Here is a 57671-nt window from a genome sequence, read left to right as displayed (position 1 = left end):
TATATAGCATTTCCTAGCCTAATAAAGTACAAAAATATCTGCGTTTAATTATTACTGCTTACACCTCACTTGAATGGGAATTGCTATAAATTTAATTATTCTTTCACTGCTAATTCTCATCAATCATTTACACCTGTTGCTGTCTCAAAAGCCTGCAATGACCAATTATCGTTGATTCATATCATTTCCAATTTGTATAGTGAGTAAGTCCTAAGAATAACTACACATATACAATATTTAATTTATTTCTGTAACAACAGCTACAAAATGTATGCTATGTTATGAATACAAGACATAGACATAAACCTAAAGGAGTTATCCCTATGAGTAGCAATCGAGCGCAAGTAGCCCGGAAAACAGAAGAAGCACACAAAGAGAATATTCAGAAAACTCTAAAACATCGCTTGGAAGTAGCCAGATTAAAGGGTGATGAAAACCTCATTGGTCAGTTGGAAGCAGAAATGGCATCTTACAGCTAAATCAAGTTTTTAAATTTAATATTCATTCTTGGGGGTAAAAGTTTCGCCACTTTTATCCCTAATTATTAGACATATTTAGTGGAAAATTAAATATATAAGTAGTTAGGCAACGACTATGATTATTGCCTGATAAGGGTTTTAAGCTGATTTACAGACTTATTTAGCATAACAAGTAATGAATATCTATAACTTTTAATTAAATTTGCTGAAGAATTACAATTTTTTTTGAAGCAAAAAAATATTACCAGTATCATCCAGTGTTCCCACACTTTCTAAATAGGTAACAATTAAGAATATTCATGTTAATTATGCAGTGAATTTAGTAGTTGTCAAACACCACATCTCAAAACAGATAACAGAAAAATTTTGAAGCCTTATAGCCAGAGTAGGCAGAATTTACTCAAAAATGGCTATAAAGCTAATATTTGTCCTGGTGGACATGAAATTCCGGAAAAATTACCAAAGGATAACGAGGTAGCAATTTCGCCGAATTTGCTAAAAATTGCTAATACTGGATTAAATAGTGCTTATTTCCGCCCTGTAAATAAGCGGAAAAAACCCCATCCAGTAAGTTATCCTCTGGGTTTTGTTGAGTTCTTTATTAAGCTTCTAACTGTTGACTGATATCTAGTTCTAGATACCTGATTAGGTTCTAAGACAACGGATTTCATTGCTGAAATCTAACAATGCCGATAGATATCGCTGGAACTGAAAGAGGTTTATTTAATGGGATACTGCTACGGATTTAGCAGAGAGTCCATACTTGAGTCGTCGTGGTTTTACTATCATTTCAAATGCAGTCAATGTTGTTGCACTTGAGATTTTAGAGTTTAGACTCCTCAAGACAGATTCATATGTCACCATTAACCTGCATTTGATGGACTTGATCTGCTAACTCTTGACGACCTTGATCATCCAGCTTGTCAATAGCTAACATCCCCATGAGAATAACCTCTTTTAAGGTTAGACGTGTAGAATGTGCCTGTTTTTGCACAATCTCTTTAATGATTGGACTGACACCAATTGCGGTACTAGCTCTAGCCACGGAATAAAAGGAAACATTAATGACTTCGCATAAATCTTAGCACTTTAAATGACGTTATTCTAATTTTGAAAAAATTTTAACTAAGTTGTAAATAATAATAATAAATTTAAACTGTCCGATATTTAGTTATTTTTTATACTAAAAATCAGGGAATTACATCCTCATGGGGGATATTGATACAGGTGTAAGGAAAGTAAAATTTTCCTGAATTCAGCCTGAACAGGCTGTCATAAGGAAAAGTAGTGAGTATTTACAAGGAAAGAAAAAACGATGAAGGAACCTTATCTGTTGGCAGCAAGCTTGTTAACAGGATTGACAGTACCAACATCGGCTCTCCCAAAGATGTCGAGTGTCCTACCAGAAAATACTGATTTTCTGGAAAATTTAACACTAAATTCACAGTCGCAAGTAGGTGAAAAAGTCATCACTAATGTTGACATTTCTTTACCAGAATTTAGTAGTCAAGGTACTTCCACACCAAGGCGTTCACAGCGACAAGTACGTGAAAAAAGTATCTCTTTACCAGAATTCAGCAGCCAAGCTGTATCCACATCTGAGAATTCGCAGCTAGAAGTAGGTGAGAACATTAGCCCCAATCTTGACATTTTGTTAGCAGAATTCACTAACTATATTTTGCCAACACCCATAAAAACATCACTGAACTTCAGTTCCCAAAAAACCAAACAAACTTTTTTATCTGGAAATCAACTTTACTACCTAAGATTAGCGTCACTGAAAACAGGCCAAATTTACACTCGTGTGGATGATGACGATTTAGCTTCCTCGTGGAAGTCAGCCAAACAATATAAACTCAGTTATCAAGATTGGAAAAGCTTATTAGCTATGGAAGCTAGAGCTATTTCCCAAGGTCAGGGTACAAATCGGTTGAGTATCTTGGTGGGTGATTCTTTGAGTTTGTGGTTTCCTAAAGAAAAACTACCGGCTGGTAAATTGTGGCTAAATCAAGGCATATCTGGAGATAGGTCTGAAGGTGTATTGAGAAGAGTGGGAGCATTTTCGACAACACGTCCAGAAGTGATTTATTTGATGGTTGGGATCAATGACTTGCTCAGAGGTGCTAGTGATGTGTCAATTTTGCGTAATCACCGCCAGATTATTCGCAGCTTACGCCAAACTCACCCAAAAAGTCAGATTATGGTGCAATCAATTTTGCCGATTCGCCGGACTATAATTCCTAACAAGCGTATTCGTCATCTCAATGCCCAAATAGCCTTGATTGCTAAACAAGAAGGTGCAAATTATCTGAATATCCACAATTGGTTTACAGATTTTGAGGGTAATTTACGTTCAGACTTAACAACAGATGGGGTGCATTTGACACCAGAAGGATATGATGTATGGCAAGCTGCCCTACAGCAGATAGAGTTTAGAGTTGCTCGAAGCCTGAATTGAGGGTAAATGCAGGTGATTGGGAACAGGTGACAGAGTTAAAAGTCTGTTGATGTCCTCAGCACTTTGATGGTTGCTATATCGCTAATTCTCCAGTTAGGATTTACCACCCACAATTTCCCGATTTAAAACCTGATTTAACTTGCCGCTGCGATAACCTTCTAAATCTAAGGTGACGTAAATAAATCCCAAATTCTGAAATGCAATAACTAAAGAGGGTAAGTCTGTAGTTAAAACAAATTTTTGAATTTGTTCTGGTGATAGTTCAATTCGTGCGGTGTCTTCTTGAGAACGTACCCGCAAATTGTCCCAACCGAGATTTCGTAAATAAATTTCTGCTCTGCCGACTCGCTGTAACTTGGCTATGGTAATTTCTTCACCATAGGGAAAGCGAGAACTCAGACAAGGTTGGGCTGGTTTATCCCACCAAGGTAAACCGAGTTGTTGAGAAAGTTGACGGACTTGGGCTTTAGTGATGCCTATTTCTGCTAAAGGCGATCGCGCACCTCTTTCTTTAGCTGCTTGAATTCCGGGGCGATAATCGTGCAAATCATCGGCGTTTACCCCATCTACTACATAGGGATAGCCTAACTCTAATGCCAACGGTTTGAGTGTATCGTGCAGTTCACTTTTGCAAAAATAGCAGCGGTTAACAGGATTAGATGTGTAATTGGGATTTTCCATTTCGTGAGTCTGGACGATTTTATGGGCAATCCCAATGGTTGCGGCTTGGGCTTCAGCGTCTGCCAACTCTTCTGGTAACAACGAAGGAGAAACAGCCGTTACAGCCAAAGCGCGATCGCCCAACACATCATAGGCAATCTTAGCCACTAATGTACTATCAACGCCCCCAGAGTAGGCAATCAACGCCTGCTCCATTTCTGCAAATAAAGCTTTTAATTGCGCCAATTTTTCTGTCATCATCATTTCCCAATCCTGCCAAAACCTGATAGCACCTGACAATTTCTATTGTAGTCATCCATCGTTCCCATGCTTTGTCAACATAAATAGGGTTTGCTGAAAAAGTTTTTTGGTTACAAATAGGAATCAGCACTCAATACTCAATACTCAGTACTCGATACTCGGTACTCGGTACTCGGTACTCAATACTCGGTACTCAATTGACAATACTTTGCCACCATATTACCTAAAAGTTGTAAATCTATGGGTTTAGAAATATACTCACTGACACCAGCCGCTAGACAGGTTTCCTTATCCCCTTTCATCGCCATTGCTGTTTGGGCAATAATTGGTATTTGCTGATATTGGGGATGATCTCGCAGTTGTTGCACCAAGTTCAAACCATTGCCATCTGGCAGATTCACATCCATTAAAATTACTGCTGGTGTTATCTGTGGGAGAGTTTTCCACATTTTGTCTGCATTCTTCACACAAGTTACCTGATAACCCAATCTACTTAAATAAATTCGCATTAATTCCCTATTAGCAACATCGTCTTCTACCAACAAAATTTGTCGTGAGGAATTGATGGGAATAATAGAGGCAGACTGGGAGCCAGAAAAATTACTCACACCCTGACTAATTTCTAAATCCTTTTCTGCCTTGATTTCTATTGCTTCTAAAACTTTTCCCATTGGCTGGAGGGGAAGAGAAATGGTGAAATAGGAACCGCGATTTACTTCTGATTCCAACGCCAAAGAACCACCGTGAATTTCTGCCAGCTGCTGAGTAACCACTAACCCCAAACCAGTACCTTCATTGATTTCAGCGGCGGAGTTAATAATTTGGCTATAGGGACGAAATAGTAGAGCTTGGTTTTCTGGAGATATGCCAATTCCAGTATCCCAAATTGTAAAACGTAAATATAAATCTTGTGTAGCTACCCGTAAACCAACACTACCAGTACTTGTAAATTTAACGGCATTGAAGAGTAAATTCAATAGCATTTGTTTGAGTCGCAAAGGATCGGCTAGTAAAGTTTTGACATCATCGTCTATTTCTAGACGCAGTTTCAAACCCTTATTAGCGGCTTTCTCTTTCACCAAAGCTAAAACATTGCGACATAATGATGGCACATCAACTATTTCCCATTGCACTTCTAGCTGATTGGCTTCGATTTTAGAAAGGTCCAAAATATCATTAATCAGACATAGCAAATGCTTACCACTGGATTGGATGATGTGTAAATATTCTTGGTGACGTTGTTTGTCTGGTTCGTAACCTTGTGCCAGCAGCAAATGTGTGAATCCGATGATAGAACTGAGGGGGGTGCGAATTTCGTGGCTGGTATTGGCTAGAAACTGGTTTTTAAGTTGATTAGTGCGTTCTAGTTCCTGATTAAAGTTAGCTAACTGTTGACAATGTTGTTGCCAAGACTGTAATTGCCTCAATTGTGCCAAAGCTGTATTGCAATAACCGATTGTTCTGGTGATTAATTGCGATCGCAGTTGAGTTGCTAATGAGTCGATGGTATCACTATCATTATTAGACTTGGTTGTGGCAATAACTAACCATGTCATCACGTTGTGAGAATCATCAACTAAACGCCAAACACAGGGGTGTTTTTCTCTTTCCATTTGCTGCAAATCTTCTAGTTTGATGGCAGCATTTAATCTCAATTGCAGTTTTTTCCCTACTTTGGATCTTATTGCTGGGATTGGTATTCCGGGGGTGGAACAGCTAGAAACATAGCAAATATTACCAAAAATTTCTTCTGGTTGACATTGAGCAATGCCTACAGCAAACTGCGTAGACTCTTCCCAACTGGCATTTAAAGCGTTGTGAAGTTCGTTAACCACAGTTTGGAAAATCTCTGCTGCCGTAATGACGGTCTCTGGTATCGTGTCAGTAGATGAAAGCAGACAATCATTGAGACGACTCTGCAAGTGATTCAACCTGCGTTCCAACCACAAGTTATCCCGCAGTTTCTGGATTGTTGTCAAAACTGTTGGCGTTCCATTTATCTGTGAGTTCTGTTCTGGTAAGCTTGAAGACTGCTGCATGGTCAACTAGACCGCCAAGAAAATGCAAACTGGATTTTATGTATATTAACGGACAAATCTTTTTAAATTGAAAAACATATCTGATAGTGTCAATTGTAACTGTTAATCCAACATTTATAGAAGGAAATTACCGTCTAAAAAAATTCTTCATAGTAACTTAAAACAATGGATGTACAATTTGCTCAATTAATTGTCAACGGGATTGCGGTGGGAAGCATTATTGCTCTAGCCGCAGTAGGACTCACTCTCACCTATGGAATTTTAAGATTATCTAATTTTGCCCACGGTGATTTTCTCACATTGGGAGCTTATCTGACCCTGATAGTAAATGCTCTGGGGGTAAATATTTGGCTGTCGATGATTCTAGCTGCTGCGGGAACCGTCGGAGCCATGTTACTGGCAGAAAAATTACTGTGGTCAAGGATGCGGTCTATCCGTGCTAGTTCAACAACACTGATAATTATCTCTATCGGACTGGCTTTATTTCTCCGCAATGGAATCATTTTTCTGTGGGGAGGTAAAAACCAAAATTATAATCTGCCTGTTACCCCAGCTTTAGAATTTGGGGAATTAAGAATACCACAAAATCAAATATTGGTACTGGGGTTAGCAGTGCTGGCAATTGTGTCGTTACATTACTTGCTCCAAAATACCAAAATTGGTAAAGCGATGCGAGCCGTTGCCGATGATTTAGACTTAGCCAGAGTCTCTGGTATCAACGTTGATAGAGTAGTTCTCTGGACTTGGGTAATTGCGGGAACTTTCACTTCTTTGGGTGGAAGTATGTATGGTTTGATTACCGCTGTTCGACCGAACATGGGCTGGTTTTTGATTTTACCCTTATTTGCTTCTGTAATTTTGGGAGGCATCGGCAACCCCTATGGTGCGATCGCAGCAGCTTTTATCATTGGTATAGTTCAAGAAGTCAGCACCCCTTGGTTAGGTTCACAGTACAAACAAGGTATAGCCCTATTAATTATGATTTTGGTGCTGCTCATTCGTCCCAAAGGTTTATTCAAAGGCACGATGTGAAAAGAAGCAAGGGCGCAGGGTGCAGGGCGCAAGGGAGATAATTTCAGATGGGAATTCTAGGTAATTCAAACCCATATTTAGCTCTACTCCATAACAGGAGAAAGAGGTCATTTCCCTCTGCTCCCTGCCCCGTTCCCCCCTGCCTCTTCGTTGAGCAGCACCAGTCCACTTCTAACTAGTCAATGATGTGGAAATAGTAAGCCGCTACCAAGAAGTTGATAGCCAACAGTAGCAACGCCCAACTTGCACGAAAAACATAAGTAGGTTTAGCAGCTTTACCTTTAGAAGTCATAATTTGGTTCTCCTGATTTTGATGACTTTTTAACAAATAGCAAACAGAAGCACCAATTCTCCAGAATCTTTAAAAATATTTTTGTAGGCACTGGGGATTGGGGAGAGTATATATCTTTCTGCCTTCTGTCATACCATTTCACGAAAAGCCTGATACACATCAGTGGTGTTTAATTCTTTCCCCCTGCCTCCTGCCCCCTGCCTCCTGCCTCCTGCCCCCTGCACCCTTATTCCCCAGCATGATATGAACTCCGCACCAAGGGACCAGAACGGACATGACTAAATCCCATATCTCTGGCTATGCTGCCGAGTTCGTCAAATTCTGCTGGTGTCCAGTATTTTTGTACTGGTAAGTGTTCTAAAGAGGGTCGCATATATTGACCAAGGGTAATGCGATCGCACTTGATAGCCCGCAAATCTGCCATTGTCTCAATTACTTCCTCCTTACTTTCACCATGTCCCAGCATTAAACCTGACTTAGTGGGAATACTGGAATCAATGCTTTTAACAGTTGCCAAAACACCTAAAGAGCGATCGTACTTCGCACCCCGTCTTACAGGCCCTGTTAATCTACGCACAGTCTCAACGTTATGATTAAAACAAGCCGGTTTAGCAGTAACAATCATAGCTATCCGTAAGCGTTGCCCTGCTTCCCCAACACCCGCACCACCCCACAAATCAGGTGTCAGCACTTCAATTTGAGTTTCTGGGTTTAATTGGCGGATAGCCTCCATCGTTTTCACAAAATGCCTAGCACCCCCATCAGACAAATCATCACGGGCTACAGAAGTCAGTACCACATAACGCAATCCCAAAAGCTGGACTGACTCTGCGACCTTTTGCGGTTCCTCTTTATCTACAGCCATTGGCGCATGACCTTTATCTACTTGACAAAAAGCACAAGACCTAGTGCAGGTTGGTCCCATGAGTAAAAAAGTTGCAGTTTTTTGGGCATAGCACTCCCCTCGATTAGGACAGCGGCCTTCTTCACAAATCGTATGAATTTGGCGCTGCTTAATAATACGTTGTACGGTAGAAATTTCACTAGCTTTGCCAAGAGAACGACGTAACCAGCTAGGCATAGCCGCAATTTTCAATTTGAGTTCAGCCTGTTGAGAAAAAGTCATAGACATCCCAGTAAGATGCAAAAATAAAGATAAAAGATATACTAATGCAGAAAGGCAAGAGGGTAGAAAAGCTTGTTGAATCAGCTTTTGAACCTTATTGAACGGGCTAGTTATTTTTGCCACGCTGCACTAGTGCCAGTGAGCAGAAATTATTTATTAGCTAAAAATACCTCAAAAGCCTGTAAGATAAGACTTGTAGAGATAAACCTACTGGTAACTGAATACTGACATTAGTTTAAGTTTTTTAGTTCATGGAATTTCTATGATACAAATTGATCACAACGCAAGCAGAAGTTTTACAAACTACTTGTTTTTTTGACACTTATACAGAAATATACTCTCCCCCAATTTACATAAATCTTGTATATAGTGGGAGAATTCTTAATGTCAATCGGCAAACTAGCCATCTAAACATAAAGTCTCTGGTAGAGTAATCAGTCGTGGCAAACAAAATTTTAGTTATTGATGACACTACAGTTGTCAGGGTAAAAGTCAGAGAAATGTTGCCTCCGGGCAATTTTGAAGTATTGGAGGCAAAAGACGGTTTAGAAGGATATAATCTCATCCTTAACGAAAAAGTCAGCCTGATCATGTTGGACTTTATTTTACCGAAAATGAGTGGGTGGGAAGTTTTTCAGAAGGTTCAAGCCCATTCAGAGTTAAGCAAAATTCCTTTGGTGATCATGTCTGGCCGTAAGGAAGAGGTAACAGAAAAAATACCTGAACCATTTGAATATTTTGAATTTCTCAATAAGCCTTTTGACCAAAGACAGCTGATTACTGCTATTAAGTCAGCAATGGCTAAGGCTACTAAAAAAGCTCGTATTAATACTGAGCAATCAATGGTTGCTCCTGCGAGACAAGAAACAGTAGCTGCAAAACCTAATTCCGCAGTAGGTAGCTCTGATGCAGAAATACAAGCTCTGAACGCAAAAATGGTGAAGATGCAAGCAGAGATTGATAGCCTCAAGAAACAGCTTACTCAAGTTGTGACATTTATTAAACAGAAAATTAAGTAGTATTAGCTCTTGCGATGATCTTTACCGCCCAAAATATTCAGTCAAGCAACACGGCTATAGACTGAGCAACCCTGCCTATTTGTACTTAGTTTCAGAGAATGGCAGGTTTTTTTTGGTTAGGGAGAGCTTAATAATAGACCTCCAAATACAAAAATATTCGCAGAGGGGAAGAATACAAATTTAAGAATGTCAGATTTTTATATGGTTTTCTAAGTGTATAATCACTAGTTGTTCATAAAATATTTACTTACAAGCCATTTTTAGGAACTATATCAATAGAGTTTCAAAATTTATGAACCAATACCCTCAGCAATCATTAGATAACATCAATGTCCCTTTAGAGCGTGATGTTTTTTTACGTACTTTAATTAGAGAATTATCAGGTACATTACAGGACGTAGTAGGGTTAGAAGAAGCTGCTGGATTTATTAGCGTAGTTGGTGAAAGCATGGGTAGGCAGATTAACCAAGATTATAAGTCTGCCCTAAAAGTATCAAATCTTAGCCGTGAGCAAGTTGTTAATGTCTTGATTGATTTGAAAAAAAGAATCCAAGGCAGTTTTTATGTCATTAAGGAGAATGATGAAAAAATTGTCTTTGGAAACCATAACTGCCCATTTGGAGAAAAAGTAATTGATCGCCCTGCTATGTGTATGATGACTTCAAATGTATTTGGAACTATTGCATCTGATAATTTGGGATACGCCAAAGTAGAGTTACAAGAGACAATAGCACAGGGTGCTACTGGATGTAGGATTGTAGTCTATCTAAAAACAATACCAGAGTCAGAAGATGCACCAGGCCGAGAATATTTTCAATCATTATAAACGCTATAAATTCATCATTATTTAACCAATCTTGGATTTTTAGATTATTGCATTTATGTAAAAATATAAACCGCATGACTCCTGAACAATTTATTGAATTTGCCAGAGTTTTGCCAGAACCTTTACTGTTAGTGAATAGTGATGGTCAGATACTAGCTGCTAATCAACCAGTGACAGATATGCTGGGATTACGCCGTCAGGAATTGCAAGAAAAAATGATTTTTGATCTTGCAAATGAGCCTCCCCATAAAATTTCTGCATACCTGAAAGCTTGTTCTCGTAGCCGCGCAATGATTCTGGGTTCATTGACTTTACACAATAGTGATGGAGAAACATTAGTATGTCGTTGTCAAGGAGCAGTTATTCAACCTTGGTCTAATGAATCTTTAGCTCTAATTCTCCTGCGGTTGGAACAGAAAAAAGCAGCCAACATTAACTTTGTTTTGCTGACTAAGAAAATAGATGAATTAGCAAAAGAAATCCAGGGACGTAAACAAGCAGAAGAAGCGCTTTTAAAAGCAAATCAAGAACTAGAATTCAGAGTTGAGGAACGGACAACCGTCTTAAGGCAAACATTAAAGGAGTTACAACTTACTCAAACCCACCTGATTCAATCTGAGAAAATGTCTAGCTTGGGTCAGATGGTTGCTGGTGTTGCTCACGAAATTAACAACCCTATCAGCTTTATTCATGGCAATCTCTATTATACCGAACAGTATATTGAAAATTTGTTAAAATTATTAGAAAAATATCAAGAATATTATCCAAATGCTCCTCAAGAAATACAAGATATTAGAGAGGAGATAGATGTAGATTTTATAGTAAAAGATATAAGTCAAATTACCCATTCTATGAGAGTGGGAACACAACGCATTCAGGCAATTATTCAATTGTTACGTAACTTTTCTAGGCTTGATGAAGCTGAACTTAAGCCAGTGGATATACATGAGGGAATTGAAAGCACTTTAATGATTCTGGCACACAGATTGAAAGGTAAACATTATAAATATCCAGAAATTAAAGTTATCAAAAAATACGGGAAGCTGCCAAATATAACTTGTTATCCTTCTAAACTTAACCAAGTGTTTATGAATCTTATTACTAATGCAATTGATGCACTAGAAAATTTTGTTGTTAGTGATGATGGGTCAATGTTAAATTCCCAAAAAACTGGAGAAGAAATAGAGAAAAGAAACGAACCCACAATTTGTATTACTACTGAATTATTAGATGATCAATGGGTGGCAATCAGCATTGCAGATAATGGTTTAGGAATTGAAGAAGTATTACATAGCCAGCTATTCAATCCCTTTTTTACCACAAAACCTGTAGGCAAAGGAACAGGACTTGGTTTATCGATTAGTTATCAAATTGTAGTCGAAGAACATGGGGGATATCTGAGCTACAATTCCATACCTATGAAAGAAACCAAATTTGAGATTAAGATCCCAATCCATGCAATCAATAAGACGGCTTGCCATAGTTAGGAAAAGGTGATAGGTAACGGGTGACAGGAAGATAAAGGAGTTTAATCAATTTTACCTATTACCTATTACCTATTACCCATTACCTATTACCACGAATTACTCTGCTTGCTTAGTGATAATTACACTTGCTTGAGTACTCACTATTTTTGCTGCTTGCAATATGGGAGTATTCGCAACTGAATTATTGACTAAGGTAAACAGTGGATTTGACAAAACACCGGCGATGGTAGTAGCGATTAAAGTTACTATCAAACCTACCTGTAAAGGTCTGAAACCGGGTAAATCCCAATTAATTGCGGGATAATTTTTCACCACGTCAGACATTTCTTGGGGTTCTTTGACTACCATCATCTTAACTACACGGATGTAGTAGTAGATGGAAACGACGCTTGTAATTAAGCCTAGTAGGACTAACCAGTAAAGACCTGCTTGCCAACCAGCCCAGAATAGGTAAATCTTCCCGAAAAACCCAGCTAGTGGGGGAATACCACCTAATGATAGGAGAGAGATACTTAATCCTAGAGTGAGAAGTGGGTCTTTTTGATATAACCCTGAGTATTCAGCTATTTGGTCGGTTCCTGTCCGCAGGGAGAAGAGAACTATGCAGGTAAAGCCGCACAGGTTCATGAACAGGTAAACCAGTAGATAAAATATCATGCTGGAATAACCTGCATCAGTACCAGCAATTAAGCCAATCATCACAAATCCAGCTTGGGCAATGGATGAATAAGCCAACATCCGTTTCATGCTGGTTTGGGCTAGGGCAACAACGTTACCCAAAATCATACTGAGGACGGCAAGGGCGGTGAAGACAAATCTCCACTCGTCAGCAACGAGGGGGAAAACTACCGTCAATAAACGGATAGCCAGGGCAAATCCTGCTGCTTTGGAACCGACTGATAAGAAGGCAATAACTGGGGTGGGTGCGCCTTCATAAACGTCTGGTGTCCATTGGTGGAAGGGGGCAGCGGAGATTTTGAAACCAATGCCGGCAATCACGAAGACGAGGGCAATGATAAAACCAAGAGATTGACTGACGTTAGCTGCGGCGATACCATTAGCGATCGCACTCAGTTCTGTTTGCCCACCGGATAAACCATACAGCAGCGATACACCGTATAAAAATACTCCTGTGCTGGAAGCTCCAATTAACAGGTATTTCAGCGCCGCTTCATTGGAACGGGGGTCACGCTTGGTGTAACCTGTCAACAAATAAGAGGAAATACTCAAGGTTTCTAGGGAGATGAAAATCATCACCAACTCACTAGCACCTGATAAAAACATTCCTCCCAAAGTCGCAGTCATCAAAATGGCGATAAATTCGGCTAAAGCCGTGCCACTCTGCTCAATGTAGCGAATTGACATCAGGATGGTGACAATGGCTGACAGAGCAATAATGCCCCGAAAGACAATACTGAGGTCGTCACCATTAAAGCTACCAGTAAATCCGATGGGGTTGGTAGCATCCCATTGTAAGCATAGGGCGACAATCGCAGCCAGTAAACCTGCGATCGCTAGATATCCTATCCAGCGTGAAGATGTGCGCCCCAAAATCAAATCAACAATCAAAACCCCTAAGAGGGTGATAATTACAATCCCCTCTGGCAAAATCGTTCCCGCATTTAACTGGGATGCAATATTAGCAAAATCCATGATATGTATAGGTTTTGGCGATTAGATATGAAGGCTAACTCTGTTCATTCTATCTATAGTTCTTTACCATAATTGCATTTAACCGTATGTTTTAAACTCACAGATGCTGGGTGGGAATTAAATCTGGTTAATTATACTGCTGAATATAGTGTTATTTTTTTAACAAATGCAATGTCTAGATGAAGTCGTAGCAAAACTCAAATATTGCCAGCTTATTTGTATTTTTTATAGCCCAAACACTTTTTTCAAAGTCTTGATTTTGAGAAGATTATTTTCAGAACTTGGAGATATTGAAACTAACGAATTAAACCAGCACGTTGAAAGATAGCATGAGGAGTAATTTCTAATTCTGGTAAAATTTCATAAATGATAACTTGATTTTCTCGAAAAGTCACAGGCAGAGAAGACGCTGTAAAGACAGTGATCGTTTGAGATATTGTATCCACTATCCAAACCAGAAAAATCCCAGCTTGAAGATAATAAGTAGCTTTTTCAACCATGTCCCCACAAGTTTGACCAGGAGAAATAATTTCAATCACTAATTCTGGGACCACAGGACAAGCTTCATCTTTAAGCCAGTCAGCAGGAAGACGGTTATAGGAAACATAGGTTAAATCAGGTACGGGTATCCAATTTTCTTGATTTCTGGTTAATTTAATCCCCCATTCCACGACAACACGACCTTTTCCTTCTGCCCATGTGGATAATAGTATAAATAATGCTCCTGTGGTTGAGCCATGAAAAAATTTAGGAGATATTTGCTCATTTTTATATTTAGGTACAGATTCACCGTTAACAAACTCATAAGCAAGATCACTTTCGGGAAGTGCAAGAAATTCTTCGAGAGTGAGTTTGGTTTTTAGTTGACTCATGGTTAGTTTGGGCGGGTTAAAGATTCCCGACTTTGATGATAGATAACTGAAGTTGGATTTCTGATCTGTTTACCCAATATCATTTTGACATACTCCCCTGGTTTCTAAGGACTGACGAGACGCTCTACGTAACTTGCTTCCTATCCAGTGGTACATCACAGGCATCGCACTTTAGCTAAGTACCCAATTAGAATTTATAATTGCTCAGAAGCCCCAACCCTCAAGCAAAAAAAGCATCACACCAGTTACACTTCAGAGATATTTTGAAACCCGTAGTCGCCAATTTTGCGTTAGATAAGTTAAAGATGGAAATATCTGACAACTTAACTATTTGGCATTACCTCCCCCAGTCTTCTGGGACTGACTGTGCCTAAAGTTGAAAGAATTTTCCCCCTTTTCGGCAGTTTGTGTAAGGATTAAATCACTGCTTAGGCGTGATATTTCATCTTGACATTTCGCCGAAATTATCTCAACTTGACTGTTTAGCTTCGCAGCTATTCTTTTTTTTGAAATTTCCATGTCAACTCTCGTCATCGTCGAATCTCCAACCAAAGCTCGTACCATTCGCAACTACCTGCCAAAAGACTATCGGGTAGAAGCTTCAATGGGTCATGTGCGTGACCTCCCGCAGTCGGCCAGTGAAATCCCCGCCGCTGTCAAAGGGGAAAAATGGGCGCAGCTTGGGGTGAATATAGAAGCCGACTTTGAACCGGTGTATGTCGTTCCCAAGGATAAAAAGAAAATTGTCACTCAGCTTAAAGATGCCCTGAAAGGGGTTGATGAACTGATATTGGCAACTGACGAAGACCGTGAAGGTGAAAGCATTAGTTGGCATTTATACCAATTGCTGAAACCCAAAGTGCCAACCAAGCGAATGGTGTTCCACGAAATTACTCAAGAAGCCATTAAAAAGGCTTTGAAAAATTGTCGCACCATTGATGAGCAGTTGGTTCGCGCCCAAGAAACCCGACGTATTTTAGATCGCTTGGTAGGATACACCCTATCTCCCCTGCTATGGAAAAAAATCGCCTGGGGACTATCCGCTGGGCGAGTTCAGTCTGTAGCCGTGTGTCTATTGGTGACAAAGGAACGTCAACGCCGTGCTTTCCATGAAGGTACATACTGGGATTTAAAAGCCAGTTTGCTCCAGGAAAAAACCCCCTTTAGCGCTCAGTTAGTGACGCTTGGAGGCACGAAAGTTGCCACAGGCAGCGATTTTGATGCCGCGACGGGACAAATTACCACAGGACGCAATGTGGTGTTGCTGAGTGAGGAACAGGCAGTAGACCTCAAGGAACGGCTGACAGGAAAAACTTGGAATGTCAACGACATTGAAGAACGCCCAGTCACCCGTAAACCTGCACCACCGTTTACTACTTCCACACTGCAACAAGAATCTAACCGTAAATTGCGCCTTTCGGCACGAGACACAATGCGGGTTGCTCAAAATTTGTACGAGCAAGGGTATATTACCTATATGCGTACAGATTCGGTGCATTTGTCAGATCAAGCGATCGCAGCTGCCCGCAGTTGTGTAGAACAAAAATACGGCAAACAGTACCTCAGCCCCCAACCCCGTCAATACACCACCAAATCCAAAGGCGCACAAGAAGCACACGAAGCCATTCGCCCCGCAGGTAGTAGTTTCCGTACTCCCCAAGAAACAGCTTTAGGCGGCAGAGAACTGGCGATATATGACTTGATTTGGAAGCGTACCGTCGCCTGTCAAATGGCTGATTCTCGCCAAACGCAAATTAGTGTCCAACTGCAAGTAGAAGACGCTGGTTTTCGTTCTTCTGGGAAGCGCATAGATTTTCCTGGCTACCTCCGCGCCTACGTTGAAGGTTCCGATGATCCCGAAGCCGCATTAGAAGACCAAGAGGTGATTTTACCACCACTAAAAGTCGGGGATCATCCCACTTGTACTGAACTGGAAGCCGTGGGACATGAAACCCAACCTCCAGCTAGGTACACCGAAGCCAGTCTAGTTAAAACCCTAGAAAGTGAAGGCATTGGTCGTCCTAGTACCTACGCCAGCATCATTGGCACTATCATCGACAAAGGTTATGCCCAGTTGGTGAGTAATGCCTTGATTCCCACCTTCACCGCTTTTGCTGTTACTGACTTATTAGAGAAACACTTTCCCGACATTGTTGATCCCAGCTTCACCTCTAAAATGGAGCAAACCCTAGATGACATCTCCACAGGAGAAGCTAAATGGCTACCCTACCTGCAAAAATTTTATCTAGGCGACCAAGGTTTAGAAACTCTGGTGAGGGAACAAGAAAGTAAAATTGATGCAACTATTGCTAGAACCGTAATATTAGAAAATTTAGATGCTAAAGTCCGCATTGGTAAATATGGACCTTACATCGAAGTAGACACTGGTGATGGTATTGTCACAGCATCTATTCCCAAAGACCTTACACCATCTGACCTTGACCCCAAACAGGTGGAAGTCCTACTGCGACAAAAAACCACCGGACCTGACCAAGTGGGACGGCATCCCGAAACAGGTGAACCAATTTATGTGAAAATTGGCACTTATGGGCCTTATGTGCAGTTGGGTGATAAAACAGACGAAAACCCCAAACCTAAACAAGCTTCCCTACCCAAAGGTGTTACCCATGAAAATGTCACCCTAGAGATGGCTGTTGGCCTTTTGGCACTCCCCCGAACATTGGGAGTTCACCCAGCCACGGGTGGGAAAATTCAAGCTAGTTTGGGACGTTTTGGCCCTTACGTTGTTCATGATCAGGGGAAAGAAGGGAAAGACTACCGTTCTTTGAAAGCTGCTGATAATGTATTGACAATTACTTTGGAACGTGCTTTAGAGTTATTGTCTGAACCCAAAAAGGGACGTGCTTCTAGCAATAGCAAATCTAAGGCAGCTTTACGGGAATTAGGAACGCATCCAGAAGATGATGCTCCTATCAATATCTATGATGGCCCCTATGGTCCTTATATTAAGCATGGCAAAACTAATGTGAGTATTCCCGAAGGTCAAACAGTAGAAAATGTAACGCTGTCTACTGCATTGGAATTGCTGCAAGCTAAAGCATCTACCAAATCCACAAGCAAAACCAGAAAATCAACAACTTCTAAAGCTAAGTCATCAACTAGTAGGACGAAAAAGAAGGACACGGACAGTTAGGGATTGGGAACTGGGGACTGGGGGAGATGAAGAAGTAAAGTATCTATATTCTGCCACCCATCACCCATTACCCATCACCCATCACCCATCACTAATGTGATAATCTAATAGGTAAGGGAGAACACAAAATAAAATTTTAGCAGCGGCTTTAGCTCTAAATCTCAGAACGTGTTAACCCTGTTAGAAGCCAGAGGTGCAATAATACGCCAGTTTCTGCGACTAAAGTTAATTAAAATTGAGGTAGTATCTCAGGAGCGTTCAGTTCAATGGATTATATAGAAAAGGTACTGGAAAAGCTTAAAGAGTTAGCGCGGAAGCTAATGGGAGCCTTGCTGGGGCCAGAGGCTGAACCGGAACCGGAACTAATTCCGATTCCTGTGAACGAACGTCGCCGCAGTCGCTAATTACCTGGAGTGATTGGAGTTAACGTTGCCAACTTTAAGCATTTTGATACTGCACGGGCCAAACCTCAATTTACTAGGACAGCGGGAACCGGGAATTTACGGTTCTCTGACCCTAGTAGAAATTAATAGACTGTTAGAAGCAGAAGGACTAAAGTTACAGGCTAAAGTTACTGCTGTGCAGTCAAATCATGAAGGAGTCTTGCTGGATACGATTCACCAGGCATTAGGACTACATCAAGGGATTGTAATTAATGCTGGGGCGTATACTCATACTAGTGTGGCTTTGCGGGATGCGATCGCTGCTGTGAATTTACCAACTGTAGAGGTGCATCTTAGTAATATTTATCGTCGTGAAGATTTTCGTCATCATTCTTATATAGCTCCAGTGGTAATTGGTCAAATCAGTGGTTTTGGTGTCCAAAGTTATTTGTTGGGCTTACAAGCATTGATACATCATATAAGAAAGGAAAAAGTTTAAGAGTTTTGTTGTAGATTTTGGTTTTTGGAATCTAAACATTTGCAATACAATCCAAAATCTAAAATCTAAAATCCAAAATTGTATGCGTTATTCTCTCGTAAGTCGGGTTAGAGGTATTTTTATAGGCGCATTCCTGGGAGAAAATTTAGCTATTGAGAATGCTGGTGATTTAGGTAAAATGGCTATTTTGGGTAGCCAAAGTTTAATTGCACTGGGTAGATTAGATGTAGCTGATTGGTTAAAGCGTCAGCAACAAGCATCTCTTGTTTGGAAAAAAACAGATCATGCTTGGGCAAAAACAATTTTAGCGACCTTACCAGTGGCAATTTTTTTTCACGAAGATACTATTAAACTTAAACACAATTTACTGCAAGTATTACAAATTTGGGATACTGAGCCGATGGTAACAGATGCAGCCCTAGCTATAGGATATGCGATCGCTCAATCTCTCACAGAAAAACTCGACCCCTTAACCCTTATTCCCCAGACAATTTCTTTTCTGGGAGAAACAACCACACCGTTAACACAAAAATTATTACAAATTAATACCTTATTAGCTCAAAGAGCAAAATTAGAACAGGCGCGAACCGAACTGAGTAGACAAGAACCACTAAGTAGCAATGTCGCCTTAGCTTTTTATTGCTTTCTGAGTACCTTAGAAGATTGGCAACTAACAGTTTTGCGAACTACCGATAATTCTGGGAAAGAAGATCCTTGGTGTCTGGACTCACATCCTAGAAGCGCAATTACTGGAGCCTTATCAGGAGCATATAACAGTACAACAGGCATTCCTGTTAATTGGCAACTGTTAGCCATTAATTCACCCGGCTGGGGACTAAGCAGTTTTTCCCAAATGTTGGAATTAGCCGATGCACTTGTAGCAGTCTGGTCAGGTGTGTATAATATTACCCTGGATACAAACAAGCCCACAAAAGAAGGATGTGGCATAAATCGGGAATTGACTCCACTATCTATCTTTGCTGCACCCCGCGTTATTCGCCCGCGATGAAGCATAAATTTCTAACTCAAGCATTTGATTAATTTCTAATTTATCTGGATTTATCTAGTTTTGGATAAGTTTTTTTAGAGCAGATCAGCTGCTACAATTCACACAAACCAATGCGTAAGAAAAACCGCTGTCTGATATGTAGTTGTTTTGGTTATCTGCTAAAAAACTCTGTCCGATAGAATCAATTTATGTATATATAGGCTAATAATTCATGGAGCAGTAGTCATGATTGTCTTGTTTTGGGCTATCAAAGTAAGGAACTACACCCAGAGGTAATGAAAACGCAGAAATTTTTGCGGTCTTTGACCCAGCAATTCAGGCAATGGCGGCGACAGTGCAAAGTGTTATGCCGTAAAGCGAAGTGGCTGGGTTTGGCGAGTAGTCCCAGCAGTCAGAGTCATAACAAAAAATTTTTCAGGAATATCCTCAAGAATTTACTTGTGTTTTTGTTACCTACCACTGACGAAGGTGGACACCGACAAGGAAGAAAAGCTCCTCACTCAACGCCAAAATCTTTCAAAACTAATCATGGCATTTATGCTGTTGTGTTCAGTTGGTTATATAAAAAGCGTTCTGCGGTAATTTTGGTGATTGCCGTGATATCTCTCACAGGTGTAATGGGGCATGAATTATATAACCAGCCTCAGATGAAAGTTGGTTCTTTTGCACCACAGACATTTATTGCCCCTAATACTGCAAGTATCGAAGATCGCAAACAAACAGAAGACGAGCGCAAAGCAGTGAGAACGAGTTCTCAGCCTGTATTGATGATTAATGCCCAAAAAAATGCACAAATTAACGAACATTTGCGACAACTGCTCGATGATGCTAATGAACTTCGTGCTGTTGCTGGGCCTTTGCCTTTTTTTGATGTATCAGTTTTGTCTATCCCTACCCAACGCTATCTCCGTTCTTGTCTGGAGTCTGAATGGCAACAGCTAAAAATAACTTTAGAAAATAATCAGAAACAAAATTATAAATTGTTGATGCCTAAGTCAAGGCCAGCTGATAGACAACAATTTTCTAGACCTTTGCGAAGTCCGCTGTTGTCGTTATCTATACCCTTGATTAAGGAGGGACAGACGGATATTTCTCAAGCATTAGCAGAATTAGAAGCTTATCGCCTCACTACTTCAGAAAAAAATCTATCTTTACTGATTACCCAAATAGGCCAAATTAGATCGGGATATGCCAAAGCTACTGACAAACTTGTAAAAATGGAGGCTGAACGAACACAGGCAGTATATGCAGAAACTTTCCTGTTGCAACTGTCAGATGAGGATTGGGCAAAAACACAAATGGGAGTACACCAAAGTGCAGAACGGATGCTTACTCAAGGTATAGCACCTGGACTGCCGCGTAGTATTTTACAGGATGCCGTGAGCCTACAAGTACAAATCTCTATACCTGGTGAAGCTGAATCATTGGCAAGTAAAGTTTTGTTGGCTGTACTCCGGTCGAATCTCATGCAAGATGAAGAACAAACGAGACAAAAGGCTCAATTAGAAGCGGATAAAGTGCCATCGGTAATGCAAAAAGTGCGGCAAGGAGAAGTAATCGTTAAGAAGGGGGAACGAATTACAGAATGGAAATTTGATGTGCTTGAGCATTATCACTTGATTCGGAGAGAGGTGAATTGGCTGGCTTTGACTCTTTTAGGAGGCTTAGTTAGCACAGCCCTTGGTGTTTTTGTTTGGGTAGAACGACGGATTGGCAATCACCTGCGAGAACGCGATCGCTTTTTGATCTTATTGCTCACTCTCAGTATCCCTAGTATTTTAGCAATTGGTGTGCCATATACTACATGGAGTGCTATTGGTTTATTGTTGGGCAGCTTTTATGGTCCGACTTTGGGAGTGACGGTTGTCGGACTACTATCACTGATACTACCAGTGAGTATGGAGATCAGTAAGATTGGGCTGCTGGCTGGTGCTGCGGGGGGAATCTTGGGCAGTTATGTCGCCCAAAGATTTAAATCTCGTGAGGAATTGGCGTTATTAGGTATTGTTGTTGGCTTGACTCAAGGCAGTATTTATTTGGGTTTGAATATACTTGTTGGTGCGGCGTTTGGTTCTGCTTGGTATATTGTTTTGCAAGAGGCGCTGTTATTTGCTGTATCGGGTTTGGCTTGGAGTATTATCGCTTTGGGTTTAAGTCCTTATTTGGAAAAACTGTTTGATTTAATTACCCCGATTCGTTTGGCAGAACTGGCTAACCCTAACCGTCCGTTGTTAAAACGACTGGCTACTGAAACTCCGGGTACTTTTCAACATACCTTGTTTGTGGCGACTCTGGCTGAAGCTGCGGCCAAAAAACTGCGCTGCAATGTGGAGTTAGTTAGGGCTGGGACATTATACCATGATATTGGTAAAATGCATGACCCTTTAGGATTTATTGAAAATCAAATGGGAGGACCGAATAAACACGAGACGGAAATTAAAGATCCTTGGCAAAGTGCAGCAATTATCAAAAAGCACGTAACTGAAGGTTTGGTAATGGCTAAAAAACATAGTCTACCCACAGCGATTCAAGCTTTTATTCCCGAACATCAGGGTTCAATGGCGATCGCTTATTTTTATCACCAAGCCCAGCAAATGGCTAAGGAAGACCCCAGTATTATCGTCAATAAAGCGGATTTTTGTTACGATGGACCAATTCCCCAATCTAGAGAAACAGGAATTGTCATGTTAGCTGATTCTTGTGAGGCTGCATTGCGAAGTCTTAAAGATGCTACTCCAGAACAAGCATTAAATATGCTGAATAATATCATCCGGGCTAAATGGCAAGATGAACAATTAATAGACTCTGGATTAACAAGAGAAGAAATGTCAAAAATTTCTCAAATATTTGTAGATGTGTGGCAGCAATTTCATCATAAACGTATTGCTTATCCAAAATCAAAATAATTAGGGCTTGCTGAATCAACCTAAAACCTGGATAAATTAAGAGTTCTTCTATTATTACAAGTTATGCTTAGAGATACAGCACATCAAGGGGAATTAGAACCTGCATCAGTTTTACTTGAACGCATCCTCAAACAGCATCGGGAGAAGTGGGAAGCTGAACAAACAGTTAATATCTGAATGCCCTTTTAATCAAGAGTCTATAATTTATCAACCCCAACTATGGAGACAAATTACTACTAATGAATAAGCCAATTTCTGTAAATAAACCAATTCCTGAAAAATTATCTAGCCAAATTGATGCAGGAGTGAAACTCGCTATTGCTAAAGCTATAGAAAGACACCACCGTTTAGGAGAATCTATTAGCATTTAGCAAGATGGACAAATTGTGACATTAACTGCTGAACAAATTCCTCTTCTTGATTCAGATAATTAAAATTCTATGATTCCCGATAAAATCCGAGATAAATTACCTCTGACGGAAGATAAAAAACAACTACTTCAACAACAAACCATTAGTCAACATACCCCAGGAAAAATTCTCAAAGATTTTCAAACTATTTTAGAATTTCTCCAACCTGATGGCGTTCAAGTTAGTAGCACTCATCGCCAATTTCCCCTGAAATATTTCCAGCAACTTAACTCTAAGTTGAGTTATCCCATAGACATTAACCTCAAACGTCCTGTCCAAAAATCTTACCCCTATATTCACGGTCTTTATTTCCTCCTCCGCGCTTCTGGACTATCTCAACTAATTACCACAGGTAAAAAGACCAAATTAGTTTTAGATCCAAAAATTCTCCAAATTTGGCATAATCTCAACCCCACAGAACAATATTTTACACTATTAGAATCTTGGTTAGTTTGGGGAGACAATAAACTATTAGGTGACGAAAGAGATATGTTTGATCAAGCATATCTATGTTTATTATTTTGGGGAGATATCCCAGAAGCAGGATTAAAATTTAATAATTATTCAGAACAAGATAAATTATATTATCCTGGTTTCCATAATCTCGCTCTTTTGCATTTATTTGGCTTAATTGAACTGACATCAGGAAAACCACAACCCTCTAAAGGCTGGCGTTTTACTGATGTTAAACCTTTGCCTTGGGGTAATGCAATTATGGCTGTATTAACAGAAAGCCGTACAGATATCAAAATAGAAAATTATGCCCAATTTCGGCAGGATTTTCGGATAGCTTTTGAGACTTTAAAACCTTATTTTCAACCCTATTTCCCTGAATGGTCACAAACTTTAGTGATTGCAGAAGGCGGTTTTACTGAAGGTACTTATATATTTAAAGTCACTTTACATAATGCTTGGCGACGCATTGCTATTCCTAGTCATTTAAATTTAGATGAAGTAGCTACAGCAATTGTCGAAGCTTTTGATTTTGACCCTCGACACCTATACAGATTTATTCACCAAAACCGCATGGGCAGAATTTTTGAATTAGACCATGCTGAACTAGAGTTTAACCCCGATACTAGCGATTTTCGTTTAGGTGATTTATCCCTAGAAGTAGAAAATCATTTACAATTTATCTTTGATTTACGGAATGAATGGGAATTTGATTTATATCTAGAAAAAATTGACCATGATAATGGGGAGATACAACAACCACAAGTTTTAGAATCTCATGGGCTACCACCAGTGCAAGAAGAAGAATATATGGTCTATTTGATAGAAGACGAATGGAAGGCAGATTTTAGAAAACCTGATGACAATTAAAATTAACTTTATTTAAAGTAAAATAGATTGGTAAAAAAAGACTTTTATGGCTACGCCACGCTACGCTATCAGCAAGCCCTATTTAGACCAATGGATAAGCATTTTTACATTTATATCATGACAAATAACCATAATAAAGTGCTTTATACAGGTGTAACAAATGACCTAATCAGAAGAGGTTATGAACACAAAGAAAAATTAATAGAAGGATTTACGAAAAAATATAATGTTACTAAATTGGTTTATTACGAAATTTTTACAGATGCTACCAGTGCTATTGCTAGAGAAAAACAAATTAAAGCTGGTTCTAGACAAAAGAAAATTGATTTGATTAATAGCATTAATCAAGAATGGCGAGACTTGTATAAAAGTTTATTGTAATGATAATGGTATGTCATTGCGTATCCCTGACGGGAGGCGTTAGCCATATGTAACGAAGTGGAGTGAAGCAATCTCGTCTTCACCGATAGATTTTGCGATTGCTTCCCTTCGGTCGCAATGACAATAGTGAATCATTCATTTTCTGCGATCGCTTCCCTTGACAGCTTTACTCGCCGACCAAGCCCTAATTAGCAACGAATTATTTTAATATCGACTCAAAATTAAAAATCCTACTTGAAATAACCCGACAACAAAACCCAAAATACCACCTAAAGTCACAATTGCCTGTAATTCATTTTTTACAATTCCCTCAATTGCGGCTTCTAAATCAGCAGGTGAAGTTGATTTTACTCGGTCGATAATGACTTGATCTATAGATAAAATAGGAATTACTTGGGTGACAATTGCTTCTAAATCTCTTTCTAAATACCGTTCCAAAATTAACGCTAACTCTTCAGAAACGACTTCTAAAGAAGTACTGACAACTGGTGAATTACTCAAACGCTTGAGAAGTAATCCAGCAATATTTTCCCAGTCTGCTGATTCTGTTAATTCTTTTAACAAATCACTACCACTGTTTTGGAGATAATGACGAACACTATCTCTCGTTGTTTTTCTGAGTTGACGGACTGTACCAATTGGTAAGTTTTGGAAAGATAAATCTTGTAACAATTTTTTGAAGCGATCGCGCATTTGCAAATCTTGAATTAATTCTTGCAATCGCTTATTAGTAGCTTCTTTTTCATCTAAACAAAATGTCCGCAATCGTGTGAGAGTATTACGTAAACCGAATAAATTAGCTACTACCCAATAAGTACCGCTGGTTTTTTCTCGAAAGCTATCATCAATAGTTTGAATTGTGCGATCAGTTAAAAAATCAACTATCGCTTGTCTTAACACATCTGGTGGTAAAACTACTTCCAATAACCAATCAGCTAACCGTGTCGATTGTTCTTCACTCAGTTGAAATTCCAGTAAAATCTGGTCAAAAATTTGGTTGATTTGCGCTTCTAAAAAATTTTCTTGTCGTGCTAATACCTTGAGAAGGCGTGGTAATGACTCTCCTAATAAATCACGTAAAATTCCCGCGACAATTTTGACACTTTTCTGGTTTTTATCACCTTGGACTTGTTCAATTGCTAACTGCAATAACCAGAGAATTGCACTTTTTACTCTTTCTGTTTGTAGAAGTCGTCGCGCCAGTTTTTGTAATTCATCTGGCGTTAACAGCGACCCCATAATGGTATCAGAAATGTTTTTTGCTAACCTTTCTTGATTACGGGGAATCAATCCGGGAGTAAAAGGTACTCTCCGCCCCAGAATATAAATAGCTTGGTAGGGGCGAAATAGCATTTTGATGGCTATATCGTTGGTGAAATAGCCGATAACTCCACCCAAGATAGGGGGTGATACATAAAGCCAAAGATGAGACCAATCCACAGGATTTTGGATTAGGAAACGAGGACAAGGGACTGGGAGAGATGAAGAGAAGAGGGTGAGGGAGATGGGGAAGAAATCAATTAAAAAACTTCTGGCTCCTGACTCCTGGCTTCTGCTTCCAATTACCAATCATTTATTTACTACTAGCACTCCCATCATACCGCTAGAAATGGGATAATGTACGCTATTGACAAAACCAGCTTTTTGTGCTAAATTTACCTGCTCTTTACCAATGGGGAAGCGGTCTAAGCTGGGACTGATATAAGCGTATTCTTCCTTCACGCCTAGATTTGTGGCTAGGGGAACAACGAAATTATCTAAATACCACTGCTGAAAGGTACGGAATATGCCATGACTGGGTCGATGAAAGTCTAAAATAGCTGCTTTGCCACCAGGCTTAAGAACACGATATATTTCTTGGAGACTGAGGGGAATATCTTTAACATTTCTTAAACCATACCCCATTGTGATGGCATCAAATTGATTGTCATCAAAGGGTAAATTTAGCACGTCAGCTTCTAGCCAAGTGATTTCTGTTTGGGGGTAATATTTGTGGTTGCGTTCTTTGGCCGTTGTGAGTAAGTTGCAGGAAAAGTCTACACCATATACCTTTCCTGTCACTTCTACACGTCGGGCTAACCGAAAGGTTAAATCGCCACTACCACAACACAAATCCAAGCAAGTATCTCCAGGTTTAGCTGCACTCCATTTGACTGTCATTTCTTTCCATATGCGGTGTTGTCCCAGACTTAACCAATCATTCAATTGGTCATACACTGGAGCAATACGGTCAAAAATGTCACGAATTTCGTTGGTCATTAATCAGATAAGTTTTTAAATTTGAGATTGGTATACTAAGAAACAGTTTATAAAGTGTCATTCTGTAGCTTGCCTGCGGTTCCAGAGAGGGATACAGTATGACATGAGGTCTAGGTTTCACCCGTTTGCAGTATAACTACTCGATAGAGCGATCGCTAATAGTTCCACCGATAAATGGATGAGTTTGAGTTCATCGGTTCTTAAAATACAAGGTTTTTGCCACTGTAGGGATAATACCCCCAACATTTTCTGCCGATAAACAATGGGGATAATTAAATGTGCTTGAACTCCAGCGGCTTGGTAGTAGGCAAGACTACTGAGATTAGGGTCTTTAGGTATATTTAGAGATGATTGTATTTGACCAGTTGCGATCGCTGCTTTTGCTAGTACATCTTGAGAGAGCCAATTTTCAATCATGCCCGTCTCACTGTATACCCCTTGAGTTCCAACTAGAGTTTCCCCTTCCAGCAGTTGCACAATACAGCCGTCTGCGTTAAAAGTTTTACTACAAGCTTTAGCAATGGGAGCCAGAGTTGCTTCTAAACTGGAAGCTGCTTGAGTGACTTCGACCAAAACCGTCAGCAGATCCATTTGGGCATTAGCACGGCGCAATTCTTCAGTTCTTTGCTTGAGCAGATCATAAGTTGCCGCTGCTCTTTGCACTACATCCTTTAATTCTCCAGAGTCCCAAGGTTTGGTGATGTATTTGAAAACTTGACCGGAATTAATAGCCTCTACCAAGTCTTCAATATCAGTAAATCCAGTGAGAATAATTCTGACTGTATCGGGAAATTGTGGTAATGTCCTGCTCAGAAATTCGGTTCCTTTCATTTCTGGCATCCGCTGATCGGATATAATTACCGCCACTTCACCCTCTTCCTCCAACAATTGCAGCGCATTTACACCACTGTCAGCTTTGAGGACATTAAAATCACGGCGAAAGGTGCGATACAGCAAATCCAGATTATCTGGTTCATCATCAACTACAAGAATTTTGAGTTTTGTTGGGCGTTCACGATTACTCGCTTGAGAGCGTACCTGCTCAATGTCCATATTGAGGTTATCCATAAGTTGTTTTATATCTTCTTTACAATTTGGTTATATTCCATACAAGGCTAACTTGAGAATAGGGGATTGGGTAATCGGTAATGGGTAAAACACTCCTGATAGGGTGGCGTAAATCATACTCCTAGTTTCAGTAAGAGTTGATCAAGATTCTGATCTGACAAGAGATTAGCACTTTAGAGATTAGAATTAGGATATGCTGTCCAGGTTAAGCTGTAACATATTTTAATTACACCTTGATTAATAAAATTCCGGCATCAGGCAGATACTAAAAGCCAATGCCAGCCACGAAGTCCATACTTTAAATCTCACAGAATCACCATATTAAGTTAAAGCTTACACTTTAGATTATGACTGAACTACCAACCAATACTCAAGATACTGAGAACGCTACTAACGATACAGCACAAGAATTATTAGTCAAGTTAAGACAAAAACAAGGTAACTGGGTGGAATGGGGAACTGCGATCGCTTACCTACAAAAAAACGGTTACAATCCTCAAGAAATTTTTGAAGCTACTGGATTTGAGCCAAGTCAACAAAATCAGGTAATTGTTGGCTCACAGGTTTACAGTTGTTTAGAAAAGTTTGGTGCATCCGAAGCTACAAAGGCATACTATGGTGAAAGGGCTAGTGATATTCTATATGAACTGCGCCTACTTACCCAAGAAGACCGAGCCGCAGCCGCCGATTTGATTTTTCTTCACAAACTCGACGTAGACGAAGCAAGGGAGATTGCTAAATCAATTAGAGATTTTTCTCGATTTTCTGCCCCACCAACAGGTTTTACAGCCAATCCTGGGGATGCTGTAGCTTATCAAATTTGGAAATTAGCAAGACAAAATTCTGATTTACAAGAGCGATCGCGCTTAATAGCCAAAGCATTACGATTTGTTCATTCACAAACAGCTAGAAAACAAATCGAACAACTATTAATGGATTTTACCGCAGTTGTTCAACGCTCTGCTCCAATTCTTCCCTTTTTCCGTCTAGAGTCAGATGAAGAATTACCCCGGATTGTACCTGTAGTTGGTGAGTTGCCATTGACACCGCAAGATATACAAGCTGTACCCCTAATTACAGAGATTGGACCATTTCGGATTGTCAAATTTGCCGGAGAACAAGCTTGGGTATCCTTACCAGGTTGGCAAGTACTACGATCTGCTGAAGATCCAGTAGTAATTATTGCCAGTAGCGATATCTTCCCTAACCCAACCCTAACCAAAACAGAACCGGTGCTAGTCGTTATAGATCGCGCACAAAGAGAATGGGATATTTCCAGCTACTTTGTCGTCGATAACTCCGGTGAAATTGATTTTCAGTGGTTTGATACTGCCCCAGAAAATACCATACTCGGAAAAATAATCGTTATTTTACGTCCTAAGAAAGTTCTTGATGAAGAATTTACCAAGGATTCTTGGCAGATTGACGAATAAGGTTAGGTGATTGGTGATTGGTAAGAAGAGTTTTACCATTCCCCAATTACCAATAGGACTTACGCACGAGTTACGGAATATCGAAGGAATATCGAACCGCAGAGGACGCAGAGGACACGGAGAAATAAGAGTTTGAGGGTTTTTTGCGTAAGTCCTAACCAATTATGAATTATTGCAACGATAAAGTTGATAGGGGAATTGACCAGTGCGGTAGTGTTGGGTAGGTTCTATATTACAAGTAGTTTTACCAGATGTAAGTGTCAACTTTGGTGGATAATCCCGTTTTCTCATGCTTGAACCTACGAACCATAAATTAAACTGAGATATATCTGCCATAGAAATTTGAGAAAGCTTGTTACTGAAGGTAGAAAAATCAGCAGCTTTATCTAAAAAAACCAAACTATCTTTCTGTAATTGGCTTGTGATTTCATGACTTCTAAGTCGTTCCAATGCCAAAGCGAAACTTAATCCCCCAGCGACATCTTGATAATTGTCATATCCCACCACCAACATTAATGGTACAGCAGGTTCAAAATTCATATTTTGGGCAACTTTTTCAGGTTGGAAGGGTTTTTGAAATGCTAAATTAGAAAGCACAAAAATACAACTGATTAAACCAACCAATAAAAAGACAAATTTGGGAATTTTGATTTTTTCTAAACTGGCTGCTAATAGAGCGCAAAAACTAGGATAATAGACAAAATGATAACGAGGAACAACCGTAATATCTTTACCTAATAAATAAGCAATAAATAAAAATTGTAATAATACAAAAAAAGTAAAACTTAAAAGTGTGAACGTAGGCAAATGGGTTGTACTTTTTAACCATAGTAACTTTAAATTTGGCAAGACTTGCCACCCAGCCCAAATCATAAATACAACCATGAGAAAACTACAAAAAATTGCAATTAATAAAGGCTGATTTTCTACTGGGAGAGTAATTATCATCAACATCCAGGTGATCAAAGTTTGATAGATCGGTTCAACATGATGAGCAGATGGCAACCAATTAGTTTCTGAACGACGTAAATGGCTGACTATAACTAGTACCCAGGGTATGAAGCTAATAATAATAGAACAGGTAAAGATAATTAGATATAAACAGACTTGACGGAGTTTTAAAATATTACTTTTACCCCGATAAATTAGCAGTACTAGTGTGGCAACTTCGGCGATAAATGCTATACTAAAAAAATAGTGAACATAAAGACCGATACTATTAATAATTGCCCATAAGAGCCAAACCCAAAAATGTAATCTTTGTTTGTGAAAGATATCTTGCTGAATTTGCATGAGCAAGAATAATGCTAAAGTAATTATGAGCATAGGTAGAGTGTAGTGCCTTGCTTCTTGGGACAGGTAAACAGCAAAGGGGGATAATGCCATCAAAAATGCTGCCATAATTCCCGATGTGGGAGAAAAAGCAATGCGATTGACTCCATAAATTGCTAGGATTGTAGCCACACCAAATAAAGCTGGTAGCGATCGCAATTTAGCCATCCACTCTATATCCAAGGGATGCAAAAACCCTAACCAACTGTACATCCAGCAAAAAAACAGCGGTGGGTGAGTGGAATAATTAGCAAGATTTTCGGCAATTTGAGGGCAGCTAACACCTGGTTGAAAAGCAAAAATTTCCTGAATTTGGTTGAGGGGAAAGAGAACATCCAAAGGTAAATCACGGTAGTTTTTACCCAAACTGAAAATAGCCGTAATTATTTCATCGAGCCAGAGGGGTTTTAAATCTAGATGCCAAAAGCGCAAAATAGCACCAATAGCGATCGCAATACCCAATGCAGGTATCGTTCCAGTTAAACCCAAATCATGTATAAAAAGTTTGCGATTTGTCATTATTGATTTATGTCATGTTCGTTTGAATACTTATCATATCTGTTGGGGGTCGGTGATTGGGAAGAGCAATTATTTAATCAATGAATATTATTCATATCTGCGCTGTCATAATTAAAATAAAAGTCTAAATATTTATATGTCTAAAAATAATTTTACTGATTTAGAACATCAAGAAAACCTTGATCTAGAAGCAAATCAGCAATCCTCCTTTGCTAAATTAAACGACAACATTGTAGCCATTCGTGATAGTTTGCGACCTGGACAAAAGCAAATGGCCGACTGGGAACATGGATCATTAGCTGTGTCTGCTGTTCCTGGTGCGGGTAAATCTAGAGGGATGGCAGATGCAGCTGCGATCGCGATCGCACGTCAATATCAACATTCCCTTTCCACAGGAAACAATTACCGTCGTCAATTGGTAGTCGTCACCTTTACCCGTTCCGCTGCTGCCAACATTAAAGCAAAAATCCGCGAATGCTTACGAGATAAATTATCTTTACCGCAAACAGGCTTTGCCGTCTATACCCTGCATGGTTTAGCCTTAAACATTGCCAGCCGTCATCCTCACTTATCCGGTTTGCAGCTAGAAAATGTCACATTAATTACCCCTAACCAAAGCCATCGTTTCATTCGTCTAGCCATAGAACAATGGATTATTCATAATACCGAACAATATTCTCATTTACTTGCAGGTAAACAATTTGATGGTGAAGAAACAGAAAAACTGCGTCGTCAGTCAGTATTGCGAACAGAAGTATTACCAGATTTAGCTTATACCGTCATTCATGAAGCGAAAAGCTCAGGAATAACACCAGAACAATTAAAAAAATGGAGTCAAAAAACTACCGATAAGTATGCAATTTTGCAAGTTGCGGCAGGATTGTATGAGGAATATGAAAACTTAATGCGTAGACGCAACCCATCAGATATGTCGCCAGACTTCATCGACTACGACGATATGATTTTAGCTGCTTTACGAGTTCTAGAAAACGACAGCGCCCGTCGTATAGAGCAAAATCAAGTTTTCGCCGTTTTTGAAGACGAAGCCCAGGATTCTAGCCCACTTCAGACGCAGTTATTAGAAATATTGGCCAGTGAGGGAGATGGACTAGGGAGCAGGCTTGCCGTGAGCGTAGCCGAACGGGAGCAGCCCTTCGACTTCGCTCAGGGGGCAGGGGGCGGGGAGCAGGGGGCAGGGAGCAGGGGGCAGGGGGATGGGGCTGATTTTGATAGTTCTTTACTTAGCATTCCTAAACTCAACCTAGTGCGAGTAGGTGATCCTAACCAGGCGATTAATTCAACTTTTACTCCTGCTGACCCGATTTATTTCCGGGATTTTTGTAAAAAATGTCATCTTGATCAAAGATTGGCAACAATGGATCAAGCCGGTCGGAGTACGAGAATTATTATTGCAGCAGCTAACTTTGCGTTGGAGTGGGTGAATAATCAGTGGTCAACAACCAATAAAGGCGAAACTCCATTTCTGGTGCAGACAATTCACCCTGTGGATATCAATGATCCTCAGACAAATGCTAATCCCGCACCAGTGGGGAGGGGACTTGAACTTTATACCCCTGTAGATATTCATCAAACAGTTGAATTACTTTCCCAGAGAGTAGTTGAGTTATTCACCCAAGATCCCAAATCCTGTGCGGCAGTGTTAGTGCGAGAAAATCGCCAAGGAAGATGGTTAGGGGAGGCTTTAGAACCGATATGCAAAGAACATAACATCAAACTTTATGACGTGGGAGAGCGAGAAAGACGTTCTCATGTACCCCAAGAAATTTTATCATTATTGCAATTTTGCGATCGCCCCCACTCTCCCGGACAACTCAAAGCCGCCCTCGATGTCCTAGTCCAACGTCAATTAATTCCTACCCAAGACCTCAACGCCCTCGCCAGTGTTCCAGAAGAATTTTTATATCCTGGTCCCCTAGCCGCACCGCAAACAGATATAGTCCAAAAAACTGCCCATTTGTGTTGTAGCTTACTCCGCGCTCGTCTAGAACTGCCCTTGTATCAGATTATTTCCTTCTTCGCCTTAACCTTAAATTATGACCAAGCAGAATTAGCAACCGCTGACAAACTTGCAGAAAGAGTAAACCAGCAACTCTTCGGTAACACCTCAATGGAAGCAATGCTTTCCGCTTTAAGTGAAATCGTCAGTTCCGAACGGTTTGAACCAGTAGACACAGAAAATCTGGACGAACAATATACCCAACCAGGTCAACTCACAATCATCACCATGCACAAAGCCAAAGGGCTAGATTGGGATTATGTGTTTTTGCCCTTTCTGCACGAAAACCTCATTCCTGGTAGATTTTGGGTTCCACCCCAAAGCCAATTTTTAGGTGATTTTACCTTATCAGAAGTCGCTCGCGCCCAAATTCGTGCCGTACTCCACACCAACACCATCCCCAATATCAGCCAAGCTTGGGAAGATGCAAAATATCTGAAAATGGCTGAAGAATACCGTTTACTCTATGTTGCCATGACCAGAGCCAAGCGGCTGTTATGGATGTCTGCGGCTCAACAAGCGCCCTTCACTTGGAATAAACCGCATAATTTGCAAGCTTCAGCCCCCTGTCCTGTTTTTGCAGCCTTAAAGCGCCAGTTTCCCAAAAACGTAGTTAAGTAGGGCTTGCTGAAAATTTGGTGAAGAAATTTAAATGTAGGGTGTGTTGTCGCGCAGCGTAACGCACCGTCAAGAATTTAAGGTACGTTAGCCTACGACACAACCCACCCTATGCAGAATTTGTATTTATTCATATACATTGAATTTTTTCTCCAACTTACTTGGGTAGAAAAATTTCTAATTATCAAAAACGATAGAAACTTTGGATTGTAGATTGGGAATATTAAAAATTAGGGTGTTTTATCGACTGTAAAAATACAAATTTTACAAATCATTATCACACCTTTTTAAGATTTCACTATCTAATTTTCAATCTTCATACAAAATTTATGCGACGCAATCAAAAACTTTATCTATACTCATCCTTAGATCGTTTTCGTTGGGTTAAAAAAAGTTACACTGCCAAAATTATGTTGGTGGCGTTTTTAGGTACGCACATACCTCTTTTGACATTACTTGTTAGTTTCCTCATCTCTAATTCCTTTTCTACAGAGATGACATTACGAGTTCTGTTAATTGCTCTTTTGGCTACTTTAGCGGGTACAGCCATTACCCTATATATACTCAATTACTTACTTGCTCCAGTCATTTTGACATCTAAAGCCTTACAAGAATATCTAAGCGATAAGGCTTTACCTAAACTACCGACAAAATTCGCGGATGAAGCGGGAACTTTGATGGCTGATACTTCACAAACTCTCCATAAGTTAGATGAATTAATTCACTACATCACTAACTACAACAATATAACTGGATTACCTAATCGGGAGTTGTTTAGCGATCGCGTCTACCAGACCACATTACAATCCCATAGTCATGAATGGATCATAGCTTTACTTTTATTTAGTATTGATGATTTCGCCAACATCAATCATGGTTTGGGTCATGAAAAATCAAACATCCTCTTAAGACAAGTTGTTCAACGTTTAACTACCTGCATAGCTCAAACAGATATTCTTGGACATATCAACAGAGAAGAATTTGTCATTGCCAGGACAGAAATACATTCTTTTGAGGGTTTAATTAAACTCTCACAGTTAATACAGAGTAGCATTGCCAAACCATTCTTAATAGAGGGTAGCCAGATTCATATCACAGTCAGTTTTGGAATTACAATCAATAGCATAGAGCATCCTGAAAGTGTAGAGAACCTTTTGCAAGAAGCTCACATAGCACTTCACAAAGCAATCCAACAAGGACGTAGTCAATACCAATTTTATTCATCAGATATTAATACCCAATTACAGGAGCGCCTGATATTAGAAAATGAATTACATGAAGCCTTAGAACGCGAAGAGATATTGGTTTATTACCAACCTATGATTGATTTCCATAGTGGACAAATAGTTGCAATGGAGGCATTAGTTCGTTGGCAGCATAGCACCAAAGGTTTAATTTCTCCAGCAAAGTTCATTCCCATTGCCGAAGCAAATGGTTTAATTGTACCAATTGGTGAATGGGTATTGCGAAGTGCTTGCAAACAAATACGTGCTTGGCAACTTGCCGGACTTCCCCCAATTCGTATATCAGTAAATCTCTCAGCTTTACAATTTGAACAATCCAATTTAGTAGATGTTGTTAGCCAAGTTCTAAAAGAAACGGAACTAGACGCATCTTTTTTGGAATTAGAAGTAACAGAAAGCTTCTTAATCAGTAATATTCAGAACTCGATTACGACCCTCAAACAATTAAGAGAACTTGGCATATTACTGGCTTTAGATGACTTTGGTACTGGCTATTCTTCCCTAAATTATTTGAAACGTCTACCTGTTCATATTCTCAAAATTGATCAATCATTTGTCCAAGATGTAACATCTAATCCTGATAGTGCAGCGGTGACAGATGCCATCATTGCCTTAGCTAAAAGTCTGCGATTAAACATCACAGCCGAAGGGATAGAAACAGAAGAACAGCTTAATTACCTGAAAAAGCGGGGATGCGATGAAGGTCAAGGTTACTACATCAGTCGTCCTGCACCTGCTGAGAAAATTGTAGAAATGCTCAATAACAGTTCTCAGAGTCTTCAACTAGAGAAAGTGTAGGTGAGGGACTTCCAAATAAAAAAATTCCCAATTTGTAGGGTAGGTTAGGTTAGGACGATATAGCGGTTCTCGGTTGAGTGAGATACCTCAACTGGCTTTAGCCAATCTTTCTACCCAACCTTGCTTACCTGTTTACGCAAACTTTGAACAGTAGAAATTACCTGTTGTGCGATCGTATCTATTTCTTCAAAAGTATTGAATCTGCCAATCCCAAAGCGCACCGAAGCATAGGCTAACTGTTCTGAATTTCCCAACGCTGTGAGAACATAGGAAGGTGCAGTATTTGCTGAAGAACAAGCAGAACCAGAAGACACGGCCATTACTTGTTGTAAACCCAGAGAAAGTGCAGCACCATCTACACCTTCAACACTAATATTTAAATTTCCTGCTAATCGCTTTTGAGGATGTCCATTTAAATGAATTCCCTCTACAGTAGATAAATGTTTCCACAATCTTTCTCTTAATTCCATTAGACGTTGGTTTTCTGTCTCTTGTTCTTCCAAAGCAATTGCCACAGCTTTACCAAAACCGACAATTTGCGGTGTATACAACGTACCAGAACGCATTCCCCGTTCGTGTCCACCTCCATGCTGCTGGGGAGCAATTTTAACTCTAGGGTTGCGTCTGCGAACATATAACGCCCCAATACCCTTTGGACCGTATACTTTATGGGCAGTGAGAGACATTAAATCAATGTTCATCGCTTCCACATCTAAGGATATTTTACCAATAGCTTGGGCTGCATCTGTGTGAAAAATGATTTGGCGTTGATGGCACATTTTTCCAATTTCTGCCAAAGGTTGTAAAACCCCAATTTCATTATTTGCTGCCATCACAGACACTAAAATTGTGTCAGGACGTAAAGCTTTTTCTAACTCATTTAAATCAATTAATCCATCTTTTTGAACTGGCAGAATTGTTATGCCAAAACCTAGACTTTTTAAATATTCGCAAGGATCTAAAACTGCCTTATGTTCCGTTGCAACAGTAATAATATGTTGACCTTTTTGAAAATAAGCTTCTGCTATACCTTTAATTGCTAAATTATTTGCTTCTGTTGCACCACTGGTAAAGACAATTTCTTCTGGTGTGGCGTTAATTGCATCTGCTAAAATTTCCCGTGTTTGTTTAACAGCAGCTTCTGATTCCCAACCGTAAACATGACTAATACTAGCTGCATTACCAAACTTTTCGGTAAAGTAAGGAATCATTGCTGTTAATACTCGTTCATCTACAGGAGTGGTTGCATGATTATCGAGATAGATAGGACGATTAGACATAATTAACTCAAAATTTGACCTATTTTTTTTAAAATTCTTAGAACTTGATAAAGTTCATTATTTCAGATCATAGAGGTGCTATTTCTATTTTAAAAGCTCTGGATAATTATGTTATTTTATTAACATGACACAGTGAGATAAAGTTTAAAGTACTTAACATTTTGAGAAAAAATGATAAAACTACTGTAGAAAATTTAACAAAATCCTGAGTAATTCGCAAAAATTCCCCTGTGGAAGAGTGTCAAGTCAGAAATACTTATTGCCAGAAAATCTGTAGTTATAGATACATGAATTTTATTGCTGTCAAAACTGTGAGCAAATTTATTGTAAAGGGTGACATCATGCACGATTGCAAGGGTTGATTGACGTGATAATAGGTAATGGGGAATAGGGATTGGGGGATAGTTTTGGCGATCCGATACCCAATGCCCAATATACAATGCCCTATTGGGAAAATGTTATGACGTTAATATTAGCTCTTGACTTTGGCGGAACTAAACTGGCAGCAGCGACGGTGAAAGCTGGTTCCAGAGAGTGGTTGCGCCATGAAAATCGCCTCTCACCTGTAAATGCGGATGCTTTGAGTGATGTAGAAATTATGCGATCGCTCATTGATTCTGTGCTAGATAGAAGTAAACCTGATGCCATCGGTGTCAGCTTTGGTGGCCCAGTAGACGCAGCCACCGGACTAGTCAGGCTTTCTCATCATGTCCCTGGCTGGGAAAACATTCCTCTCAAACTACTCCTAGAAGAAGAATATCATGCTCCTGTCAGCATAGATAATGACGCTAATGTGGCAGCTATCGGTGAACATCGCTTTGGGGCTGGACAGGGATACGATAGTCTGTTTTACATCACCATCAGCACCGGTGTAGGTGGAGGTTGGATACTTGACGGGAAGCCGTGGCGGGGTGCATTAGGTATGGCTGGAGAAATTGGTCATATGGTTGTAGATCCCGCTGGACCAGTATGTTTGTGTGGAAAAAGGGGATGTGTTGAACGTTTAGCTTCTGGCCCCTATATGGCACAAAATGCACGGGAACTTTTAGAGAAAGAAGCTCATAATTCCCCAACTAGTACAAGAGGAGAAATACTCAGGGATTTAGTAAGTAATGATCTAAACCTGATCACAGGACAAGTAGTCAGTACAGCAGCTGCTCAAGGGGATGAATTAGCACAGGCAGTTTTATACAAAGCCGCTTGGGCGCTAGGTGTGGGTATTGGCAATGTAGCTAATCTGATGAATCCCCAACGCTTTGTTTTAGGTGGTGGTGTCACTAAAGCTGGGGATAGTTTTTGGGCAACAGTACGCAAGGTAGCACAGGAAACAGCACTACCAGAAGTTAATTTTGAAGTTGTGCGGGCGTTATTAGGTGATGATGCGCCATTATGGGGGGCGGTGGCCTTGGGTTTAGATGTTATCCGGTGAAGAATGCTATTGATTTAGTCGTCTTGATCAGACTCTCATTAATGGTGGACAGAATCTGCCGATCCATTTGAGTTTAGATTGAGGAAATTATGATTGTAATTGTGATGGGAGTTGCGGGATCAGGCAAAACCACGATTGGTCAAGCACTTGCAGCCGCAATGGGATGGGAGTTTAGCGATGCAGACTGGTTTCATTCAGCCGCAGCCAAGGAAAAGATGAGTCGGGGAGAGCCACTAACTGATGCCGATCGCATACCTTGGTTACAGACGATGGGAGATGCGATCGCTCAATGGCTACAAGCAGATAAAAATGCCATCCTTGCCTGTTCCGCACTCAAAGTCAGCTATCGCCAGATTCTCTGTGACAATGATCCACGGGTAAAGTTAGTTTACCTCCAAGGTAGTTATGAGTTGATTGAACAGAGATTAGGCGATCGCATTGGTCATTTCATGAAAGCCGATCTTTTGCAAAGCCAGTTCGCTACTTTGGAAGAACCAACTGCCGCAGAAGCTATATATGTAGACGTTTCACAGAATTTAGAGGCGATCGTTCAGGAAATAAAAAATTACCTGTAGCTAGTTGTTCACCTTTCCACGGAACATCAAGAGCAGTGATAACAATAGATTAAACGTCTAAAAATTCACACACTCACTTCTTTAGCAATCCAAAATTTTATTGATATTAAAGCTTCAGAAAATTATTTTTTACTCAAAAATCAATGATTCAAACAATAATTGTCTTTCTCATCATTTGGCTAATAATTACTCTTATTTTAGTCAAGCCAATTCTCACTATTAAACAAAGAAACCGTCTAAAAAATCGTTCTTTTTCTCCTCTTTGGAATGCCATTATTGAAAATAATCTTCCCATTTATTTCTGTCTTTCTTCCGAACAACGAAGACGACTACAAGGACATATTCAAGTATTCTTAACCGAAAAGCAATTTATCGGCTGTAGAGGTTTACAAGTGACAGAGGAAATGAAACTGATTATTGCTGCTGTTGCCTGTTTACTTCTACTCAATGAAAGAAGACAATATTTCCCCAGACTGCGTTCAATTCTGGTTTATCCCAGTGCGTATATTGTTAAGGAAACTGCTGCTATTGGCGATTATATTGTTGAGGAAAGGCGTGTCGCCAGACTAGGAGAATCGTGGACAAAAGACCAATTAATATTGTCTTGGGAACAGGTAAAACAGGACACTATTAGCTGGCAAGATGGACGTAATGTTGTCCTGCACGAATTTGCTCATCAGTTAGATCAAGAAGATGGAAAAGCTAAAGGTGTTCCTATTTTGCAACGCAACTCAGACTATCCAATTTGGGCTAAGGTGATGACCGAAGCATATCAGCAACTTTGTCATGATATTCTCCAAGGTATAAATACTGTTATAGATAGTTATGGCACAACGAATCCCGCAGAATTTTTTGCTGTAGCGACTGAGACTTTCTTTGAAAAACCACACCAATTGTTATCTCATCATCCGGCAGTTTATCAGCAACTACAACATTATTACCAATTAGATCCTGTGCAGTGGAATTATCCTTCTCTGAAGAAACACGTTCAGTAGGTTTTTAAACAGGGATGAGTGGCAAACCAAGAGCCTGAGCCTTTTGAGCAACAGTTCCTGGTATTTTTGCTTATATTAATCCATAAGAGTTTGGCAATTTGTCACCTGCCCCACTTACTCAACGAGTGTTAGTCGTTATTAGTCGGGGTGGATTTGCTCACTTCTCTCTGGGTAAGTGAGAGGCTTTTTTTTGTTTTAGGGACTTCCAAATAAAAAAATCCCCAATTCGTAGGGTGGGTTAGCGCAGCATAACCCACCATTATCCCCTAAATTTATGGTGGGTTACGGACTAACGTCCTAACCCACCCTACGATTTTTGGGTAATTTATTTTTTGGTGTTCCCTTAGCTAAAATATCTGCATTAAATACATTATTGAGAAATAATATTATTAGTTATCGAGTAGGATCGCCATGACAGTTTCAGTTTCACAACAAGCTTATACGGATTTAGTTGAAGAAGCTCAACACAATGGTGAGATCATCCATCATCAAACTGATTCTGAAAGAATCTATAGATTGCCAAAGTGTTTTGGCAGAGGAGTCGATCGCATTACTGAGTTGCGTAACGGACTGATTATTCATATTAGACAAGCCCAACTGCGGCAACCTCTAAGATTAGAACAGCAACATGAGTCTTCATTTCCACTCACGGCAAAATTTTATCTATCCAGTTGTTCTAGAGTCACAACACCGAGTGCTATAGGTATTAATAATGACTATGAAGAAACCCACGGTTATAACTACCTTTACTGCTTGCCCAATGTCTTAGAATACGAGGAATGGCGGGCGGAAGAACAAATCCAGTTAGTAATGATCTACGCAGATATCGACTATTTCAGATTGTTCAATTCGGATTATGAATCCCTACCAGAAATATTGCGGCAGATGATTGAAACAGGCTCACCAACACAGTTTCATCAATCTTTTGGTAAAAGCACTATCGCAATGCAAGAAATACTCAAGCAAATCCTGTGTTGCCCTTATCAGGGAATTATCAGGCAAATGTATCTTGAAGCCAAAGCTCTGGAATTATTGATTTTACAGTTTACCAATTGGACAGAAACCCCACATCAGTCAGCTGCGGCAAAGTTACGAAAAGATGACATTGAGCGACTAGATGCAGCAAAAGATATTTTGATCCGGACAATGAATAACCCCCCAACCCTATTAGAGTTAGCCCGACAAGTAGGACTTAACGAGCGCAAACTAAAACAGGGATTTCGCCAAGTCTTTGGGACAACAGTTTTCGGCTACCTACAAGACTATCGGTTACAACAAGCCCAACAGTTGCTGAAAAAACGGGATATGTCAATTGCCAGAGTTGCCACAGCCATAGGTTATACCAATCCAGAGGCATTTAGCGTGGCATTCCGACGCAAATTTGCAGTCGGTCCCAAAGCCTATCAAATGGGTAAAAATTACTAACCTTTTTTAAGAAAGTCCGTTTCACAAAGAAAAAAGTCCGTTTCACAAAGAAATTCTAGAGGTTAACTTCGTATAATTTTTTCACTCACTTTTGCAAAAGATTCTTAACTAATAGCTAACTAGCCTGATCGGGGTTTAGTTGCAAGGATTCGTCAGGACGTAAAATATGAAGATATCAATTTTCCTAGCAGGAGCATTAGCCCTTGTCGCTGTTCAACCTGTATGGGCTGAAAGTATCAGCAAGATGGAAGTGGAAGGAAAAAAATCCCTCACTCCCACCAAAAAAAGACAGAAGGTTGTAGAAGGGCAAGTAGACAATATTCCCTACCTCAGTGACTTTGTTAGTCCCACTAGGACTGTAAAAGGATGGCTATCTCAAGCAAATTCAGCAGTTATACAGGTAACTGGTGTGAAAGCTAATCCCACCGATAAAGGTGTAGAGATACTTCTAGAAACTTCCCAAGGAGACAAATTACAGCTTACAAATCGCAGTACTGGTAATAGCTACATCACTGATATTGCTAATGCACAATTACGTTTACCGAGTGGAGAATCCTTCACATTTCGTTCTGAGAATCCCATAGCAGGCATTACTGAGATTACTGCCACAAATCAAGATAATAATACTATCCGAGTCAGCATAATTGGTGAAACAAGTTTACCAACTGCCGAGTTGTTTGATAGTGATGAGGGATTAATTTTTGGTTTGACACCTGTTGTCGCTTCATCACCACCCCAACAGCCAGCAACTCAATCAGAGGGTGAAACCCAGACAGAACAGCCATCAGCAGCAACACAGTCAGAGGGTGAAACCCAGCCAGAACAGCCATCAGCAGCAGCAGACGAGCCAATTGAATTGGTGGTGACAGGGGAAAAAACCGGATATCAAGTCCCTAATACGGCAACAGTAACCCGCACGGATACACCACTTATTGATGTTCCTCAGTCAATTCAGGTTATTCCTCAAGAAATACTGAAAGACCAGCAAATTACTCGCATAGATGAGGCACTCCGCAATGTCCCTGGCGTGGTTGGCAGTGCTAACTCTATTGTAGGTAATCGAATAACAATTCGCGGTTTTAGTACTGCCAGCCTCCCGATTTTACGCGATGGCTTTCGATTATACGACAACTTTTCTTCGCCAGAAGCGTCAAATCTAGAACGGATTGAAGTCTTAAAAGGCCCTGCTTCAGTGCAGTATGGTCAGCTAGACCCTGGTGGAGTAATTAACCTGGTTACAAAACAACCATTATCAGAACCATTTGCCGAAGTTAAAGCTCAATTTGGTAGTTATGGACTGGTACGGCCTAGCTTTGATATTTCTGGGCCTTTGACCTCTGATGGCAAATTACTCTATCGGTTGAATGCGGTTTACCAAACAGAAGATGGGTTTCGTGACTTTAATACAGAAACGGAAAATTTCTTTATTGCACCTAGTTTGACATGGAATATTAGCGATCGCACCAAGTTAAACTTTTCCCTGGAATATCTCGATAGAACAAGACCGTTTGATACTGGTCTAATTGCTTTTGGCAATGGTCTGGCTGATGTTCCTTATAGTCGCATTTTCAACGATCCTAATGACTCTATTGATTCGTCTTCTCTCAACATTGGCTATAACTTAGACCATCGCTTTAGTGATAACTGGACTCTACGCAATGCCTTCCGATATGTCAAACAAGATGCAACACTTCAAGCCACCCTTCCTGGTTCCTTGAATGAAACCACAGGAATTCTCACTCGCACCTATGCTCTACAAGAGTCGCAATCAGATGAGTATTCACTGCAAACTAATGCCGTTGGTAAGTTTACTACAGGTTCTATCAAACATACACTTCTAGCTGGTGTTGATTTTAACAAGAGTGTTGTAGATACGTCAGTTTTTCGAGGTGGATCAACTACCTTAAATATCTTTAACCCAGTCTACGGTTTTCCACCTAGAACAAATTTTGCCACTCTAACGCCCAGAAGGATGAATGAGGAATTCACCAGATTAGGCTTCTATTTGCAAGATCAAATAGCATTGAATGAACAATTTATGGTGCTTGCCGGGTTACGCTACGATACCGTCGATTTTAAAGATCTTCTGACAGATGCAACTAAATACGATGATGCCTTCAGTCCAGTAATTGGTCTGGTTTATAAACCGCTCAAAAATGTTTCTGTTTACACTAGCTACTCTCGCTCATTTGTGCCAAGTTTTGCTGTCGATGCTGACAACAATTATTTAGAAGCAGAACGTGGTGCAGGTTACGAAATCGGTATCAAAGCTGAATTACTCCAAGGCAATCTTTTGGCGACATTAGCCTATTTTGACATTACCAAACAGAATGTATCCACAGCTGACCCTGACGTTTTGGGAGCATCTGTAGCCACTGGTGAACAGAAAAGTCGCGGTCTTGAAATTAGTGCCACTGGCACAATTGCACCAGGATGGAACATTATTGCTGGCTACGCCTATACTGATACCGAAATTACCGAAGATAATACCATACCTGTTGGTAATCGCTTACCAGGCACTCCCAAACATACTGCCAATCTGTGGACAACCTACGAAATTCAAGAGGGTAGTTTACAAGGCTTAGGTTTTGGAATTGGCTTCAATTATGTTGACAAGCGGTTTGGCAACTTCCAAAATAATTTCGAGGTAGATAGTTATTTCCTAACTAATGCGGCTCTATTTTATCGCAAAAATAACTGGCGAGTTGGGCTGAACTTTAACAACCTCTTCGATATCGACTATATCAGTAGTGCTGCCACGTTGACCAGAACTCGCTCTATTGAACCAGGGCAACCATTTACTGTAGTTGGCTCAATTGCGGTGGAATTTTAGGAAATAAATGAAAGCGAAAAAAACATTGAGGATTATATTGACCAGCTTAAAATTTTTTTTGCTGGCTATAATCACCATGTTGATGATCACAGCTTGCGTGAATCGGGGAACTCAACATACTGTTAGTAAACAATGGCATTCCAGCACCGAATGCCAAGTTATTGAACATGAAATGGGGAAAACCAAGATTTGTGGTCAACCTCAGAAAATTGTGACCCTTAGCCCCAATACATTAGAACTCCTACTTTCCCTGGATGTACAACCAGTTGGATTTGCTGATTATATCCCATTGCATCGGGGTGATTATAACAATCCCAGTCAGCAAATTCCCTATTTGGGGGAGAGATTATCTGGTCAGTTAGTTAATGTAGGCATTGCTAATAGTCCTTCTGTTGAGGCATTACTCAAAGTTAAACCAGATTTAATTGTAGGTACTGAATACAATAGAGAACAGTATGAGATGCTTTCAAAAATTGCTCCGACACTGTTATTTCCCAGGTTTAATGCTGCAAATAATCTGCGAGCAATTGCTAAATTGTTGGGACGTTCCGAAAAAGCAGAACAAATATTAGCTGAAAGTAAACAGCGATTAGCTGCTGCTCAAAAAGCATTGTCTCCTATTGTGGCAGATCATCCTCAAGTGCTGATGTTAGTCTCTCTTGGTCAGTCGATTTCAGAGCAACTGAGGTTTCCCCGCCGTGATAGTTTCTGTGATTCTATGGTGACAAATTTGGGATTTAAATTAGTATCTCCGCAAAGTTTGGTGCCGTCAAATAAAAGTATTCCCCCACCACTTTCTATAGAAAAGTTGCCCGAATTTCGTAGTGCAGATTCAATTATTTTGCTAGGAGGAAACTTTAGCCAACTTCATCCTAGTAATAAGAATTACTTTGAACCTCAACTGAAAAAACTCAAGCAGCAGTGGTCAGAAAATGCGATCGCTCAAATTATGCCAGCGAGTCAGGAAGGTCGAGTATATTTTATCCCTGCCTATCTTTGTCTAGGATTACCAGGGCCAATTGGTACAGAACTTTACCTCAATGAACTACAAAAACAACTACTCTCCCCCCCAGGAAAATGACAACCCCAAAACTCTTATCCGATTGTCAATTTTGCTCTGTTGTTTCCAAAAATAACGGTGAAGACCCTATTGGTACAGCGAATAAAAGCGATACTTGGTTAGTTGTGGAAGCCGCACTACCCTGGACAGAAGAACACTTGCACAGCGATCCAATTCTCAGCCAAGTTCACGATTTATTTCATGAATTGGAAAATCGGCACATCCCAGTCATGCCAATTGCGATCGCACCTGACCGAGAGTATTCTATCCCCGGATATGTCCGCGCCCTACATTACAAACGCCCTACAACAAGCTTTGCTGAGTTTGAAAAGCAAGAATTTTTAATCCCTGAAAGTCACATCGGTCAGTTTACTGCCGGTTTTTTAGAACACCCCAACGACCTAGATCAATTTCAACCATACCAACAGCCTCAAAATCACATTCGTGAGATTCTGGTTTGTACCCACGGAAATGTAGATGTTGCTTGTTCTCGGTTCGGTTATCCTATTTATCAAAAGTTACGCCAGGAGTATGCAGCCGCATCTTCTGGAAATTTGCGAGTTTGGCGCTGTTCTCACATTGGTGGTCATCAATTTGCACCGACTCTGTTTGACCTGCCCACAGGACAATTTTGGGGACATATTGAACCAGATATTTTAGATGCCTTAGTTTGGCGTAACACCCCAGTTAAACAACTGCGCCAGTTTTATCGGGGTTGGTCAGGAATGACAAAATTTGAGCAAATAGTCGAGCGCGAAATTTGGATGCAGCATGGCTGGGAATGGCTTGGATACCACAAATCTGGTCAAGTATTAGCTCAAGATACAACAAACGATGAGTGGAATGCAGATTGGGCAGAAGTTCGCATTGATTTCACCTCTCCAGATCACAGCAGCCAAGGTAGTTATTTAGCAAGAGTGGAAGCTTGTGGTCAAGTAATGACTGCTTTTAATTCTGGTGAAGAACAACCTTTAGAAGCTGTGAAACAGTATGCCATTAAGCAACTGATGACTGTGTAATCCATTTCACGAAAAGCTTGATACAAACCATTGGTGTTTCATTCTTTCCCCCCTGCACCCTGCACCCTGCCTCCTGCCTCCTGCCTCCTGCCTCCTGCCTCCTGCCTCCTGCCCCCTGCCCCCTGCCCCCTGCCTACTTAGTAGCCCATTCTCCATATTTGCCGTGCGTACCTTCATGATTATTTGGTGCGGTCAGATCGTCTCTGCGATCGGCAGCGCCATGACTCGCTTTGCTCTGACTATTTGGGTTTGGCAATTAACTGGAGAGGTGACAACCATAGCCTTATTTAGTTTCTTTTACCAACTCCCACTCATATTTGTTTCTTTATTTGCTGGAGTTCTCGTAGACCGTTATCGCCGTAAATATCTAATAATTTTGGGCGACACCATCGCCATTCTCTGTACCATCATCATTGGATTGCTCTACGCTACTAACAATTTACAAATTTGGCATCTTTACTTGCTAGTTGCCATATCTGGTTGCTTTGGACATATCCAAAATCTGGCCTATTCTGCTTCTATCCCTTTGCTGGTTCCAAAGCAGCATTACACTCGTGCTAGTAGTATGAGTTCTTTGGTTCAACACGCCTCCGCAATCATTTCTCCAGCCTTAGCTGGTATTTTTTATCCAGCGATCGGTTTATTAGGCATTATTGTGATTGATATTGCTACCTTTGCTATAGCCGCAGGAACAGTTATTTTCCTTTCCATACCTCAACCTGCTAGTACAGAGACAAGCAACAAAGAAGGGGAAACAATTTGGCAACAGTTAGCCTTTGGTTTTCGCTACATCCTGTCACGACCGAGTTTGTTGTCCATGACGATCGCATTCTCGTTTTTTTGGTTTGCTCACCAATTAGCGGAAACTATCTTTCAGCCCATGATTCTCGCCCGCACAGGTGGTAACACCGAGATTTTAGGTGTGGTTATGACTGCGGCTGGAGTGGGTGGCGTGGTTGGCGGCTCATTTTTAAGTATTTGGGGAGGATTTAAGCGCCGAATTAACGGGATGCTGCTGGGTTTTATTGGTACTGGCTTGAGCAAAATTTTATTAGGTATAGGTCAAATACCATTAATTTGGATTGGTACTAGTTTTTGTTCTGCTTTCAACCTTCCCCTATTATTTAGTTCCAGTATTGCCATTTGGTATGCCAAAGTTGAGCCAAGTATCCAAGGGCGGGTTTTTGCTGCTGACCATACAATGGGCATGATTATTGGTACAGTTGCTAGTTTAATTGCTGGCCCACTAGCTGACAAAGTTTTTGAACCAGCGATGAAACCAGGCGGACTGTTGTCATCTACCTTGAGTCCCGTCTTTGGTACAGAAACTGGTAGTGGTATGGCTCTTTTGTATGTAATTACTTCAATATGCGTTGTGTCAGTTGGGATTAGTGGCTATTTTTTTCCAAAACTGCGGAATGTGGAGGATATTCTGCCTGATCATGATGCTGATGTTTCTTGAGGAGTTCAGGAGTCAGCCCTTCGGCTTCGCTCAGGGCAAGGAGTCAGGAGTTCAGGAGTTAGTATTTGGTTGTTTACCTGCTGCAATATTTGCCAGATATCCTCTACCCAGTCAAGGTGTTCTGGTTTGATTAAGCATGAACGCAGACAAGTCAGGTAGTCTTGGTCAGGCTCAATTTCTGGATGGGCATCAATAAAAAATTTTATAGGAAGATGAGCGATCGCTACTTGACAACCTAATTCCAATTCCTCAAGTGCCTCAAACAGTAATTTCAAACTTTCTTTTCATAGCATCAATTTCAAAATACTGATTAATTTGCTTTTTCATTTTGATGGAACGGACAACCAGCAGATACTTTAAAATTCGGGTCAATCAACCGCCAGCGATTTTGAGAAAATCTATCCAATACATCCACAGCAGTACTATTGTCACATCTTAAGCTACCAGCTTCACCACCACCAAACTTTTCACAAACAGCTTTATGGGACTTAGCCAAACTAAAATAAGCAGCTACTAATTTGTGATGTTGAGGCTCAAGATCAGGCGGTAATCGTTCAAACACCGGTCGGAGTCTTTTCCATATCTTCACCAGCCAAGAATGCTCCCAAGACATAAGTCCACTGAAGTCATTAGATTGAACGTAAGGAGGAGCCATTGTCGGACGTACTTGACTTTCATACTCTTTCCTACTAAAACTGCCAGCAAGCTCCATCGCTGCTCCCGATGCCATCATCAATTCAGCCGCCGTTTCTAACTCAATTTGTGCCGCTGGGATGTTGCCTAATGCCAGATTCATTTCAAACCGACTCAAACAAATAATCAAACCTTGAGTATTAATAAAAAATGACCAATGAAATCCTTCCCAAATTTGTTGCGGATCATTTTTAATATCAATCATGAAATTTTCTCCAGACATAAACTAAAAACTCTTGATAACAAATATGTATAAGTTTCAAATCCTTTCTTTTGCATTTCTATATGGATAGGGTCGAAATCATCAAAATTTTGACTAAGTTCCAGAAAATTTCTATACACTAAAAGTAAACTCCTCACCAGACAGATAGCAGGTTCCTGAGTTTGGATATGCATCACACCAAAATAATTATCAAAATCTTCCACCTCAACAGTTTTCAGAGAAGTTTCTGTAGATGATATTTCTGCTGTAATTACATCTGTTATTTCCAAGTTTGCCAATGCTTGATTAACGATAATAAGTGCTTCTTGAACTCCAGGTTGTTTAAGAGCCAGTAACAACTGATTAAGTGCTTCGTATAACTTAGTTTTATCAACTTCATTGAGTTCCTGCTCGATAGGTAAATCCCAAGGAACAAGTAAATGTAGTTGGACAGAAAAATGATTTTTGGTCATATCAGGGCAGAATTTATATTAGGGTTGATGCATTGATAGCCCTATTGACCGAAAAAAGGACTGAGTTAGGACTAAAGTTGCGTGTCACACCAGAAATCTATTGTAGGGTGTGGTTCGGCAAGCTCACCAACCACGTCAGATATCAAAAATCCGTTTATTTACTAGATTTTTGATATCTGATGCACCTTACCAATGTGCCAGTTGCGTAAGTCCTGTGAGTATTGCTAATGCATATACAAAACAAAAGTTTTGTATTTTGTTTAATCCACATTTTCAAACACTACCATTAGGGAAAAACCCTGCCGATTGTATTTCATTAATGCTATCTTTCATTGCCTGCACAATATAGTCAACATCTTCATCTGTATGAGATGTGGATAAGAAACCCCCGCCCTCACCTCGCAGCAAAACTCCTCTATCAAACAGGTGATAGCGCAATAAATCCAGACCCATCATTATAGAAGCAACGTCCCCAGACAAAAATTCTTCCCGAAAAATTGGTCCAAAAAATGAGCCAAAATTAGCCATGCGAATAGGTAAATGCTTGGCTGTAAAAAAGACATTTAATCGTTCTACATATTGTGCAGTCCGTTGATTTAATTCTTCTTGTAGAGAAGAACCTTGCAATTTTAAATACTTAAGAACTGCCCAAGCCGCAGCCATAGATAGTGGATGCTTACAGTGAGTACCAGCAAAAAATGTTCTTTCTACTTCAGGGGAAGAAGTATCACCATAATTCCACATACCACCATCAATTTTATCCATGTAGATAGCTTTGCCAGCAATCACACCAATCGGCATTCCCCCACCAACAACTTTACCGTAAGTTGCTATATCTGCTTCCACACCAAACCAAGCCTGAGCGCCGCCCAAATGCAAGCGAAAACCAGTTATCATTTCATCAAAAATTAAAGTTATACCTGATTTTTGTGTTAGTTGTCTGAGTTGTTGTAGAAACTCTTGAGGCTGTAAATCTGGCCGTCGCGTCTGTATAGGTTCAACCAATACAGCTGCTAATTCATCTTGATAGGTTTTGATAATCTCTAATGACTGAGAACTCCCATAATCTAAAATCAAGACATCTTCAATCATACCTGGCAAAACTCCAGGTGCTATAGGTACTACATCAGAATTTTTATTCGTTTGAGCTTTAGCTAAAGTACCATCAAAATGACCATGATAAGCACCCGAAAAGATAGCAATTTTACTGCGCTTTGTAGCCGCTCTCGCCAAACGAATCGCTGTCATTACAGCTTCTGTACCTGTATTACTAAAAGCGACTCGTTCCATACCTGTCATTTCACTAATTAATTGAGCTACTTCACCAACCACTTCCGATTGAGGTCCCAGGGGTATTCCTTTCTCCAGTTGCTCTATAATTGCTTCTTGAATAAACAGTGGATTGTGACCTAAAAGATTGGCTCCAAATCCCATAATGATATCTACATATTCATTATCATCAATGTCCCAAATCCGAGATCCTTTAGCTTTTTTTCCCACAATTAGATAGCACATCTCTTTTGTGGAAAGATTAAACCAGTCTGGTACTCTGGGGTCAGCTAGTAACGGACGATAGGCTTGGGTCATTTTTTTTGAAGTCTGTGTCCGTTTGGTATAGCGTTCAATTAACGCTGTCAAATGTTGCTGTTTCATATCTGGTGTTTTTACTTGCATTAAATTTCTATCCTTCCTTTTGCTTATTTTAAGTTGATCAAATAATTGCTAATTCGTAATTAAATTTGCAGCTATCACATTAATTTATTAATTGAATAGCTTTCAATTTATGGGATGTTTGATTTCCTGCAAATTGGAAGTAAGAATTACGAAGCACAGCTATTTTTTTGATTTGTGAGCTACAAAATATACTAATTTATTGTCTTTAGCAGTAGCTAAACCAAGTTTATGATTATAGGCATTAACATTTGTAAAACCAACTTCTGATAATGCTGATTTAATCTCTGCTTGAGAATAAGGTTTTACGGAAAAAGTAATTGCAGAATGCCCCCAGTCTTGATCTAGTAGTTGTAATAATGTTGAGGGTTTCAGATAGCGCAAAAAATTATTGTAAACAGAGCGTTTTATCTGCTGTACAATCAAGTCAATTTGTTTATATTTTTTACTTGATTGACTATTATTTGGTTGAAAGATAGTGATTGTAAATGTACCTATTTTTGCTTCTGCATTATAGGTTTCACCAACACTCCAGGCATAGTTCTCTTGGAGTTCACCATCATTGAATACTATGTTGCGATATCGGTTTTCAAGACCTAAATCAAAAAAGAATCTAGTGTTTTCTTTCATGGCTGCATACACATTACGAAAAACACTTTTAAGTTCTTCAAGACTCATGATATGGTTAAGAGCAGAATCAGTGCAGATAACTGCATCAAAAGTATTTGGTAATTCAAATGAGCGTGCATCACCTAAAAGAAATTTAGCATTAGGTGCATTTTTTTGAGCATAGTGCAACATCTTTTCTGAACCATCAAGTCCAGTTACTTGATAACCTTTGAGAATTAGCAGATTTGTTAATTGTCCAGTACCACAACAAAGGTCAAGAATTTGCCCTCCGACAGGAAGATGTGATAAGACTAATTGTTCCAATTTTGGTAACAAACGACGAGAGGCTAGGTGTGCTTCTGATTCGTTATATAACCAAGCCCAAGGGTCGTAATCTGTGTAGCGCATTTGTGAATTCATCAAATATGTTCCTTGAATTAAATAAGATAAAAAACAAACAATTGATTCTTTTCTGCTTCTAAAGTGTGAGGGAAAAATATCTAAATTCTAATGCACCGATATAGAAGCGAGAAAACCATGATCGATGAGATATGAAATGTAGGTATTTAGCAACTTTTCATCAATAGGTGGACAGGTAATAGATGTACCTGTAAGTCCATCGAGTGTATTTTGACAATCAAATTTTAAAACTGTGTTATCCGTGGTTTTAGCTGGAGAGAATCTGCTGGGAAAAAGTGAAACCAAGGGATATAAAGCGTGTTCGGGTGAATTTTCGGCTATATTCAGTAGTTGTGTATGCCATTGGTCGTAACCAACTTGCTGAATAGAGTATCCAAGCGATCGCATTTTTTCAAATAGTACACTTGAACAAACAGGTTGAGGATGAACGAAGTGAAAAGCCTGATTCCAGGACGCTGATTGCTTTGATAAATGAACAATAGCCTGACTGGTATAATCTACCGGAATTAGATCCAGCATCATTCCCTGATCTGGAATACTCCCTAACTGCACACAACCGATAATTAACCTGTACAAAAAGTCATTGACATTAAACACACCTGTTTGGCTGTGTCCTGATATGCGTCCTAGTCGATAAATACAAACAGGAAGACCCCGCAAACCAGCTTCAGTCACTAATTTTTCGGCAACCCATTTACTTTGGTTATAACCACCCAATGGTACTTGTCCATCATCAATATTATCCTCTTCTCGGACTACTTTCACACCAGAATCACCCACCGCAGAGAAAACGCTGGTAGCAGACATGAAATGTACAGGTTTAGTTTTCACCTCACAGGCCAACCTCAAAACTTCTTGAGTTCCAAAAACATTGGTAGTTTTCAGTAACGAGTAGGGAGAAGCATGATTTACCCAAGCGCCATTATGATAAATTACATCAATGCACTCAGCCATCTTTTGAAATTCTGCTTCACCAACACCCAAAAAAGGCTGTGATAAATCTCCAAGCACAGGAATAACTCTATGACTATAATCTTCATCCCCAAGTAAATAAGACTCCAAGCATTTTTGTAGCTTTTGCCTAGCTGACTCCCTATCTTTTCCCCTCACCAAACAGTAAATAACTGCCGATGTTTGTTGCAGGAGTTCGTGCAGTAAAAAAGCTCCCAGAAAACCAGTTGCTCCAGTTAATAAAATAGAATTGACTTCACAGTTTTGGGTGACTACAGTTGGAGGATAAATTGTCGAGTCTAAAACAGCATCAGCCCTCAGCAATGCTAAAGTTTCACCACTATTTTCAGGTACAATTCCCCTAATTTGGATATTTTCAATCCGTTCAGCCAAACCTGCAACAGTCGGCACTTCAAACAGATCAATCACCGTTAACTCTACCTGAAAAGCCTTGAACAAACGAGCAATTAATTGTGTTGCCAGTAATGAATGTCCTCCCAACTCAAAGAAATCATCATCAACACCCACCTGCTTAACCCGAAGTACCTGAGCAAAAATTTCCGCCAAAATCGACTCTATTGGGGTACGAGGAGCAACATAAACTGCGTCTAACTCAGGTCGAATCGTCTCAGGTACTGGCAAAGCGCGACGGTCTACTTTACCATTAGGATTCAATGGTAAGCCTGGCAAGATCACGAAAACCGCAGGAACCATATACTTGGGCAAAGTTTTTTCAATGAAGCGGCGTAAATCACTGGTAGTAGGAATAGTTTCTGACTCAGGAACAACATAAGCCACTAGACGTTTTTCACCAAGATGATCCTGAACTACAACCACAGTTTCTCGGACTGCTGGGTGTTGGGAAAGCAACACTTCAACCTCTCCCAGTTCAATGCGAAAACCACGAATTTTAACTTGATGATCGACACGACCAAGAAGCTTGATGTTACCATCTTTGAGATAACAACCTAAATCCCCAGTTTTGTAAAGACGGCTACCTGGTTGATGATTAAACGGGTTGGAAATGAAAGCCTCCGCAGTTTTTTCAGGAAGGTTGAGATAACCCCGTGCCAAACCAACTCCACCAATGTATACTTCACCCACAACTCCCACAGGGACAAGTTGATGCTGGCTATCTAAAATGTATAACTGCTTATTGGCAGCAGGACGAATAGTAGGCGATATTTGACCCCCATTACCACATTCCACCATACTGGCGTTTACCGTCGTTTCAGTGGGGCCATAGGCGTTAATAAATAGTCGCCCCTTTGACCATTGTTCGATCATTTCTACAGAAGGCGCTTCTCCTCCTACTAACACCATTTGCAACGCTGGTAAATCTTCAGGCGTTAATGCTGCTAGGGCTGACGGAAGTATGGTGATATGGGTGATAGCTTGTTCGCGCAATAACCGCATTAAGGGCATTCCTGGTTGTAACTCCTCTGGGGTTGCTAAGTGGAGGGCTGCACCAGAACCAAGCGCGATAACTATTTCGGGGATAGAAGCATCAAAACTGAAGGAGAAAAATTGGAGGACGCGACTATCAGGTTTGACGCGACAAGTGCGAATTTTGTCTTGGGTTAAGTTTACCAATCCCTCATGATTAACTAACACACCCTTGGGATTTCCCGTAGAACCGGAGGTGTAAATTAGATAAGCTAGGTTTTTGGTTGTTACGCCACTTATTGGGTTTTCATCACTGTATTGACTAATTTTTTCCCAGTTTGCATCTAAGGAAATTATTTGTCCTGAATAATCAGGTAGTCTTGTAACTAAATTCTGAGTTGTCAATAAAATCGGGATTTGAGAATCTGACAACATGAAAGCCAAGCGTTCTTGGGGGTATGCAGGATCTAAAGGTAGATAAGCCCCACCAGCTTTGAGGATGCCCAATAATGCTACGATCATTTCTAGCGATCGCTCTACACAAATTCCCACAATAGTCTCAGGTACTACACCCAGCTTTTGCAAGTATTGTCCCAGTTGATTAGCCCGTTGATTTAACTGCCGATAGGTTAAATATTGATCCCCAAAAACCACTGCAACTGCATCTGGAGTTTGTGCAACTTGGGCTGCAAATAACTCATGGAAGCACAAATCTGGGGGATAATCTGTTTGAGTATCATTCCACTCCACCAACAACTGATGCTGTTCAGATATCGTTAATAAAGGTAATTCCCCAATTCGCTGTTCTGGATCATTAACAATACCCAATACCAAAGTTTGAAAATGCTCCACCATGCGGTCAATAGTTACATCATCAAACAAATCTGTGTTGTATTCTAATACCCCCGTCAATCCTGCGGAAGTTTCACGCATATCTAGAATTAGATCTAACTTAGCAGTAGAGTTTGTTTGGGCTAGGGGAGTAATAGTTAAATCAGGAAGTATGATATCTAGATCAGGCGTATTTTGTAACACAAACATCGTCTGAAACAGAGGACTGTAGCTCAAATCCCGCTCAGGTTGCAACTCCTCTATCAATTTTTCAAAAGGCAAATCTTGATGATCGTAAGCTTCCCAAGTCACCTGTCGCACCCGACCGAGTAATTCCCAAAAAGTTGGGTTGCCAGAAAGGTCAGTACGCAACACCAAAGTATTGACAAAAAAGCCAATCAATCCTTCAATTTCCACCCGATTCCGGTTAGCAATAGGTGAACCAACCAATAAATCTACTTGAGAAGTGTAACGGTAGAGTAAGACTTTAAATACCGTTAGTAGAGTCATAAAAAGAGTAACTTCTTTCTTTTGACTCAGAACTTTCAGCGCCTCAGTCAGTTCAAGAGACAAACAAAAAGATTTACTCGCACCCCGGAATGTCTGAACTCTGGGACGAGGACGGTCTGTAGGCAATTGTAATATCGGTAAATTACCGCCAAGTTGTTGCCTCCAGTAAGTAAGTTGAGCCGATAGTACATCACCCTGTAACCACTGACGCTGCCAATTAGCAAAGTCAGCATATTGGATAGATAATTCTGGAAGTAGGGATGGTTTTCCATCACAAAAAGCTGTATACAAATCCTTTAATTCTCCCAGGAAAATGCCTATAGACCAGGCATCGGAGATAATATGATGCATAGTCAACAGCACTACATACTCAGTCTCATCTAGATGCAAAACAGTAATTCGTAGCAGGGGGTCTTGAGCTAAATTAAAAGGTTTTTGGGCTTCCTCATGAGCTAAATGTAAAACTTCAATTTCCCGCTCCTCTTGACTCAAATCTCGCAGATTTATAACTGGCAGCACCCTGGGGGCAAAGGGGTTAATTACCTGGAATGGCTGACCGTCTAAAGCCTGGAAATTAGTACGCAGAACTTCATGACGACGGATGATTTCGTGACAGCTTTGTTCAAAAGCGGGTAAATTCAATAAACCAACCAGACGCACCGCAGCAGGTATGTTGTAAAAGGAACTATTTTGTTCCATTTGGTCGATGAACCAAAGCCGTTGTTGAGCAAAAGATAAGAGGATATTTTTCGTTCGAGAAATGGGAAGAATAAACTGAGCTTGTGAATTGAAAGTTAATTCAGCTTGGGTGAGAAACTCCAAAATTTCGGCTTTGCGTTCAGAAATCTGACTGCTGAGGTTTGGGGTCAATACTTCCTCTGGAGCATTACAACGTAGGCGTTGATCTTCTACCCAAAGTGTTACATCCAAACTATAAAGATAAGATAAAAATTCATCAATAGTTTTCATAATTCAATTTCCTTTCGACCTGGCTGCATAATGAGAGAAGACCGCGAAACCTGGGTGAGAGCTAAACGCATTGTTTCTATCCGCTCTGCTAAACCAGCTATAGTTGGTCGCTCAAACAAACTCCGCAGAGGCAACTCCAGCTTGAATGCTTCACGCAACCGAGAAATAACTTTAGTTGCTAACAAAGAATGTCCTCCCAAGGCAAAGAAATTGTCATGAATGCTGACTTTTTCTAGTCTTAAAACATCAACATATATAGCAGCTAATGTTTTCTCTATAGATGTGCGTGGTGGAACAAAAACAACTTCACTATCTCTGAGAAATGTATCGGGTATAGGTAAAGCTTTGCGATCTACTTTGCCATTAGGTGTTAATGGTAATGCCTCAAGCATGACAAACACATTTGGGATCATGTAATCTGGCAGTCTCAATTCTAAAAATTGCCGCAATTGAGCAATTATCAACTCTTGTTCTGAGTAGGGAACTAGATATGCTACCAAACGTTGAAAATCCGCTTTATCTGAGTGAACTATAACTACAGATTCTCGCACATCTGGATGTTGACTAATAACTGATTCAATTTCTCCTAATTCAATCCGAAAGCCGCGAATCTTAACTTGATAATCAACACGACCAATATATTCAATCTCACCATTAGATAAATATCGAGCTAAATCACCAGTTTTATAAAGACGACTATCTAATTCCTCACTAAAAGGATGGGGAATAAATTTCTCTTTGGTCAAATCTGGACGATTTAAATAACCTCTAGCCAGTCCAACCCCACCAATATGTAATTCCCCAGGTACACCCACAGGAGTAGGTTTTCCTTGGCTATCGAGAATATAAATTTGGGTATTAGCAATGGGGCGACCAATAGGCACAAATGGCAATTGACTATGAGGCTGACATTGCCAAAAAGTCACATCAATTGCTGCTTCCGTTGGGCCATACAAGTTATGCAATTCAGCATCCAGACGGGCAAAAAAGCGGTCTTGTAAAGTTTTAGCTAGAGCTTCTCCACTGCAAATCACCCGTTTGAGACAGCTACAAGATTCCAACCCTAACTCCTCTAAAAACACTTGCAGCATGGAAGGGACAAAATGCACCGTTGTGATTTGCTCTTGAGCAATTAGTTGGACTAAATAAGCACTATCTTGATGTCCTCCTGGTTGGGCAATTACCAATTTTGCTCCGGTGATTAATGGCCAGAAAAACTCCCAAACTGAAACATCAAAACTGAAAGGAGTTTTTTGTAAAACCCGGTCTTGTGGTGTTAATTTATAAGTATCTTGCATCCACAACAAACGATTACACAGCC

At 40.2% G+C, this 57671-nt stretch carries 45 protein-coding genes (1 of these 45 running past the window's edge); 26 read left to right on the top strand and 19 right to left on the bottom strand.

Going from position 1 to position 57671, the window contains the following annotated elements; translation table 11 throughout:
- The 3 genes from ACSQ6I_RS13890 to ACSQ6I_RS13880 form a co-directional block, all read left to right on the top strand.
- Nucleotides 1-17: the 3' portion of an ATP-binding protein gene (locus tag ACSQ6I_RS13890; RefSeq protein ID WP_438890906.1), read on the top strand. Its footprint begins 1555 nt before the window's first position; the window shows 17 of its 1572 coding nt (coding positions 1556-1572); the start codon falls outside the window, past its left edge; it ends in the stop codon at nucleotides 15-17.
- A 306-nt stretch (nucleotides 18-323) separates the two neighbouring features.
- Nucleotides 324-479, top strand: a complete 156-nt coding sequence (gene pirA, locus ACSQ6I_RS13885; protein WP_438890905.1) for an arginine synthesis PII-interacting regulator PirA — start codon at nucleotides 324-326, stop codon at nucleotides 477-479.
- Nucleotides 480-845: 366 nt separating this feature from the next.
- The gene (locus ACSQ6I_RS13880) at nucleotides 846-1103 is read left to right on the top strand and encodes a hypothetical protein (protein WP_438890904.1); all 258 of its coding nucleotides are present in this window, start codon (nucleotides 846-848) and stop codon (nucleotides 1101-1103) included.
- Nucleotides 1104-1329: 226 nt separating this feature from the next.
- Here the strand turns inward: ACSQ6I_RS13880 and ACSQ6I_RS13875 are convergent, their stop codons facing one another.
- Entirely contained in the window at nucleotides 1330-1524 is a 195-nt protein-coding gene (locus ACSQ6I_RS13875; RefSeq protein ID WP_015216787.1) for a hypothetical protein, read from the bottom strand.
- Between the two features lie 270 nt (nucleotides 1525-1794).
- On the opposite strand from ACSQ6I_RS13875, the gene ACSQ6I_RS13870 reads away from it, so the two are divergent.
- Nucleotides 1795-2937 carry an SGNH/GDSL hydrolase family protein gene (locus ACSQ6I_RS13870; protein WP_438890903.1) on the top strand — a complete coding sequence of 381 codons (1143 nt, stop codon included), beginning with the start codon at nucleotides 1795-1797 and terminating at the stop codon, nucleotides 2935-2937.
- A gap of 93 nt (nucleotides 2938-3030) precedes the next feature.
- Here ACSQ6I_RS13870 and larE read toward each other — a convergent pair whose 3' ends face one another.
- Nucleotides 3031-3861, bottom strand: a complete 831-nt coding sequence (gene larE / locus ACSQ6I_RS13865) for an ATP-dependent sacrificial sulfur transferase LarE (protein WP_438890902.1) — start codon at nucleotides 3859-3861, stop codon at nucleotides 3031-3033.
- A 176-nt stretch (nucleotides 3862-4037) separates the two neighbouring features.
- Nucleotides 4038-5897 carry a hybrid histidine kinase/response regulator HrmK gene (hrmK, locus tag ACSQ6I_RS13860; RefSeq protein WP_438890901.1) on the bottom strand — a complete coding sequence of 620 codons (1860 nt, stop codon included), beginning with the start codon at nucleotides 5895-5897 and terminating at the stop codon, nucleotides 4038-4040.
- Nucleotides 5898-6062: 165 nt separating this feature from the next.
- Here hrmK and ACSQ6I_RS13855 point away from each other — a divergent pair, with 165 nt between their 5' ends.
- A complete protein-coding gene (locus ACSQ6I_RS13855) occupies nucleotides 6063-6929 on the top strand; it encodes a branched-chain amino acid ABC transporter permease (protein WP_438890900.1) in 867 nt (288 codons plus the stop codon).
- Nucleotides 6930-7104: 175 nt separating this feature from the next.
- On the opposite strand, the gene ACSQ6I_RS13850 is transcribed toward ACSQ6I_RS13855, so the two are convergent.
- Together ACSQ6I_RS13850 and lipA are read right to left on the bottom strand one after the other, a co-directional pair.
- Nucleotides 7105-7221 carry a photosystem I protein PsaX gene (locus tag ACSQ6I_RS13850; RefSeq protein WP_015216781.1) on the bottom strand — a complete coding sequence of 39 codons (117 nt, stop codon included), beginning with the start codon at nucleotides 7219-7221 and terminating at the stop codon, nucleotides 7105-7107.
- Nucleotides 7222-7447: 226 nt separating this feature from the next.
- Nucleotides 7448-8347, bottom strand: a complete 900-nt coding sequence (lipA, locus tag ACSQ6I_RS13845) for a lipoyl synthase (protein WP_438890899.1) — start codon at nucleotides 8345-8347, stop codon at nucleotides 7448-7450.
- Between the two features lie 440 nt (nucleotides 8348-8787).
- Between lipA and ACSQ6I_RS13840 the strand changes: the two genes are divergently transcribed.
- From ACSQ6I_RS13840 to ACSQ6I_RS13830, 3 genes are all read left to right on the top strand, one after another.
- Nucleotides 8788-9366, top strand: a complete 579-nt coding sequence (locus ACSQ6I_RS13840; protein ID WP_438890898.1) for a response regulator — start codon at nucleotides 8788-8790, stop codon at nucleotides 9364-9366.
- Nucleotides 9367-9658: 292 nt separating this feature from the next.
- Nucleotides 9659-10192, top strand: coding sequence for a methanogen output domain 1-containing protein (locus tag ACSQ6I_RS13835; protein WP_438890897.1), 534 nt, complete (start codon nucleotides 9659-9661; stop codon nucleotides 10190-10192).
- 74 nt (nucleotides 10193-10266) lie between these two features.
- Nucleotides 10267-11679 carry an ATP-binding protein gene (locus tag ACSQ6I_RS13830; RefSeq protein ID WP_438890896.1) on the top strand — a complete coding sequence of 471 codons (1413 nt, stop codon included), beginning with the start codon at nucleotides 10267-10269 and terminating at the stop codon, nucleotides 11677-11679.
- Between the two features lie 96 nt (nucleotides 11680-11775).
- Here the strand turns inward: ACSQ6I_RS13830 and ACSQ6I_RS13825 are convergent, their stop codons facing one another.
- Nucleotides 11776-13332: an NAD(P)H-quinone oxidoreductase subunit N gene (locus tag ACSQ6I_RS13825; protein WP_438890895.1), complete on the bottom strand. Its 1557-nt coding sequence runs from the start codon at nucleotides 13330-13332 to the stop codon at nucleotides 11776-11778.
- A gap of 296 nt (nucleotides 13333-13628) precedes the next feature.
- Entirely contained in the window at nucleotides 13629-14204 is a 576-nt protein-coding gene (locus ACSQ6I_RS13820; protein ID WP_438890894.1) for a Uma2 family endonuclease, read from the bottom strand.
- 517 nt (nucleotides 14205-14721) lie between these two features.
- Between ACSQ6I_RS13820 and topA the strand changes: the two genes are divergently transcribed.
- The 7 genes from topA (at nucleotide 14722) to ACSQ6I_RS13785 (ending at nucleotide 24269) form a co-directional block, all read left to right on the top strand.
- Nucleotides 14722-17358 (top strand): type I DNA topoisomerase, encoded by a 2637-nt coding sequence (topA, locus tag ACSQ6I_RS13815; protein ID WP_438890893.1) that lies wholly within the window; start codon nucleotides 14722-14724, stop codon nucleotides 17356-17358.
- A gap of 429 nt (nucleotides 17359-17787) precedes the next feature.
- Nucleotides 17788-18240 (top strand): type II 3-dehydroquinate dehydratase, encoded by a 453-nt coding sequence (aroQ, locus tag ACSQ6I_RS13810; protein ID WP_438890892.1) that lies wholly within the window; start codon nucleotides 17788-17790, stop codon nucleotides 18238-18240.
- Nucleotides 18241-18322: 82 nt separating this feature from the next.
- Complete coding sequence (locus ACSQ6I_RS13805) at nucleotides 18323-19249, top strand: ADP-ribosylglycohydrolase family protein (RefSeq protein ID WP_438890891.1); 927 nt, start codon at nucleotides 18323-18325, stop codon at nucleotides 19247-19249.
- A 275-nt stretch (nucleotides 19250-19524) separates the two neighbouring features.
- Nucleotides 19525-22155: an HD family phosphohydrolase gene (locus ACSQ6I_RS13800; protein ID WP_438890890.1), complete on the top strand. Its 2631-nt coding sequence runs from the start codon at nucleotides 19525-19527 to the stop codon at nucleotides 22153-22155.
- A gap of 239 nt (nucleotides 22156-22394) precedes the next feature.
- Entirely contained in the window at nucleotides 22395-22526 is a 132-nt protein-coding gene (locus tag ACSQ6I_RS13795) for a hypothetical protein (RefSeq protein ID WP_438890888.1), read from the top strand.
- A gap of 69 nt (nucleotides 22527-22595) precedes the next feature.
- Nucleotides 22596-23888, top strand: a complete 1293-nt coding sequence (locus ACSQ6I_RS13790) for an IS1096 element passenger TnpR family protein (protein WP_438890886.1) — start codon at nucleotides 22596-22598, stop codon at nucleotides 23886-23888.
- Between the two features lie 27 nt (nucleotides 23889-23915).
- Nucleotides 23916-24269, top strand: coding sequence for a GIY-YIG nuclease family protein (locus tag ACSQ6I_RS13785; RefSeq protein ID WP_438890885.1), 354 nt, complete (start codon nucleotides 23916-23918; stop codon nucleotides 24267-24269).
- 204 nt (nucleotides 24270-24473) lie between these two features.
- Here the strand turns inward: ACSQ6I_RS13785 and ACSQ6I_RS13780 are convergent, their stop codons facing one another.
- From ACSQ6I_RS13780 to ACSQ6I_RS13770, 3 genes are all read right to left on the bottom strand, one after another.
- The gene (locus ACSQ6I_RS13780; protein ID WP_438890883.1) at nucleotides 24474-25709 is read right to left on the bottom strand and encodes a DUF445 domain-containing protein; all 1236 of its coding nucleotides are present in this window, start codon (nucleotides 25707-25709) and stop codon (nucleotides 24474-24476) included.
- A 129-nt stretch (nucleotides 25710-25838) separates the two neighbouring features.
- Nucleotides 25839-26528 carry a bifunctional demethylmenaquinone methyltransferase/2-methoxy-6-polyprenyl-1,4-benzoquinol methylase UbiE gene (gene ubiE / locus ACSQ6I_RS13775; protein WP_438890882.1) on the bottom strand — a complete coding sequence of 230 codons (690 nt, stop codon included), beginning with the start codon at nucleotides 26526-26528 and terminating at the stop codon, nucleotides 25839-25841.
- Between the two features lie 117 nt (nucleotides 26529-26645).
- Entirely contained in the window at nucleotides 26646-27596 is a 951-nt protein-coding gene (locus ACSQ6I_RS13770; protein WP_438890881.1) for a response regulator, read from the bottom strand.
- Between the two features lie 347 nt (nucleotides 27597-27943).
- Here ACSQ6I_RS13770 and ACSQ6I_RS13765 point away from each other — a divergent pair, with 347 nt between their 5' ends.
- Entirely contained in the window at nucleotides 27944-29029 is a 1086-nt protein-coding gene (locus ACSQ6I_RS13765) for a RuBisCO accumulation factor 1 (RefSeq protein WP_438890880.1), read from the top strand.
- A gap of 162 nt (nucleotides 29030-29191) precedes the next feature.
- Here the strand turns inward: ACSQ6I_RS13765 and ACSQ6I_RS13760 are convergent, their stop codons facing one another.
- Complete coding sequence (locus ACSQ6I_RS13760) at nucleotides 29192-30880, bottom strand: glycosyltransferase family 39 protein (RefSeq protein ID WP_438890879.1); 1689 nt, start codon at nucleotides 30878-30880, stop codon at nucleotides 29192-29194.
- A 136-nt stretch (nucleotides 30881-31016) separates the two neighbouring features.
- Between ACSQ6I_RS13760 and ACSQ6I_RS13755 the strand changes: the two genes are divergently transcribed.
- Nucleotides 31017-33518: an ATP-dependent helicase gene (locus ACSQ6I_RS13755; RefSeq protein ID WP_438890878.1), complete on the top strand. Its 2502-nt coding sequence runs from the start codon at nucleotides 31017-31019 to the stop codon at nucleotides 33516-33518.
- A 326-nt stretch (nucleotides 33519-33844) separates the two neighbouring features.
- Nucleotides 33845-35557: a putative bifunctional diguanylate cyclase/phosphodiesterase gene (locus ACSQ6I_RS13750; protein ID WP_438890877.1), complete on the top strand. Its 1713-nt coding sequence runs from the start codon at nucleotides 33845-33847 to the stop codon at nucleotides 35555-35557.
- 110 nt (nucleotides 35558-35667) lie between these two features.
- Here the strand turns inward: ACSQ6I_RS13750 and ACSQ6I_RS13745 are convergent, their stop codons facing one another.
- Complete coding sequence (locus tag ACSQ6I_RS13745; protein WP_438890876.1) at nucleotides 35668-36837, bottom strand: IscS subfamily cysteine desulfurase; 1170 nt, start codon at nucleotides 36835-36837, stop codon at nucleotides 35668-35670.
- A 460-nt stretch (nucleotides 36838-37297) separates the two neighbouring features.
- On the opposite strand from ACSQ6I_RS13745, the gene ACSQ6I_RS13740 reads away from it, so the two are divergent.
- The 8 genes from ACSQ6I_RS13740 to ACSQ6I_RS13705 all read left to right on the top strand — a co-directional run bounded on the left by ACSQ6I_RS13740 (nucleotide 37298) and on the right by ACSQ6I_RS13705 (nucleotide 47635).
- Nucleotides 37298-38266: an ROK family protein gene (locus ACSQ6I_RS13740; RefSeq protein WP_438890875.1), complete on the top strand. Its 969-nt coding sequence runs from the start codon at nucleotides 37298-37300 to the stop codon at nucleotides 38264-38266.
- 89 nt (nucleotides 38267-38355) lie between these two features.
- Nucleotides 38356-38841: a gluconokinase gene (locus tag ACSQ6I_RS13735; RefSeq protein WP_438890874.1), complete on the top strand. Its 486-nt coding sequence runs from the start codon at nucleotides 38356-38358 to the stop codon at nucleotides 38839-38841.
- A 143-nt stretch (nucleotides 38842-38984) separates the two neighbouring features.
- The gene (locus ACSQ6I_RS13730) at nucleotides 38985-39836 is read left to right on the top strand and encodes a M90 family metallopeptidase (RefSeq protein WP_438890873.1); all 852 of its coding nucleotides are present in this window, start codon (nucleotides 38985-38987) and stop codon (nucleotides 39834-39836) included.
- A gap of 411 nt (nucleotides 39837-40247) precedes the next feature.
- Nucleotides 40248-41261, top strand: coding sequence for a helix-turn-helix transcriptional regulator (locus ACSQ6I_RS13725; protein WP_438890872.1), 1014 nt, complete (start codon nucleotides 40248-40250; stop codon nucleotides 41259-41261).
- A 166-nt stretch (nucleotides 41262-41427) separates the two neighbouring features.
- Entirely contained in the window at nucleotides 41428-44094 is a 2667-nt protein-coding gene (locus ACSQ6I_RS13720) for a TonB-dependent siderophore receptor (RefSeq protein WP_438890871.1), read from the top strand.
- 76 nt (nucleotides 44095-44170) lie between these two features.
- Nucleotides 44171-45175: an ABC transporter substrate-binding protein gene (locus ACSQ6I_RS13715; RefSeq protein ID WP_438890870.1), complete on the top strand. Its 1005-nt coding sequence runs from the start codon at nucleotides 44171-44173 to the stop codon at nucleotides 45173-45175.
- A complete protein-coding gene (locus ACSQ6I_RS13710; protein ID WP_438890869.1) occupies nucleotides 45172-46173 on the top strand; it encodes a sucrase ferredoxin in 1002 nt (333 codons plus the stop codon). The genes ACSQ6I_RS13715 and ACSQ6I_RS13710 overlap by 4 nt, the downstream gene beginning before the upstream one ends.
- Nucleotides 46174-46327: 154 nt before the next feature.
- Nucleotides 46328-47635, top strand: a complete 1308-nt coding sequence (locus tag ACSQ6I_RS13705; RefSeq protein WP_438890921.1) for an MFS transporter — start codon at nucleotides 46328-46330, stop codon at nucleotides 47633-47635.
- Between the two features lie 5 nt (nucleotides 47636-47640).
- On the opposite strand, the gene ACSQ6I_RS13700 is transcribed toward ACSQ6I_RS13705, so the two are convergent.
- The 7 genes from ACSQ6I_RS13700 to ACSQ6I_RS13670 form a co-directional block, all read right to left on the bottom strand.
- A complete protein-coding gene (locus ACSQ6I_RS13700; protein WP_438890868.1) occupies nucleotides 47641-47910 on the bottom strand; it encodes a hypothetical protein in 270 nt (89 codons plus the stop codon).
- A 35-nt stretch (nucleotides 47911-47945) separates the two neighbouring features.
- On the bottom strand, nucleotides 47946-48533 hold the full coding sequence (locus ACSQ6I_RS13695; RefSeq protein WP_438890867.1) for a siderophore biosynthesis protein: 588 nt from the start codon (nucleotides 48531-48533) through the stop codon (nucleotides 47946-47948).
- Complete coding sequence (locus ACSQ6I_RS13690) at nucleotides 48530-49003, bottom strand: hypothetical protein (RefSeq protein ID WP_438890866.1); 474 nt, start codon at nucleotides 49001-49003, stop codon at nucleotides 48530-48532. The genes ACSQ6I_RS13695 and ACSQ6I_RS13690 overlap by 4 nt, the downstream gene beginning before the upstream one ends.
- A 273-nt stretch (nucleotides 49004-49276) precedes the next feature.
- A complete protein-coding gene (locus ACSQ6I_RS13685) occupies nucleotides 49277-50677 on the bottom strand; it encodes an aspartate aminotransferase family protein (RefSeq protein ID WP_438890865.1) in 1401 nt (466 codons plus the stop codon).
- A gap of 159 nt (nucleotides 50678-50836) precedes the next feature.
- Nucleotides 50837-51703, bottom strand: a complete 867-nt coding sequence (locus ACSQ6I_RS13680; protein WP_438890864.1) for a class I SAM-dependent methyltransferase — start codon at nucleotides 51701-51703, stop codon at nucleotides 50837-50839.
- Nucleotides 51704-51790: 87 nt separating this feature from the next.
- A complete protein-coding gene (locus ACSQ6I_RS13675) occupies nucleotides 51791-56350 on the bottom strand; it encodes an amino acid adenylation domain-containing protein (RefSeq protein ID WP_438890863.1) in 4560 nt (1519 codons plus the stop codon).
- Nucleotides 56347-57671 (bottom strand): AMP-binding protein (locus ACSQ6I_RS13670; RefSeq protein WP_438890862.1); only part of this gene is annotated, 1325 nt, incomplete at its 5' end. The genes ACSQ6I_RS13670 and ACSQ6I_RS13675, both read right to left, overlap by 4 nt.

It is taken from the genome of Anabaena sp. WFMT, assembly GCF_051781005.1.
GTDB lineage: Bacteria > Cyanobacteriota > Cyanobacteriia > Cyanobacteriales > Nostocaceae > Anabaena.
The sequence above is the reverse complement of the archived record's forward strand: the minus strand, read 5'-3'. Positions and strand labels throughout refer to the sequence as shown.

Excerpts from the sequence above, each read along its gene's own strand:
- ACSQ6I_RS13795 (WP_438890888.1), top strand. The coding sequence starts at position 22,395 with ATGAATAAGCCAATTTCTGTAAATAAACCAATTCCTGAAAAATTATCT.
- ACSQ6I_RS13835 (WP_438890897.1), top strand. The coding sequence starts at position 9,659 with ATGAACCAATACCCTCAGCAATCATTAGATAACATCAATGTCCCTTTA.
- ACSQ6I_RS13720 (WP_438890871.1), top strand. The coding sequence starts at position 41,428 with ATGAAGATATCAATTTTCCTAGCAGGAGCATTAGCCCTTGTCGCTGTT.
- ACSQ6I_RS13770 (WP_438890881.1), bottom strand. The coding sequence starts at position 27,596 with ATGGATAACCTCAATATGGACATTGAGCAGGTACGCTCTCAAGCGAGT.
- ACSQ6I_RS13675 (WP_438890863.1), bottom strand. The coding sequence starts at position 56,350 with ATGAAAACTATTGATGAATTTTTATCTTATCTTTATAGTTTGGATGTA.
- ACSQ6I_RS13870 (WP_438890903.1), top strand. The coding sequence starts at position 1,795 with ATGAAGGAACCTTATCTGTTGGCAGCAAGCTTGTTAACAGGATTGACA.
- ACSQ6I_RS13725 (WP_438890872.1), top strand. The coding sequence starts at position 40,248 with ATGACAGTTTCAGTTTCACAACAAGCTTATACGGATTTAGTTGAAGAA.
- ACSQ6I_RS13685 (WP_438890865.1), bottom strand. The coding sequence starts at position 50,677 with ATGCAAGTAAAAACACCAGATATGAAACAGCAACATTTGACAGCGTTA.
- ACSQ6I_RS13750 (WP_438890877.1), top strand. The coding sequence starts at position 33,845 with ATGCGACGCAATCAAAAACTTTATCTATACTCATCCTTAGATCGTTTT.
- ACSQ6I_RS13830 (WP_438890896.1), top strand. The coding sequence starts at position 10,267 with ATGACTCCTGAACAATTTATTGAATTTGCCAGAGTTTTGCCAGAACCT.
- ACSQ6I_RS13805 (WP_438890891.1), top strand. The coding sequence starts at position 18,323 with ATGCGTTATTCTCTCGTAAGTCGGGTTAGAGGTATTTTTATAGGCGCA.
- ACSQ6I_RS13765 (WP_438890880.1), top strand. The coding sequence starts at position 27,944 with ATGACTGAACTACCAACCAATACTCAAGATACTGAGAACGCTACTAAC.
- ACSQ6I_RS13755 (WP_438890878.1), top strand. The coding sequence starts at position 31,017 with ATGTCTAAAAATAATTTTACTGATTTAGAACATCAAGAAAACCTTGAT.
- ubiE (WP_438890882.1), bottom strand. The coding sequence starts at position 26,528 with ATGACCAACGAAATTCGTGACATTTTTGACCGTATTGCTCCAGTGTAT.
- ACSQ6I_RS13820 (WP_438890894.1), bottom strand. The coding sequence starts at position 14,204 with ATGAGTCAACTAAAAACCAAACTCACTCTCGAAGAATTTCTTGCACTT.
- ACSQ6I_RS13690 (WP_438890866.1), bottom strand. The coding sequence starts at position 49,003 with ATGACCAAAAATCATTTTTCTGTCCAACTACATTTACTTGTTCCTTGG.
- lipA (WP_438890899.1), bottom strand. The coding sequence starts at position 8,347 with ATGACTTTTTCTCAACAGGCTGAACTCAAATTGAAAATTGCGGCTATG.
- hrmK (WP_438890901.1), bottom strand. The coding sequence starts at position 5,897 with ATGCAGCAGTCTTCAAGCTTACCAGAACAGAACTCACAGATAAATGGA.
- ACSQ6I_RS13790 (WP_438890886.1), top strand. The coding sequence starts at position 22,596 with ATGATTCCCGATAAAATCCGAGATAAATTACCTCTGACGGAAGATAAA.
- ACSQ6I_RS13680 (WP_438890864.1), bottom strand. The coding sequence starts at position 51,703 with ATGAATTCACAAATGCGCTACACAGATTACGACCCTTGGGCTTGGTTA.
- ACSQ6I_RS13825 (WP_438890895.1), bottom strand. The coding sequence starts at position 13,332 with ATGGATTTTGCTAATATTGCATCCCAGTTAAATGCGGGAACGATTTTG.
- ACSQ6I_RS13710 (WP_438890869.1), top strand. The coding sequence starts at position 45,172 with ATGACAACCCCAAAACTCTTATCCGATTGTCAATTTTGCTCTGTTGTT.
- ACSQ6I_RS13695 (WP_438890867.1), bottom strand. The coding sequence starts at position 48,533 with ATGATTGATATTAAAAATGATCCGCAACAAATTTGGGAAGGATTTCAT.
- larE (WP_438890902.1), bottom strand. The coding sequence starts at position 3,861 with ATGATGATGACAGAAAAATTGGCGCAATTAAAAGCTTTATTTGCAGAA.
- ACSQ6I_RS13745 (WP_438890876.1), bottom strand. The coding sequence starts at position 36,837 with ATGTCTAATCGTCCTATCTATCTCGATAATCATGCAACCACTCCTGTA.
- ACSQ6I_RS13850 (WP_015216781.1), bottom strand. The coding sequence starts at position 7,221 with ATGACTTCTAAAGGTAAAGCTGCTAAACCTACTTATGTTTTTCGTGCA.
- ACSQ6I_RS13760 (WP_438890879.1), bottom strand. The coding sequence starts at position 30,880 with ATGACAAATCGCAAACTTTTTATACATGATTTGGGTTTAACTGGAACG.
- ACSQ6I_RS13800 (WP_438890890.1), top strand. The coding sequence starts at position 19,525 with ATGAAAACGCAGAAATTTTTGCGGTCTTTGACCCAGCAATTCAGGCAA.
- ACSQ6I_RS13715 (WP_438890870.1), top strand. The coding sequence starts at position 44,171 with ATGTTGATGATCACAGCTTGCGTGAATCGGGGAACTCAACATACTGTT.
- ACSQ6I_RS13730 (WP_438890873.1), top strand. The coding sequence starts at position 38,985 with ATGATTCAAACAATAATTGTCTTTCTCATCATTTGGCTAATAATTACT.
- ACSQ6I_RS13855 (WP_438890900.1), top strand. The coding sequence starts at position 6,063 with ATGGATGTACAATTTGCTCAATTAATTGTCAACGGGATTGCGGTGGGA.
- ACSQ6I_RS13735 (WP_438890874.1), top strand. The coding sequence starts at position 38,356 with ATGATTGTAATTGTGATGGGAGTTGCGGGATCAGGCAAAACCACGATT.
- topA (WP_438890893.1), top strand. The coding sequence starts at position 14,722 with ATGTCAACTCTCGTCATCGTCGAATCTCCAACCAAAGCTCGTACCATT.
- ACSQ6I_RS13740 (WP_438890875.1), top strand. The coding sequence starts at position 37,298 with ATGACGTTAATATTAGCTCTTGACTTTGGCGGAACTAAACTGGCAGCA.
- pirA (WP_438890905.1), top strand. The coding sequence starts at position 324 with ATGAGTAGCAATCGAGCGCAAGTAGCCCGGAAAACAGAAGAAGCACAC.